This is a genomic window from Trujillonella humicola, from assembly GCF_046233715.1.
GTDB classification, from domain to species: domain Bacteria; phylum Actinomycetota; class Actinomycetes; order Mycobacteriales; family Geodermatophilaceae; genus Trujillonella; species Trujillonella humicola.
Genome location: NZ_JBJNRJ010000011.1, coordinates 1 through 56,566 on the forward strand (window position 1 = coordinate 1; position 56,566 = coordinate 56,566).

A 56,566-nucleotide genomic window follows, 5' to 3' on the forward strand; every position below is an offset into this window, starting at 1 on the left:
AGCTTGGTCGCTTCCGATCTTGGAAGGCCTCGACCCCATCCCGGCCTCAACTCACACGCGCGAGTCCCTCACACCCACCGCAGGTACGAAGAGCCCGCAACGGGCTCTCCACGGAGGCTGCCGCTATGCGGGGATCAGCGCCCAGGGAGTCGGGATGTTTCCTCGGTAGCGGACCGGGTCACCAGGACCGTTTCCAGGTTGAACAGGATTTTCCCGTCCGCCGACAATGGTCGCCACCGGCCGCCGGGGCCGGTGAATCGTCGGCGGAACTCCGTCCACCTCCAGCGATGCCGCGCCATCAGCCACGACGCGACCCGATGCCATGTGAACGTGGCCAGGGTCGAGAAGGTGTGTTTGCTGACGGCGTGCCGGAAATAGGTGGACCATCCGCGCATAATGAGTCCGAGTCGGACCAGCACGGACGCCGGGGACTGCTGTGACGTCCTGTTCGTCGGGGCGCGCACTTTCGCCTTCAGCGACCGGATCGGCCGCTTGGCGATGAAGGTGTAGGCGTGCCAGGTGTTCGATCCCCGTTTGCGTTTCCAGTGGATGTGGAAGCCCAGGAAATCGAACCCCTCGGACATGTGCACGGTCCTGGTCTTGGCCTCGGAAAAGGCCAGGCCCATGGTCGCCAACACGCCGCTGATGTCTTCTCGTAAGGCTTCGACGTGGTCACGGCTGCCGTCGCAGAGCACAGCGAAATCGTCGGCGTATCTGACGATCCGCCAGTTCGGCAGCCCCTTGGCCCGACGTCGCTCGCGTCGAGAGCGGGTGGACATGGCGCCGCCGGGCTGCCACGGCCGGTGCAGGTGCTTATCGAGCACCGACAGGGCAATGTTGGCCAGCAGCGGCGACAGAATCCCGCCCTGCGGGGTGCCGGTGGGGGTGTCCTGCTTCTCGCCGAGTTCGGTCAGGATCCCGGCTTTGAGGAACGCCTTCACCAACGCCACGACCCGTTTGTCCTTCACCCGCAGCCGAACCCGATCCAGCAGGGCGGTGTGCGAGATCCGGTCAAAACACGCCTCGATGTCGGCGTCCAACACCCATCGGTAGCCGTGGGTGCCGAACAGCTGGATCTCGGCGATCGCGTCGTGGGCCCGCCGGTTCGGCCGGAACCCGTAGGAGACCGGCTGGAAGTCGGCCTCGAAGATCGGTTCCGCACCAACTTCAACGCGGCCTGGACCACCCGATCGGCGACGGTGGGGATGCCGAGACTTCTCAGCTTTCCCGAGCCATGGCCCTTCGGGATCAACCGTTGACGGACCGGCATCGGGCGAAACGTTCCGCCCTTGACCTGTGCCCGCAGGTCGTCCAGAAACCCGGGAACGCCGACCGTCTGCTCAACGGCGTCGACGGTCCAGCCGTCCACGCCGGGAGTGTTCCGACCGCTGTTCCCCGCGACCCGGCCGAACGCCACGAGCAGCGTCGCCGGATCGTGCACGAGATTGAACAGGTCGTCGAACCGGCGGCCAGGATCGGCCACCGCCCAACGGTGAAGCTTGGCCTGCATTCCCGATACCCGGTCCCGAGGATCACTCCCGAGGGCCGAGCCACCCGCATTCACGGGTGGATCTTTCGGCATCACAGTGTCCTTGTCTTCTCGTTTCCGCTGCCGCCCTTTCCCATGTGCCGGGCTCTCCCCGGCTCGGAGTACTACGGCGGCTCCGCCCCGTTCCGACCCGATCGGTCAACGGTGAACCCAACCCCTGCGCCGTGCCGGCCGCACAGAAAGGGGGTGAGGACCGGAACGGTTCCCACGTTCACTGATATTCGTTCGACGGGGGAGGAGTCCCACTTTGTCCCTGCGGCATCGTCATGGCTACGCCGTGGACATTCACCATGACCTCCCGGCAGGCGCATCCATACCCGCCTAGAAGTTGTTCCTGCCGGACCCCAATGAGCGCCCGACAGGTTGCGCACCGCTCCCGGCCCATATCCGCCAGATTGAAAGCCGGTAGACACTTGAGAGACGTAATAGCGCGGGTTCCTCGCGTACTCCTTCCCATCACGCTCGCCGGACCCGAACCATCTGGCAGTGCTGATCCGTCCCGGCTTTGTCAGGGCTGCTCCCACCCGCCCCGGCACCTTCCGGGGCGAGCTGCCCTCAGCTACACCGCCCTGCCACGACAGGGTCAGCGGTGGTGGTCTCTCACCTCCACTCGAACATCAGCGCCTCGTGGCGCACGGACGCCTCGATCAATCTGTCCTCGGTCGCCTCGAGCCTGACCACGGCCTCGGCGCGGGCGATGCTGGCGGCGATGATCGCCGGCGAGCAGGATCCCCAGGCGCTGGCCGAGGTGGCCAAGGGCAAGATGCGCCGCAAGATCCCGGCCCTGACCGAGGCCCTGACCGGGCACTTCGACGCCCAGCACGCTCAGCTCGCGCGGAGCATGCTGGGCCGGATCGAGGCGATCGAGACGGCGCTGGCCGAGCTGAACGCGGTCATTACCGCCGCCTTCGAGCCCTGGGCGCACCAGCTGGAGCTGCTGCAGACCATTCCGGGGGTGGGGGAGAAGGTCGCCCAGGTGATCATCGCCGAGACCGGCGCGGACATGTCCCGCTTCCCGACACCGGAGCACCTGGCCTCCTGGGCCGGGGTGGCTCCGGGAACGCGGGAGTCCGCGGGCAAGCGGTATCCGGTCCGCCCGCCGCACGGCAACAAGTGGCTGACCGCGATGCTGGTCGAGGCCGCCGGCTCGGTGGGGCGTATGAAGGGCGCCAACTACCTGGCCGCCCAACACGCCCGGCTCACCAGCCGGCGCGGCATGGCGCGCGCCCAGCTCGCGGTCGGCCACTCGATCCTGGTCTCGGCCTACTGGATGCTCACCCGCGACGAGCCCTACCAGGATCTCGGCCCAGAGTGGCTGGCCCGCCGCAACGACGAGGCGCATGCCCGCCGGCTGGTGGCTCAGCTCGAGCGGCTCGGGCACACCGTCGTCCTCGACCCGGCCGCCTGAAGGACAACTGCAGAACTACTGCGGACGGGCTTCGCCCGCCCCGCGCTGACGCGCGCCTGCAGCACCGTTATTCACGGGTCTGTAACCCTTTGTGATCTTGTATCGCAGCCTCTGGCGATGAGAATGCTGCTGTCGTCGGCGACGTCGTCCGTCACTGGTGCGGGAGAGCCCGCAGAGGTGTTCGGCGCGGGGTCCTCGGGTGCCCCGCTGATCTGCTGTCCGTCCGCGCAGTTCAGGGGGCGGCGTCGTCCTCTGCCGCTGTCGGCACGTCGTTCGGCGGGCTTCCGGGCGACGCCCCCAGCCCAGCCAGCAGAGCGCGGAACCCGCGCATCAGCACCTGCCCGCGATCCAGGTCCTCCGCGTCGCGCAGCACCTGGGCGAGAACGGGCATTCCGGCGGTCTCCGCGGCCCCGGCGTCCTGCCGGAGCGCACAGATCCATCCCACCAGGTAGGCGTGGGCGATGACGAATGCCTCGGCCGGGGACGTATCGAGTTCCTGAGCCAGCAGCAGCCGCGCCAGCCGGTCGGATTCCTGGAGCGGCCGGTGGCCGTCGCGGCCCTCGGTGGCCAGATAGGCGATGACGTCGGGAAACGGCCCCATCGCCACGGCCATGCGGCGCAGAGATCGTTCCTCCGTGGCCATGAGATCTGCCTCGGCCTCGTCGTCTTCCGCCGGCTCGACCGCCGTGACGGCGTCGATGACGGCATTCCGTAGTTCGTCGACCCCGCCGGGCAGGTGGTGGTAGAGCGACGGGCGCTGTACCCCGAGCCGCTCGGCGACCGCGTTGAGCGTCAAAGAGGACAGCCCGCGCTCGGCCGTGATCGCTACACCGGCGGTGACGACGTCGGCGCGCGAGAACCGCGGCCTGGTCACGTCGTCGACCTCCCCTCATCGCTCCGGCGGCGGTTTTCGTAGCCGGTTGGTGCGCCCGATGGCGAGCGGACCTCAACGAGACCGGCGTACGCCAACGTACCGCCGGCCGCCGCCCTACGCACCGTAGGTTTGTTCATTGACGTGACGTGGATCACCCCCTAGCGTCCCCGGCCAGCGCCCGGTCCTGACCGGACCGCCGCCTCGGAGGCGCGGTCGCCGACCGCGCCGCGACCTCCGAAGATCCGCCTCGACGAAGGGCTTGCCGGGTGAACGTGAACGACCTGCCAATGGCCGAGAACCGTGACCTCGCCTGGGAGTTGATCCGGCAACAGGGGGAGTCGATCGCCCTGGACGCCACGTTCGCAGTGACCAGTCAGCGGACCGTCGAGGCGGTGCTGCGGCATCCCGACGTCTTCTCGTCGAAGCGGGCGTTCGACGCGCTGAACAGTCCCATCCCCATGCCGCCGCTGACCTTCGATCCCCCGGAGCAGACCCGCTTCCGCCGGATCCTGCAGCCCTTCTTCAGTCCCCGGGCGATCCGCCCGCTGGAGCCGGTCCTGCGCCGCCACGTGGTGGACCTGATCGAACCGCTCGTCGAGCGCGGGGAGTGCGACTTCGTCGCCGACGTCGCGGTTCCGTTCCCGGTCCAGACCTTCCTGACGTTCTTCGGCCTGCCCATGGACCACCTGGACCAGTTCCTGGTCTGGAAGGACGCCATCCTGGATCAGTCGGACCCGCAGGGTGCCGGCAAGGAGGACGCCGACGCCGGGCACGCCGTCGCGCTGTTCACCTACCTGGGCGAGTTGGTCGCCCGTCGCCGCGGCGTGCCCGGTGAGGACATCCTCAGCGCGCTCCTGTGCGCCGAGGGCGACGACGCGATGACCGACGAGGAGGTCGTCGGACTCTGCTTCCTGTTCGTCCTGGCGGGCCTGGACACCGTGACCGGCGCCCTGGGCATGGGGATGGAGCGGTTGGCCAAGTCGCCGGAGCACCAGCGCGAACTGGCCGGCGACCCCGGTCTGGTGCCCGCCGCGGTGGAGGAGCTCGTCCGGCTCGATCCGCCGGCTCCCTTCACCCCCCGGGTGACAACGCGGGCCGCCGTGGTCGACGGCCACACCGTGCCCGAAGCCTCGATGGTGTCGGCCTACCTCGCGGTCGCGAACCGGGACGAGGCGCTGCGCCGGGACCCGCTGGTCATGGACTTCCACCGCGGCGAGAACCCGCATGCCAGCTTCGGGCTGGGCGTGCACCGGTGCCTCGGCGCTCACCTCGCCCGGTTGGAGATGGCGATCGTCTACGAGGAGTGGCACAAGCGCATCCCGTCCTACGAGGTCGCTCCCGGTACCACCCCGAGGGTCAAGTGGCCACGGGGAACGCTCGAGCTCGAGTCGCTGCGGCTGCGGTTCCCGGCCGGTGGGGCGGGATGAGGGTCGAGATCCACTCCGACCGCTGCGTGGGGCACGGGCTGTGCTACACCGTCGCGCCCGACGTCTTCGAGGACGACGACGATGGCTACGGCCGCGTCCGCGGCGACGGCATGGTCCCGCCGTGCCAGGAGGAGGCGGCGCGGCGCGGCGCGGCGAACTGTCCCGAGCGTGCGATCGAGCTGACCTGACCACGGCGACCACGTAAACCTACGCGGCGTAGGTTCACCCGTTGACGTGAGCCGGATCACTGGCTTACCGTGCCGAACAGTCAGCGGATTGAGCTGATTACACCGCCCGCCGCTCGGGCCTCCGCACGCTCCCGGGTCGGCGCACCCGCGCACCGGACCGGTCGAGAACCACGCATCGTTGGAGAAGGGAGCGTTCAGTGGCTGGACGCATGGAAGGCAGGGTCGCCCTGATCACCGGGGCGGCTCGCGGACAGGGTCGGTCGCACGCGGTCCGGCTGGCGCAGGAGGGTGCCGACATCATCGCCGTCGACATCTGCCGGCAGATCGAGTCCAATCCCTATCCGCTGGCGACCGAGGAGGACCTGGCCGAGACCGTGCGCCTGGTCGAGGGACTCGACCGTCGCGTCGTCGGGCGAGTGGCGGACGTGCGCGAGCGTGCGGAGTTGACCGCGGCCGTCGAGGCGGGCGTCGCCGAGCTGGGGCGGCTCGACGCGATCGTCGCGAACGCGGGGATCCTGCCCATGGCCATGGGTCACCCGGACCCGATGGACTTCGTCGACGCCGTCGACGTCGACCTGATCGGCGTGCTGAACAGCGTCGCCGCCGGGCTGCGGCACTTGCCGGAGCGCGGCGCGATCGTCATCACCGGGTCGACAGCGGCGATGATGCCCAACACCACGGACAACCCGATGATGGGTCCCGGCAGTGCCGGCTACGGCTGGGCGAAGCGGGTACTGGTCGAGTACACGGAGCAACTCGCGCTGCAGCTCGCCCCGCGATTCATCCGGGTCAACGCGGTCCACCCGACGAACGTCAATACTCACCTGCTGCACAATGACGGCCTCTACGCCATGTTCCGGCCAGACCTCGAGAAGCCGACCCGCGAGGACGTCGAACCGGCCTTCGCGATGTTCCAGGCCATGCCGATCCCGTACGTCGAACCGGTCGACATCTCCAACCTCGTGCTGTTCCTGGCCTCCGAGGAATCTCGCTATGTCACCGGCCAGAACATCCGGGTCGATGCGGGGTCGCTGCTCAAGTTCCCCCAGGGACCGCCCAGCTGACCTGCGGCGCAGCCCGTCGGGGAACCGTCGGCGCGCATCCACCCGGATGGCTCATCGAGTCGTCACCCACATCGCTCGTGCACGAGAGGGTTCCATGAACATCAGCGGGCAGCGGATGCTCATCGCGGGAGAGCTGGTCGAGGCGACCGGCGGCCGCGAGTACGACAACATCAACCCGGCCACCGAAGAGGTGATCGGCACGGCGCCGGACGCCGGCCAGGAGGACGTCGAGAGAGCGGTCACCGCCGCGCGGACGGCGTTCGACGACGGCCGGTGGGCCACCGACGTGTCCTTCCGGCAGCACTGTCTGCGGCAGCTGCAGGACCAGCTCCGCAAGGACGTCGAGCGGATCCGCAGTGCCCACACGGCCGAGGTGGGCATGCCGGTCGCCCTCGCCATGGGGATCGGGGTCGACGGGCCGATCGAGAACCTCTCCTACTACACCGACATGATCGGCGAATTCGAGTGGACGCGGTCGCTCCCGTCCAAGGAGATCATGGGTGGCTCCGCTCGGCGGGTGATCCGCAAGGAGCCCGCCGGAGTGGTGTCGGCGATCACGCCGTGGAACTACCCGTTCCAGCTGAACCTGACCAAGATCGGCGCCTCTCTCGCGGCCGGCTGCACGGTGGTGCTCAAGCCCGCACCCGACACGCCGTGGTCGGGGACCCTGCTGGCCGCTGCCGCGGCCGAGACCGACCTGCCGCCAGGCGTCCTGAACGTCCTGACGACGTCGGACAACGCGGTGGCCGAGCTCATGACCACGCACCGGGACGTCGACCAGATCACCTTCACCGGGTCGACCGCCACCGGGCGCCGGATCATGCGCAACGCCGCCGAGACCGTCAAGCGGGTATCCCTGGAACTGGGGGGCAAGTCCGCGGCGATCGTGCTGGACGACGCCCTGCTGGAGCTCGCCGTGGCGATGACCGCGGGCGGTGCGTGCATGCACGCGGGACAGGGGTGCGCGTTGCAGACCCGGCTGCTCGTGCCGTATTCGCTCATGGACCGGGCCGCCGAGATCGCCGCAGGCGTGCTGTCCCAGCTGAAGTACGGCGATCCCACCGATCCCAGCACCATGATGGGCCCGGTCATCAACCGGACCCAGCACGAGAAGATCCTGGGGTACCTCGAGGTCGGGAAGGCCGACGGCCGGCTGGTGACCGGTGGGGGGCCGGCGACGCAGTTCGACCGCGGCTTCTGGATCCAGCCGACCGTCTTCGCGGACATCCCCGCCGGCAGCCGGCTGGCACAGGAGGAGATCTTCGGGCCGGTGCTCGCGATCGTCGGCTTCGACGACGACGACGACGCCGTGCGGATCGCGAACGACTCTCCCTACGGACTCTCCGGCGGGGTGTACAGCGGCGACGTCGATCGGGCGATGCGAGTGGCCGACCGCCTGCGGACCGGCACGATCGCGGTCAACGGCGCGCAGTGGTTCGACGTCGAGTCGCCCTTCGGCGGGTACAAGCAGAGCGGCCTCGGCCGCGAATGGGGTCCCGAGGGTCTGGAGGACTTCCTCGAGACCAAGACGGTCAGCTTCCCCGCCTGACGCGTGCGCCGTTCGGTGCCCGTCAGGGCGCCGCTGCCACCTCGTCCCATCGGCACGGGGTGGCCAACGGCGGTGCACACGGCGGTGAGCCCGGCGGCCGGCGGTTCCCGGTCAGGGAGTCGCCCGTGAGGGGCAACGACTCGCCGCCGTGCCCCAACCGTCGGCTCGTTGTTAGCCAAGTCACAGGATCGTCACGATGACCGCGCACCGGGACGCACGCCTGCATTTTGGGTGTAGATATCTAACTGATTCCCGGTTCAACCGCAGCACCCCCTGATCCACGACACGGTGCTCGACCGCGACGCTCGCGAGCGGGACGGCGGCCCACAGAGTCCCTCCGAAGGAGAAGCAGATGCGCGTTCTTGCGAGACGGAGTCGTACACGCCTTGCGGTGCCGGCCGTGCTGACGGCTGCCGTACTGGTCATGAGTGCGTGCGGAGGCGACGACGACTCCGACGGGGGGAGCTCCGGAGGCGATTCGGGCGGGGGCAACACCGATCTGCTGGGAGAGGAAAACGCCGCCTCCGGAGAACCCGTGAAGATCGGCTGGGTGAGCACCGGGCAGACCCAGGCCATTGACACGTCGGACGAGATCGCGGCTGCCGAAGCCGTCGTGGCGTACGCGAACGAGCGTCTGGGCGGCCTCGGTGGGCGTCCGATCGAGCTGGTCATCTGCGAGGACAAGAACACGCCGGCCGGCGCCCAGGAGTGCGGCAACCAGTTCATCAGCGAGGACGTCGCGGCGGTCGCCGCCGGGACCACCGGGCAGATCGACGGGGTGCTCCAGTCCGTGGCCCCCGCCGGCATCCCGGCCGGCGTCAACCTGGTGTCGTCGCAGGTTGCGCTTGGCACGCCGGGCGTCTTCGTCTGGTCCAACCCCGTGTCGGCCTACGGTGTCCCGGCGGCCTACGCCCGTGAAGAGGGCATCGACAGCGCTGCGATCATCGTCATCGACGTGCCGGGCGCGAGCGGCCCGGCTCGGGCGCTCGCCCCGACGCTCTTCGAGAACGCCGGCAGCTCGGCCACGGTCGTGCCGATCGCCCCCGGCACCCCCGACATGACGCCGCAGGTCCAGGCCGCCGAGAACGACGACCCGGGGATGTACTACCTCCTCGGCGACCCGACCTTCTGCACCAGCGCGCTCCAGGCGATCCGCACCCTCGGCATCGACAAGCCGGTCATGGCGCTGGACCGCTGCATCGGGCCGGACGCAGGTGCCAGCATCCCGGGCGGCTGGGAGGGCGTCCAGATCATCAGCCAGTCGGTCCAGGAGCCCGATGACGAGGAGTTCCAGCTCTTCGAGGCCGTGCTGGACGAGTACGGCGACGGACTCGAGCCGACTCCGCAGTCGATCAGTGGCTACCAGGGCATGCTGAGCATGGTCCGAGCGGTCAACGCGTCGGAGGCGACGGACCTGACCGCGCCCGGCATCCTCGCCGCGCTCCAGGCCATGCCGGCCACCGCGTACCCGGTGGGCGGCGGCGCCGAGTTCCAGTGCAACGGGCAGGCCCTGCCGGACCTGTCGCCCAACGTCTGCTCGACGGCCGGGTTCATCGCCGACGCCGACGCCGACGCTGCCCTCTCGAACTTCCGTGTCCTCGACACGGAGGGGATCTACGCGCTCGGCGGCTGACTCCCGCGCCGTGCGTACCCGGCCCCGTCGACGTCCCGTCGACGGGGCCGGGTCGCGTCCGGGCCGGCACGGGGGCCGCGGCGCGAGCCCCGGGATCGCGAGCCCCGGGATGCAGCACCGGCTCGCCGGCCACGCCGAGCCGGCGATGCATCTGCTCACCCACCGGGCCTCCGGCTTCCAGCCGCGGCGGTTGCGGGCGATCGAGGAGCTGCTGCGGGAGGAGACGGCGGCCGGTCGGCTGGACGTGCCGATGGATCCGCATGAGCCGGCCTACGTGGTCGTCCGGCTCATCGAGTCCTGCACCTAGCTCGACGTCCTTCTCGTCGGCCGCGACGTCACCGGCGTCGGCGCCTTCGCCCGACCCCGCCTCTCCGCCCCGAGGAGCTCGCGTGCGCACGGGTGCTGCACAGCGGCATCGCCGAGCGCGCCTTCGCCTGGCTGGGTCCGGCGGCGCGGCCCGTCCGGGCGATCCACGACGGCATCGCCGCCCTCACCCACCGGGCGGTGGGGACGGCGCTGCACGCCGGTGCCCTCGCCGTCGGCGCCCTCGCGTCCCCGCAGGTGGACGGCCGCCCGCTCGACGCGTCCCCGCCGCGCCCGTCGCGCTGGCCGTCCTCGACCGCGCCCACGGGGACCTGCTCGACCGGGAGACGCCGGCCCCCGCCACCACGATGACCGTCCGTCGGGCGGGCGCGGCCGTGCCCGTCGATCGCGACGCCCTGGCCGCCGCCTTCCCCGGGGCGTCCGGTCGGCTCGTCGTCTTCCTGCACGGGCTGACCGACAACCGACAGCGCCTGGTCCACGCGTCCGAACGCCACCGCCACCGGCGGGGGGTCACCTAGCGGACCCTGCTCGAGCAGGACCTCGGCCTGACCCTGTCTTCTTCCGGTACAACACCGGCCTGCACGTCTCCGACAACGGCCGCCGGCTCGCCGACCTGCTGGGTCGGCTGCTCGAGGCCTGGCCGGTCGCCGCGCAGGACCTGGTCCTCGTCGGCCACTCGATGGGCGGGCTGGTCGCGCGCAGCGCCCTGCACCAGGTCGGCGGCGGAGCCGGGGCCGCCGCGCCGTGGACCCGGGCTGCTGGCCGCCCGCAGCGTCGGAATCACGGACCTGCGCCGCGGAACGCTCGTGGAGGACGACTGGGCCGACCGCGACCTCGACGACCCCGTGCCCCGCCGGCACCCGCACGTACCGCTGCACGACGGGGCTCGTCACCTCGTCGTCCTGGCCACCGTCGCCGCCGACCAGACGGCACGGACCGCCCACCTCCTGGGCGACCTGCTCGTGCCACCCCGCAGTGCGAGCGGTGACTCCGGCGACGACGACCGGCTGGCGTTCCCGCACGACCACGTCCACCGGCCCGGCCGGTTGCACCACGTCGACCTGCCCAACCACCCGCGGGTGTACGCGCAGGTCCGGCGGTGGCTGGAGACCCAACCCGAAGGCCCGCCTCCGCGTCGTGACCGTGCACCGTGACGCCGAGCCGGTGCCGGGGCGCCGTCAGAGGCCGAGCAACCCCCTGAGGTTGTCGCTCATGATCTGCCTCTGCTCCTCCGGCGAGAGCACCGCGATGTCGTGGAGGTAGTCGACCGGCATGCGCAGCCCCTCCGGGTGCGGCCAGTCCGAGCCGAACAGGATGTGGTCGGCGCCGATGGTGTCGCGCAGCTCGACGATGTCGTCCTCGTAGAACGGCGCGATCCAGACGTGCTCGGTGAACGACTCGATGGGGTCGCGGCGGAACTTGGTGGGGTACTTGCCGTAGGCCTTCTTCATGTGGAACAGCAGCTCGATCGCCCAGCGTGAGCCGACCTCGATCGTGGCGACCCGCAGGGTGGGGTGGCGGTCGAAGACGCCGTGCGAGACCAGCGCGGCCAGCGTCTCGTACGTCGGGCGCTCGATGTGCATCTCGAGGACGTCGGCGAAGGGGCCGGCCTCGACGCCGCTGAACGGGCGCTCGCCCCACTTCTCGCCGATCCACTGGTAGCCGGAGTCGCCACCGTGGTAGGCGACCACGATGCCGGCCTCGGCCGCCGTCGCCCAGAAGCGGTCGAAGCGGACGTCGCCTGGGGACCACGACAGCGGGCCGGTCCGCACCGGCCCGGGGACCATCGCCACCCACTTGGCGCCGGCGTCGCGGACCCGCTCGAGCTCGGCGACGGCGAGGTCGGGATCGATCAGGGACATCAGCGGCGCGCCGAAGATCCGGTCCTGGTAGCCGTACCCCCAGTCCTCCTCCAGCCACCGGTTGAAGGCGCCGACCACGTTGTAGAGGTCGCGGGGACGGTCGCGCAGCGCCTGCTCCATGCCCACGCCGGAGGTCGGGAACATCAGGGTGGCGGCCACCCCCTGCTCGTCGAGGGTGCGCAGCCGGTTCTCGCGGTCCCGGTACGGCGGCACGTCGTCGGTGACCTGGATCTGGTTGCCGACGGTCTCGGCGACGCTCTTGCCCTCGGGGTTGATCCCGCGGAAGAAGTCGCCCAGCACGCCGGGTGCCCCCACCCGGGCGAACGCCGGGTCGGCGTTCATCGTCCAGAGCCGGTCGGCGACCAGCAGCCGTCGCTTCCCGTCGATCTGCGCCCAGCGGATGGCGCCGCGCGACTCGGCCGGCAGGTGGCGGGTGTAGGCGTCGACGGTCTCGTAGTAGTGCTCGTCGGCGTCGTACAGCGGGAAGTCGACGGACATGCCGCCGACCGCGGGAGCTGTGGTGCCGGCAACCATGATTCCTCCGGGACGAGACGGTCGTCGCACGGTGGCACCGTGTCGGGGTCAATCTGACCCCTTTTTGACGGAAACGTCAAGTGGGCGAGGTCGTCCGCAGCGGTCGGAAGAAGTCCCGGACGTCCTCCACGAACAGCCCCGGCTCCTCCAGCGCCGCGAAGTGGCCGCCGCGGACGTGCTCCCGCCACATCCGCAGGTCGGGGAACTGCCCGCCGACCCAGTCCTCCAGGGGCTGGTAGATGTCATGCGGGTAGACGGAGATGCCGACCGGGACCGACACCGCCGGCCGCAGCGCGGACGGATCCCGGGCGGATTCCCAGTACAGGCGGGCCGAGGACGCCGCCGAGTCGGTGAACCAGTAGACCGAGACCAGGTCGAGGACCCGGTCGGCGCCCAGCGCCTGCACCGGGTCGCCCGCGCAGTCGGTCCACGCCCAGAGCTTCTCGAGGATCCAGGCGCACTGGCCGGCGGGGGAGTCCGCGAGGCCGTAGCCGAGCGTCTGCGGCCGGGTCTGCTGCTGGCTCGCGTAGCCGGAGTCGACCGTGCGGTAGTGCCGGGCCGCCCGGACGGCGCGCTCCTCCCGCTCGGTACGGGGTTCGAAGCCCCGCGGCGGCGGGGCGCTCGCCATGTTCAGGTGGACGCCGACCGTGCGGTCGGCATGGCGAGCGCCGAGGTTGGCAGCGACGAAGGAGCCCCAGTCCCCGCCCTGGGCGCCGAAGCGCCGGTAGCCGAGCCGGCCCATGAGCTCGGCCCACGCGTCGGCGATCCGCGGGAGCCCCCAGCCGGCCTGGGTGGGCTTCCCGCTCCACCCGTAACCGGGCAGGGAGGGCGCGACGACCGAGAAGGCGTCGGCGGGGTCGCCGCCGTGCGCCGCCGGGTCCGTCAGCGGGCCGAGGACGTCCAGGAACTCCACGACGGCGCCCGGCCAGCCGTGGGTCAGGACGAGCGGGAGGGCCCCGGGCTGCGCCGAGCGGACGTGCAGGAAGTGGATCGGCAGCCCGTCGACCTCGGTGAGCGCTTGCTCGACGCCGTTCAGCCGGGCCTGCCGGCTCGGCCAGTCGTACCCGTCCCCCCAGTACGCGCAGAGGTCCTGCAGGACGTGCAGGGGTACACCCTGGGACCAGTCGTCGACGGTCTCGGGATCGGGCCACCGGGTCGCGCGGAGGCGGCGGCGGAGGTCCTCCACGTGCTCGTCGGAGACGGCGACGGAGAACGGGTGGACGTCGGAGGCGCCTGTGGGGGAGGAGCTCACGGTCGGCCGCCGGCGACGAGGGGCGCCTCCCCGAACTCCGTGCCGGGCGACCGCGGCGTCCGGGCCGTCCGCACGATCTGCCGCACGTCGGTGGGCGGACGGGCGGTCCGGTCCGGCGACGGGGTGCTGGGCACGTGGCCTCCCGGGGATGTCGGCGCCGGGTCCGAGGCGGCACCGGCCCCGGCCGTGGTGCCGGGAGCAGATCGCCGCCCGACCGTGGTGTCAAGCCGGCCCGAGCGTCGCTTGCACCGACCGGGGCCCCGGTGTATCAGTTAACTCAATCACCTGAATCCAGTGTCCAGCGCCATCGCGCGCCATGAGGGGAGACCCATGTCCTCCACCGCCGGCGCCGCTGCGCCCGTCGATGCCGCCCGCCTGGTCGTCGGGGTGCTCGGGGGCACCGGACCGCAGGGACGGGGCCTGGCCGTGCGTCTGGCGGCCGCGGGTCAGCGGGTCCTGCTGGGCTCCCGCGACGCCGAGCGGGCCGTCGAGGTGGCCGCGCAGGTCGCCGACCGCGCGTCGACCGCCGGCGGCGTGGAGGCCGCGGTGACCGGCGGCGGGAACGCCGACGTCGCCGGTGCCGCGGACCTGGTGATCGTCGCGGTGCCCTTCGGTGGGCACGCCGAAACCGTCCGGGACCTGGCCGGGCCGCTTGCGGGCAAGGTGGTCGTGGACTGCGTGGTGCCGATGGGCTTCGACGAGCTCGGCGCGTACGTGCTGGAGGTCCCGGAGGGGTCGGTGACCCAGCAGGCCGCGGCGCTGCTGCCCGACTCGCACGTCGTGGGGGCGTTCCACCACCTGTCGGCCGTCCTGCTGGAGGACCTGTCCCGGCCGACCCTGGACGGCGACGTGATGGTCGTCGGTGACGATCGCGCCTCGACCGATCTGGTGCAGGCCCTGGCCGGGCGGTTGCCGGGTATGCGCGGGGTCTATGCCGGCCGGCTGCGCAACGCCCGCCAGGTCGAGGCCCTGACCATCAACCTGGTGTCGGTCAACCGCCGCTACAAGGCCCACGCCGGCGTCCGCATCACCGATGTCTGACGCCGCGCCGCCGGTGGGGGCCCTGGGGGAGGCGCTCGTCGCGTGGCGGACGGCATCCGGACTGAGTCGCGCGGCCGCCGCGAGGCGGATCGGCGTCGCCCACACGACCCTGCGCCAGTGGGAGATCGCCGGGGTCCGGCCGCAGCCGCTGCAGATGGCGCGGCTGGCCGAGGCCCTCGGGGTCCCGGTGGACCGGCTCCGCGCCGTCGCGGGGCCGGACCGGGTGCGGACGCCCTCCACGTCGGGAGGTTCGTCCGCCTCCGCGCTCTGTCGTGCGCGGCTGTCTGCCGGACTGACGGCGACCCAGCTGGCGCGGAAGGTCGGCGTCGGCCCCGCGACCGTCTCCCGCTGGGAGACCGGCGGCCGCCGTCCGTCGGCGGCGTCCCGTGCCCGTGTCGCCGCGGCCCTGCGGCTGTGCCCGGCCGACCTGGACCGCGTCCTCCCCGAGGTTCCCGCCGCCGCCGGCGGGACGGTGCTGTCAGGCCTCGGTGCGCTGCGTCGGGAGCGGGGCCTCACCCAGCGCGAGCTCCGCCTGCGGCTCGGCGTCGCGGCGGCGACCGTGGTGGCCTGGGAGACCGGTCGGGCCCCGGTCCCGGCCGCACGCCTGCGTGACGTCGCCGCCGTTCTCGGCTGCTCGACCGAGCACCTGGTGGCGTCGGCCCGGGTGATCGCGCCGCGGTGCCGGAGGCCACTCGCCGAGCTGCGCCGCGGCAGCGGCTGGACCCAGCGGGAACTCGCCCACCACCTGGGGGTCAGTGTCCGGTCGGTCGCGCGCTGGGAGCGGGGCGCGGCTGCGCTGCCGCTGTGGGCGGTCCCCGTCGTGGCGCGCTGTCTCCAGCGGTCGCCGTCCCGGGTGGCGGCCGCCGGGGGCATCGCACTGCCCCCGCTGCCTCATCCGAGCACCTGGCGTCGGGATGACCTGCCCCGGCTGCTGGAAGTCCTCCGCTCGGGGGTCGGCCGGTCCGCTGCGTCGATGGGGCGTGAGCTCGGGACGTCGGGGCGGCAGGTGCGGTCCTGGGAGACCGGCGCCACGGTGCCGACGCCGGCCGCCGCCCAGCGCCTGGAGCTGCTGCACGGCCTGCCGCACGGTGCGCTCGGCCGGTTGCTCGACCCGGTCGCGGCCCGTCCCTCCACCACGCTCCGCCCGGACGACCGGGCGAGGACGCGGGACGCCGGATGAGCCGGCCTGTCGTCACGATCAACGAGAGAGGTCCCGACATGGCCGACCAGGAAGTCCGGCTCGACGTCGCCGACGGCGTCGCCACGGTGACGCTCGACGCCCCTGAGCGGCGCAACGCACTGACGCCTGCCATGGCCGCGGAGTTCGTCGCGGCGCTCGACGAGGTCGACGCCCGACCGGAGGTGGGCGCGGTGGTCGTGCAGGGCGTGGGCCGGTCCTTCTGTGCCGGCGGGGACATCGCGACGCTGGCCGACGCGGCGCAGGACCCCGCCGCCGCGGAGGGCTGGGACGGCGTGGGGGCGATCTACGGCTCCTTCCGCCGCCTCGGCGCGGTCCGCGTGCCGACCATCGCCGCGGTCCGCGGTTCGGCCGTCGGGGCCGGCATGAACATGCTGCTCGCGGCCGACCTGCGGATCGTGGCCCGGGACGCCCGGCTGATCTGCGGCTTCCTCAAGCGCGGTCTGCACCCCGGGGGCGGGCACTTCGTGCTGCTGTCCCGGCTGATCGGCCGGGAGGCCGCGGCGGCCATGGCCCTGTTCGGCGAGGAGGTGGACGGCGGACGTGCGGCCGAGCTGGGACTCGCGTGGGAGGCGGTCGACGATGCCGCGGTCGAGGACCGTGCGCACGAGCTGGCGCGGCGGGTGGCCTCCGACCCGGACCTCGCCCGGCTCGCGGTGGCCAGCTTTCGTACGGAGACGGCCACGGCTGTCAGCTGGGACGTGGCCATGCAGCTCGAGCGGCCTTCGCAGATGTGGTCCATGCGCCGGTCGGCGTCCTGAGGTGCCCGTGATGGTGGCCGAGGCCGAGGGTGGGTCGGATCTGCTCGGCGCGCTCCGCGTCGAGACCGATCGCGTTGCGGGTCTCCTCGCCGGCGGGGAGCCGGATGCCGCGGTGCCGGCGTGCCCGGGCTGGACCCTGCGGCACCTCGGGGAACACCTGGCGGCCGTGCACCGCTGGGGCGCCGCCGCGGTCCGGGCCGGAGGTGAGCGTGTCGCCATGGCCGACCCGGAACTCGTCGGCGACGTGGCGGACCACTACGCGGCGGCCGCCGGCGACCTGCTCGAGGCACTGGGCGGAACCCGGCCCGACGCGCAGGCGTGGGGTTTCGGCCCCCCGCCGCGCACCGCGGGCTTCTGGGCGCGGAGGCAGCTACACGAGACGACCGTGCACCGGTGGGACGTCCAGCAGGCGTTGCGGCGACCCGTCGACGCCGTGCCCGCGGTGCAGGCGGCGGATGGCATCGACGAGGTGCTCACCGTCTTCGTGTCCCGGCGGCTGCGCAGCGGGCCCCCTCTGCCCGTATCGATCAGGCTCCGGGCCGTGGAGGGCGGGGACTGGCGGATCGGCGACGGCGAGCCGGCAGCGGCCGTGACCGGACCGGCACAGCAGTTGTTCCTCCTGCTGTGGGGCCGCGTCGACCCGACGGCCCCCGGCGTGCGCATCGCAGGGGATCAGCAGGCGGCCGTCCGGGTGCTGGAGGCCGGGCTCACCCCGTGACGGTCATCGCGGCAGATCATTTAGCGATATCTGCGGTACGGTGCCGGCAGGCCACGGGGAAGGAGCCAGGATGCGGATCGGCATGCCGCTGTCCTACAGCGGCGGTTTCGCGGAGACTGCCGCGGTCATCGGCGAGTACGAGGCCGCCGGGCTCGACATCCTGTTCGTCCCGGAGGCCTACTCCTTCGACGCCGTGAGCCTGCTCGGCTTCCTCGCCGCGCGGACGACCCGACTGGAACTGGCCTCCGGCATCCTCAACGTCTACTCCCGGACGCCGGCGCTGCTCGCGATGACCGCGGCCGGCCTCGACCACGTCTCCGGCGGGCGGTTCACCCTCGGGATCGGGGCATCCGGCCCCCAGGTGGTGGAGGGCTTCCACGGCCTGCCCTACCGGGCGCCGCTGGGCCGCACCCGGGAGGTCGCCCAGATCTGCCGCGCCGTGTGGCGGCGCGAGCCGCTCGACCACCGGGGACCGCAGATCAGCGTCCCGCTGACCGCGGAGGACGGCGGCACCGGGCTCGGCAAGCCGCTGAAGCTCATCAACCGGCCGGAGCGGGCGCGGATCCCGATGATGCTGGCCGCCCTCGGTCCCAGGAACGTCGCCCTCGCCGCGGAGCTGTTCGAGGCGTGGGAGCCGATCTTCTACCTGCCCGAGGGGGCCGAGGCGGCATTCGGGGAGGCGCTCGCGGAGGGTGCCGCCCGCCGGGACCCGGAGCTCGGCCCGCTCGACGTCGTCGCCGACGTGAACGTCCTGGTCACCGAGGACGACGACGAGGCAGACCGTGGCCGCGAGCGGGTGCGCAGGCACCTGGCGCTCTACGTCGGCGGCATGGGCGCCCGGGGGAAGAACTTCTACAACGACCTCGCCGGCCGGTACGGCTATCCCGCGGAGGCGGCGAAGGTGCAGGAGCTCTACCTCGACGGCAGCAAGGACAAGGCCGCTGCGGCCCTGCCGGAGGAGCTCGTCCGCGGGGTGTCGCTCGTCGGCCCCCGCAGCTACGTCGCCGAGCGGATGGCGGCCTTCGCCGACGCCGGCGTCACCACCCTCAACGCCACCCCGCTCGCCGAGGACCACGGAGGCCGCCTGCGCTCCGTGGCGACCCTCGTCGAGCTGGCGGCCTGAGCGACATCCCCACCCCGGACAGGAGAACACGGACAGATGGACATCGAGGGCGCGGTCGCCGTCGTCACCGGCGGGGCCTCCGGCCTGGGCCTGGCCACCGCACGCAGGCTGGCCGGCGCCGGCGCCCGGGTCGTGCTGCTCGACCTGCCCCGCACCGACCGCGACGAGGTGCTGGCCTCGTTCGACGGCCGCGCGGAGTACGCGGTCGCCGACGTCACCGACGAGGAGCAGGTCCGCGCCGCATTCGACCGGGCGGCCGAGCTCGGGCCGGTCCGCGTCGTGGTCAGCTGCGCCGGCATCGGCCCGGCCGCCCGCGTCGTCGGCCGCGACGGGACCGCGGCGCCGCTGGAGGGCTTCGCCCGCGTGGTCGGCATCAACCTGATCGGCACGTTCAACGTGCTGCGGCTGGGCGCCGAGCGGATGGCCGCGCAGGAGCCGCTGGGCGAGGAGCGCGGCGTCATCGTCAACACCGCCTCGATCGCCGCGTTCGACGGACAGATCGGGCAGGCCGCCTACGCCGCGTCCAAGGGCGGGATCGTCGGCATGACGCTCCCGATCGCCCGCGACCTCGCCGACAAGCAGATCCGCGTCGTGACCATCGCGCCGGGCACCTTCGACACCCCGCTGCTGGCGAGCCTGCCCGACCCGGTGCGCGACTCGCTCGGAGCCCAGGTGCCGCACCCGCGCCGGCTGGGCGACCCGGACGAGTTCGGGCTGCTGGTCACCCAGATCGTGGCCAACCCGATGCTCAACGGGGAGACCATCCGCCTCGACGGCGCCATCCGCATGGCCCCCCGGTGACCGGCCCCCTGGCGGGCATCCGCGTCGTCGAGCTCGGCGGGATCGGCCCCGGCCCGCACGCGGCCATGGTGCTCGCCGACCTCGGCGCCGACGTCGTCCGGGTCGAGCGCCCCGCCGGCGGCCTGCAGATCGGGGCCGCCGACCGGGACGCCACCCTGCGCGGCCGCCGGTCCATCGCCGCGGACGTGAAGTCCCCCGAGGGCCGTGCGCTCGTCCTCGACCTCGTCGCCGAGGCCGACGTGCTCGTCGACATCTTCCGGCCCGGGGTGGCCGAACGACTCGGCCTGGGGCCCGACGAGTGCCTGGCGCGCAACCCGGCGCTGGTCTACGCGCGGATGACCGGCTGGGGCCAGGACGGCCCCTGGGCCGACCGGGTCGGCCACGACATCAACTACCTGGGTCTCACCGGCACGCTGTCCCTGCTCGGCCGGGCGGGGGAGCGGCCGCAGTTCCCGGCCAACCTGGTCGCCGACTACGGCGGCGGCTCGATGTTCCTCCTCGTCGGCGTCCTCGCCGCCCTCGTCGAGCGGCAGCGCTCCGGGCGGGGCCAGGTCGTCGACGCCGCCATGGTCGACGGCGTGAGCGTCCTGGCCCAGCTCGTGTGGTCGCTGCGCGCACAGGGCGAGTGGGCGGAGCGTGGCACCAACCTGCTCGACGGCGGCGCGCCCTTCTACGACGTCTACACCTGTGCCGACGGCCGGTACGTCGCCGTCGGAGCCCTGGAGCCGCAGTTCTACCGGGCGCTCCTGGAGGGGCTCGGTCTCGCGGCGGAGGACCTGCCCGCCCAGGACGACCGCGCCGGCTGGCCGCGGCTCCGGGAGCTGTTCACCGCGGCGTTCGCCGCACGCAGCCGCGACGAGTGGTGCAGAGTGTTCGACGGCACCGCCGCCTGCGTGACGCCGGTGCTGGACCCCGACGAGGCGCCGGTGCACCCTCACCTGGCCGCCCGCGGCACCTTCGTCGACGTCGACGGTGCCTGGCAGGCCGCGCCGGCCCCCCGCTTCTCACGGACGCCACCGGTGCCGCCCACGGCGCCCGGCCCGCGCGGCGGGGACGGGCGGCCGGTGCTCGAGGAGTGGCGGCGGGGCCGATCGGCGGCACCCGCCGAGAACGGATCCATCCGGACGACCGAGGGGAGAACCGACCATGCGTGACGCGGTGATCGTGGAGGCGGTGCGCACGCCCGTCGGCAAGCGCAACGGCGGACTGTCGGGCGTCCACCCGGCGGAGCTGTCGGCGCACGTGCTGAGGAATCTGGTGGAGCGCGCCGGGGTGGACCCGGCACTGGTCGACGACGTCGTCTGGGGCTGCGTCAGCCAGGTCGGCGAGCAGACCTTCGACATCGCCCGCACCGCGGTGCTCACCGCGGGGTGGCCCGAGTCGGTGACCGGCGTGACGGTCGACCGGCAGTGCGGCTCCAGCCAGCAGTCGGTGCACTTCGCCGCCGCCGGTCTGGTGGCCGGCCAGTACGACGTCGTCGTCGCCGGCGGCGTGGAGTCGATGAGCCGGGTCCCGATGGGCTCGGCCTCGGGGGAGGCGAACCCGTTCCCGCAGGCGTTCCTCGACCGGTACGACGGCGTCGCGCCCAACCAGGGCCTCGGTGCGGAGATGATCGCCGAGCGGTGGGGGCTGTCGCGGGCACAGTGCGACGAGTTCTCCGTCGCCTCCCACGAGAAGGCCGCCGCCGCCCGCGCCGAGGGGCGGTTCGCGGCGCAGATCGCGCCGGTGACCCTGCCCGACGGCACGGTGATCAGCCAGGACGAGGGCATCCGCGAGAGCACCGTCGAGAAGCTCGGCACGCTGAAGACGGCGTTCCGGCCCGACGGCGTCATCACCGCCGGGAACTCCTCCCAGATCTCCGACGGCTCGGCCGCGCTGCTGATGACCACCAGCGACAAGGCCCGCGAGCTCGGGCTCACCCCGATCGCGCGGGTGCACACCGCGGTGCTCGCCGGGTCCGATCCGGTGATGATGCTGACCGCGCCCATCCCGGCGACCGAGAAGGCGCTGTCCAGGAGCGGCCTGTCGATCGACCAGATCGGTGCCTTCGAGGTCAACGAGGCTTTCGCGCCGGTGCCGCTGGCGTGGCTGGCGGACCTGGGAGCGGATGTCAAGGCGCTCAACCCGAACGGCGGCGCGATCGCGCTGGGCCACCCGCTGGGCGGGTCCGGCGCGCGGCTGATGACGACGCTGGTGCACCACATGCGCGACAACGGCATCCGGTACGGCCTACAGACGATGTGCGAGGGCGGCGGCCAGGCCAACGCCACCATCCTCGAGCTGCTCTGACCGGTCGCCGGGACGCCGACGGCGCCGCCCCTGGAGGGACGGCGCTGCCGGCCCTCGTCAGACCGCGAAGCGGGCGATCGCCTGCTGCAGGTCCCCGCTCATCCGCGCGAGCTCGGCGGCGGCGCGCTGGGCGTCCTCGACCCGGGAGTTGGTCTCCTGGGTGCCCGCGGCGAGACCGGAGATGGCGTTGGCGATCTGCTGCGAGCCGCTGGCGGCCTCGGCGACGTTGCGGTTCATCTCGTTGGTCGTGGCCGTCTGCTCCTCGACCGCCGCGGCGATGGTCGCCTGGAAGTCGTTGATCTCGCCGATGACCGTGCTGATCTGACCGATCGCGTCCACGGCGCCGGCGGTGTCGGCCTGGATGGCCTCGACCCGGCGGCTGATGTCCTCGGTCGCCCGTGCGGTCTCCTGCGCCAGCTCCTTGACCTCGCTGGCCACGACGGCGAAGCCCTTGCCCGCCTCACCGGCGCGCGCCGCCTCGATCGTGGCGTTGAGGGCCAGCAAGTTGGTCTGCTCGGCGATGCCGTTGATCAGCTTCACGACCGTGGCGATCTCCTGCGAGGAGTCACCCAGCTTGCCGACGGTGCGCGTCGTGTTCTCCGCGACCGTCACCGCCTGGCCGGCCACGCGGGCCGCCTGGGTGGCGTTCGCCGCGATCTCGCGGATCGCGGACTCCATCTGCGAGGAACCGGCCGCCACGGTGTCGACGCTGGAGGCCACCTCACCGGCGGCGACGACCACCGAGTCCGCCTGGCCGGCCGCCGTCCGCGCGTTGTCCGCGATGGCGCCCGACGCCGCGTTCAGCTTGTCCGATGCACCGGCCAGCCGCTGCGACGCGTCGCCCACCATGTGCAGCACCGAACCCAGCGAGTCCAGGGTGTGGTCCAGCGACTGCGCGACCTCGCCCAGCTCCGCGCCGCCGGTCGGCCCGACGCGCACCCGCAGGTCACCGCCGGCGACCTGGGCCAGCACCTCGCGGATCCGCTGCACGGGACGCAGCACGCTCCGGGCCACCAGCAGCGCCAGCACGACGGAGACGGCCAGACCGATGACCATGACGAGCACGGTGAAGGTGCGCGCGGCCGCGTACGAGTCCGCGGCCTCCTCGGCGACCTGGCTGGCGTAGGTGGAGGCGGCCGTGGTGGCGAGGACGATCTGGTCCGAGGACGTCGTCTCGGCCGCTGTCAGCCGGGGGAAGAGGGTGGCCAGCGTGGCCGTGTCATCGGCGCGGAAGGCCGCGGCGGCCTGCGGCAGCAGCTCGAGGTACGTGATCACCGCGTCGCGGTAGGCCGCGTAGGCGTCGCGCGTGGCGAGGTCCATCGGGGTGGACTCGAGGGTCTCCAGCAGCTCGCTCACCCGCGCCTGCGCGTCCGTCATGAGGCCCTGGGTGCGCGTCAGGACGTCGGCGGGGAGCCCGGGCACCGACAGCGTCGTCCGGTGGTTGCGGAACTCCCACCACGCGGACTCGAGGTCGCGGAGCTGGTCCAGCGGCACGGTGCCCTCGGTGTAGACCCGCTCGGCGGTGTCCCGGAGGTCGGACATGCGGGTGAGCCCGACGACGCTGACGCCGATCGTGGTCAGCGCGACCAGCAGGATGGCCGCGAGCAGCCGGCCGCGGAGCCCGGGTCCGCGGCCGGCCGCCGCGGACCGGGTCGGCGGGTGGTCCGTGCTGTGCCCAGCCGGCTCGGGTGGGGGAACGCTCATCTCTCTTGCCTCCGGGGGGTCGACGACTCGTGCCTCTTTCGGTCGTCCGCGGTGCTCCTGAAGCCCAGGGCGGCGAATCAGCTAACTCATCTGCCCAAGTAGTTGACATTCTCGTCAGATCGCGGCGTGATGGTCTTCCGACCGGCGCTCCCGCCGGCCTCGACGAGGAGGACGGCGCATGGACTACGGCATCTCGGGACGGCCCGCCCTGGTGGTGGGTGGCAGCAAGGGGATCGGGCTGGAGGTCGCCCGCCTGCTCGCCGCCGAGGGGAGCGAGGTCGCGGTCGTGGCGCGGACGCAGCGCCACATCGACTCCGCCGTGGAGAGCATCACCGCGGCCGGCGGCAAGGCCGTCGGGGTGGCCGCGGACATGAGCACCGAGGAGGGCATCGCCAGAGCGGTCACCGAGGTGTCGGACCGGCTCGGCGCACCGCAGATCGTGGTGACCCAGGCGGACTTCCACGTGCGCGGCTTCTTCGCCGAGATCACCCGCGCCGAGGACTACGTGGACTCCTATCGCACCTACACCCTCAGCCAGGTGCACATGCTCCGCGCCGTGCTCCCCGGCATGCAGGAGGCCGGATGGGGGCGCTTCGTGCACATCGGCTCGGCGACCGCCAAGGAGCCGCAGATGAAGCCGCCCCACACGGTCGCCAACGCCACCCGGCCCTCGACGGTCGGACTGCTCAAGAGCGTGGCCGACGAGTACGCCCGCTTCGGCATCACGATCAACACCGTGGCGCCCGGCTGGATCGGCACCAAGACGACGAACTGGTACCTCGCCAACCACGAGGGACTGACCGACCCCGAGGCGCGGCGCACCTGGATGATCGAGCAGGCGGGCGTGCCGGCCGGACGGCTGGGGGAACCGGGGGAGATCGCCTCGACCATCGCCTACCTCTGCTCGGACCAGGCGGGCTACCTCACCGGCCACTACATCGCCGTCGACGGCGGCCAGCACCGGTCGGCCTTCTGATGGCAGCCTCGGGAGAGCGGCCCGCGCTCGTTCTCGTCCACGGTGGATCGCACGCCGCGAACTGCTGGGAGCCGACCGTCGCGGCGCTCGCCGAGCAGGCCCCCGACCTGCCGGTGCTGGCCGTCGACCTGCCCGGCCGCGGGCAGGAACCAGGGGACCTGGCCACGCTGACGATCGAGCGCTGCGCCGAGAGCGTGGTCGAGCAGGTCGACCGCGCCGGGCTGGGCCGGGTCGTGCTCGTCGGGCACTCGATGGCGGGCATCACCCTCCCCGGCGCCGCGCGGCGGCTCGGCGCCGACCGGCTGGCCGGACTGGTCTGGATCGCCTGCGCGATCCCGCCGGAGGGCGGCACGGTGCTCGACACGATCTCCGGCCCCCTCCGCTGGGTCGCCGCGCGGCGCGCCCGCAGCGGCGGTGTGTCCGCGCCGATGCCCCGACCCCTGGCCCGGTGGGCCTTCTGCAACGGGATGACGCCGGAGCAGACCGCGTGGACCCTCGCCCGGCAGTACCGCGAGGCCGCGACGGTGCTCGCCCAGCCGGTGTCGCAGGAGGGGATGCCGGCCGTCCCGCGCACATGGGTGCTGCCGCTGCGGGACCGGGCGCAGCCGCCCGTCCGGCAGCGGCAGGCGATCGGGCGCCTCGGGATCACCGACGTCGTGGAGGTCGACGCGTGCCACGACGTGATGGTCAGCCACCCCGGCGAGCTCGCCGAGGTGCTGGCCGAGCGGGCCCGGTGACCGCCGTGCACCCGCCGCCCGCGCCCGTCCCGCCACTCCCGATCAGCCCTGGAGGACCCCATGCCTGAGGCCGTCGTCGTCGAGGCCGTCCGCACGCCGATCGGCAAGCGGAACGGCGCCCTGGCCGGGATCCACCCGGCCGACCTCTCCGCCGCCGTGCTGGCCGCGCTCGCGGAGCGCACCGGGATCGACCCCGCCGTCGTCGACGACGTCGTCTGGGGGTGTGCCAACCAGGTCGGCGACCAGGGCTCGCAGCTGGGCCGGTACGCGGCGCTGGCCGCCGGGTGGCCGGAGACCGTGCCCGGGGTGACCGTCAACCGGGCCTGCGGGTCGAGCCAGTCCACCTTCGACTTCGCGGCGGGCATGGTCATGGCCGGCCAGTACGACGTCGTCGTCGCCGGCGGGGTGGAGTCCATGAGCCGGGTGCCCATCGGGCTCGGGCGCGAGCTCGGCCGCCCGGTCGGAGAGCTCGCACGGGAGCGCTACGCCGCCGCCCTCGCCGACTTCCCCGGCGGGAACTTCAACCAGGGGCTCGGGGCCGAGCTGATTGCCGCGAAGTGGGGCTTCACCCGCCGGCAGGTCGACGAGTACGCCGCGCGGTCCCACGAGCGAACGGCCGCGGCGGTGGACCGCGGCGCCTTCGACGCCGGATTGGTCCCCGTGCCCGCCGCTCCCGGCCTGACGGCCGACGAGGGGCTGCGCCGGGGGACGACGGCGGAGAAGCTGGCGGCTTTGAAGCCCTCCTTCAAGGCCGACGGGGTGCTGCACGCGGGGAACTCCTCGCAGATCAGCGACGGCGCCTCGGCCGCCCTGATCACCACGCCGGAGAAGGCGCGGGAGCTCGGCCTGACCCCGCTCGTCCGCTACCACACCGGCGCGGTCAGCGGCGCTGACCCGCTGATGATGCTGACCGGCCCCATCCCCGCCACCAAGAAGGTGCTGCGGCGCTCGGGCCTGGCCCTCGACGACATCGGCGCGTTCGAGGTCAACGAGGCGTTCGCCTGCGTGCCGATGGCCTGGCAGGCGGAGTTCGGTGTCGACGACGAGCGGCTCAACCCGCTCGGCGGGGCCATCGCCGTGGGGCACCCGCTGGGTGCGTCCGGGACGATCCTCATGACCCGGCTCGTGCACCACATGCGCGAGCAGGGCATCCGGTACGGCCTGCAGACCATGTGCGAGGGCGGCGGAACGGCCAACGCCACCGTCGTCGAGCTGGTGGGGTGACGGACCTGCGCCTCCCCGCGCATCCCGGCGCAGAGCCGCCCGGAACGGGCCGGCCGCGGCGGCCCACGTGGGCGGTCGTGGCGGTGTGCTGCGCCAGCGGCATGGTGGTGGCGCTGCAGCAGACCCTCGTCGTCCCGCTGCTGCCGGCGTTCCCGCGGCTGCTGGGCACGTCGGTCGAGAACGCCTCCTGGCTGGTCACCGCCACCCTGCTGACGGCCGCCGTCGCGACCCCGACCGTCGGGCGGCTCGCCGACATGTTCGGCAAGCGCCGGATGCTGCTCGCCTGCCTCGGCTCGATGGTCGCCGGATCCACGCTGGCCGCGATGTCGACCGGGTTCGTCGGGGTGGTGAGCGGCCGCGCACTGGAGGGGGTCGGCATCGCGCTGATCCCCGTCGGCATCAGCATCCTGCGCGACGAGCTGCCACGCTCCCGGGTGCCCGGGGCGGTCGCGTTGATGAGCGCCACCCTCGGGATCGGTGCGGCGGCCGGTCCCGCGCTCTCCGGCGTGCTGTTCGACCATCTGGGCTGGAGCGCCGTCTTCTGGACCTCCGCGGCACTGGGCTGCCTGCTCGTCGGCGCGGTCGCTGTCGTGGTCCCGCAGTCCCCGGTCCGGACCCGTGGCCGCTTCGATGTCGTCGGGGCGGCCCTGCTGTCCCTCGCGCTCGGCGCACTGTTGCTGGCCATCACCAAGGGCGGCTCGTGGGGCTGGTCCAGTGGCCGGGTGACCGGGCTGCTGCTCGGTGCGGCCTGCGCGCTGGCGATCTGGGTGCCGCAGCAGCTGTGGGTCCGCGAGCCCGTGGTGGACCTGCGCGTCTCGGCGCGCCGGCCGGTGCTGTTCACCAACGCCGCCACGGTCCTGATCGGCTTCGCGATGTCGGCCAACATGCTGACGACGACCCAGCAGCTGCAGATGCCGTTGTCGACCGGGTACGGGTTCGGGCTCAGTCCCTCACTGGCGGGGCTGGGCTTGCTCCCGGCCGGGCTCGCCATGGTGGCGATGTCACCGGTGTCCGCGGCCCTGACGCGCCGCTACGGTCCGCGCGCGTCGCTGATGGCGGGGGGTGCCGTCCTCGCCGGGGGTTATGCCATCCGCGCCTGGCTGACCGACGCGGTCTGGCAGGTGGTCGCCGGTTCCGCGGTGGTCGCCACGGGCGCGGCCCTGGCCTACGCGGCCATGCCGCTGCTCATCATGAGGTCCGTGCCGGTCACCCAGACGGCGTCGGCCAACGGGTTGAACGCGCTGCTCCGTGCCATCGGCACATCCTCGTCCAGCGCCGCCGTGGGCAGTGTCCTCGCGTCGACCACGGTCGCCGTCGGCGCCACCACGCTGCCCGCGCTGGCCGCCTTCCAGCAGCTGTTCCTGCTCGCCGGGGTGGCCTCGGTGGCGGCCGTGGGTTTCGCCGCCCTGGTGCCGGCGGGCTCCCCGTCGGCGGCCGAGGACGACGTGGTGCCGGACGTGCCGGCGCTCGACGTCGCGACGGGTGTCGCCGACGGGGACCACGCGCGCCGCAGGACGCCTCCCGCTTAGCGTTGCGGCGCCCGGCCCGGCGGGTCCCAGCCGAACAGCCCGCGGGTGAGCAGCAGCGACTGGACCCGCCGCATCTCGTCGCCGGCCAGCACGGGCCGGTGCCGCCAAGCCTCGTAGGGCAGCTCGGTGAGCACCACCCACAGGGCGACCAGGGCCGCCCGCGGCTCGGCGTCGGGCAGCAGCGGAGACCCGAGCAAGACCGTGCCGCCCACGTCCCGCAGGCAGTCGAGCAGCCGCCCCGTGGCCGGACGCAGCTCGGTCACGCCGGCGGCCTCGGTCGGCCAGAGGTGCAGCACCGTGCCGTGTCGTCGCACGACCCCGGTCCAGTCGTCGAGCCAGGTCTCCAGGGCGGGCACGTCGCCGACCTCGGGCAGCACGCTCAGCTGGGCGCAGACCGCGGACACGGCCTGGTCGGCCAGCGTGCGGAAGACGGCGGTGCGGTCGGTCCAGTACGCGTAGAAGCTGCCGTGGGCGACGCCGGCCTCGGCCACGATCTGGTTGACGCTCGTCCCGGCCAGTCCGCCTCGGTCGAACACCGTGACGGCGGCCTGCAGCAGGCGCTCGACGGTCGGGCGGGCCCGCTCGGTGACCGGCCGGCGCAGGCCCGGGGGGAACGCGAGGACGTCCGGGTGGCCGGCGGGACGCCGCGGGCGTCCGGACGGGAGGCCGGGGCGGGCGCCGGCCCGGGTGGTCGGGAACAGGGTGCCGTGCAGCACCCGGGCGAGGACGACGTCGACGTCGGCGGCCGCGGCCGCCGGCCTGCCCCCCGCGCGCGTGCCGGCCTCCAAGAGCACGTGCGACCAGGCCGTCAGCGCCATCACGGTCACGACGAGGGTCCGCGGCTCGAGCCCACCCAGGTCGGCGCTGAGCAGGCGGGGGAAGACGGCGGCCGTGAACCGCTCGAAGTGCTCCTCCTGCGGGTCCTCCGCCCCCCGGCTCTCCCGCGGGAGGGGCCAGAGCAGCCCCGGCGCGTAGGGCCGCATCACCTCAGCGAGCTCGTGCAGCCACGCGGCGAGGTCCTCGGCCGTCGCGGGGTCCGGGGTGAGCACCGGAAAGGCGTCGTGATGGACCGACAGGGCCGAGCCGAGCTCCGCGACCAGCATCTGGAACAGCGACTGCTTGCCGTCGAAGTACTGGTAGAACGCCGCGTCGGAACGTCCCGTGGCGGCGGCGATCGCGGCGCTGCTCGTCCCGTGGAAGCCCTGGTCGCTGAAGAGCCGGCGAGCCGCGTCGGCCATCTCCCGGATCGCCCGGGTCCCCTCGGGCCCGATCTCCGGGCCGACCGGGTAGGAGTCGCGGCGCCGGACCGGGAAGCCGGTTGCCGTCCCGCCTCCGGTGGTGTCCGGGAACCGCTGCATCGATCCGCCGGCTCCCTCGGTCTGCGGTCCGGGAGCCCCGGGCGTCCCCGTCCGCGTGCGGCGGGGCACCCGACCGATGAGCGGCCGGAATCGTGTGACGAATCTATCTCACTTGCCTGTATGACGATGGTCTCATTGGTGTCACGGCTCACAGGATCGCGCTCGGCGGTGGATGTCCGTGGCAGGTCGTGTTGCTCCGCCCGGTGATCCCGCCCGAGTAGACCCATGCCCCACGTCGTCCCGACCGCCCCGCGTCCCCGGAGGGGGACTGGGTGGGCACGGCCCACCTGCGCCTCGAGCGGCACGGGTCGTTCGCGCACCTCGTCGTCGACCGGCCGGTGGCACGCAACGCCATGACGCCGGCGATGTACTGGGGGATCCGGCTGGCCGTGTGCAGACGGCGGAGCGAGACCCCGGGCTCGCGGGGGCTGCTGATCGCCGGTACGGGCGACGTCCTGATCTCCGGCGGGGACCTGTCCGGCACCGGGGACGGTGGCTGGACCGACTTCGGCGACTTCCTGATGGACGTGACGCCGTCCGACACCCTCCGGCAGGCGGCGACCGTGCCGGACGGCGCCGGTCGCGCGCAACGACATCGAGCGCAGCCTCGACGCGCGGATCGGCCGCTACGACGGCATCGCGATGCGGACCAGCCTCCAGGGCCGGAGGTGCGCGAGGGCCACCTGGCCTTCAAGGAGCGCCGCGGTGCCGCCTGGGTCCACTCCGACCTGGGCGCCGCCGGCTCTGAGGCCGGGGGTGGACCGGGCCGGGAGGGCCATCGTCTTACCTAGTTGTCTGATTCACGGGGGCGGATTAGTGTCGCCCGTCACGAGGGCAGCTCGGCGGCCGGCCTGCGCAGGGGCGCAGCAGCTCCCGCCGGCCCCGGGCGCACCGAGCCCGGGCCATCCGCAGCAGAGGCACCTGTCGGCCGAGAGAGGGAGACGCTGGTGGTCCGCATCGAGCCCGTCCCGTGGGACGACCTGCCCGAGGAGTCGCGCGCCATGCTCGAGGCGGGTGCCGCCTCCGGGATGTACACGACCACGATGCCCATGCAGGTGGTCGCCTACAGCTCCGCGGCGCTGCAGGCCATGCACGCTGCCTACACCGCCACCTTCGGCAGGGGCCTGCTCGAGCCACGCCTGGTGGAGCTGGTCCGCCTCCGCAGCGCCCAGGCCGGCGGGTGTGCCCCCTGCGCGTCGTCCCGCAAGGACGACTCGGTCGGCGAGGACGACGTCGCCTGCCTGGTCGCCCCCGACCCGGCCGTGTTCGCGCCGCGCGAGCTCGCCGCCCTCCGCTTCTTCGACCAGCTCTGCTACGACCACCACGGCATCGACGAGGGGACCTTCCGCGGCCTCCTGGAGGTGTTCTCACCCGCCGAGGTCGTCGAGCTGGGCTTCCTGTGCGGCAACTTCCTGGGCGGGCACCGGTTCATGCACGCCCTCGACGTGCTCGGGGACGGCGAGCCCCTCGTGCGCTTCGACCCGTCCGAGATCGACCGGTCGCAGGCGACCGCCGACGCCGGCCCGGCCTGACGGCCTGGCGACAACCGCAGGACCGAAGGAGAGACATCGATGGATCTGCAGTTGGCGGGCAAGCGGGCGCTGGTCACCGGGAGCAGCGCCGGCATCGGCGTCGGCATCGCCGAGATGCTCGCGGCCGAGGGCGTGTCGGTCGTCGTGCACGGGCGCAACGCCGAGCGCACACGGGCGGTCGCCGAGCGCATCGCGGCGGGCGGGGGGAAGACCGCGTATGCCGTCGGCAGCCTGTCGACCGACGAGGGCGCGGCCGAGGTCGCGGACGCCGCGCTGGTGGCGTTCGACGGGATCGACATCCTCGTGAACAACGCCGGTGGCGCCGCGGAGGCGACCAACCCCTCGTGGTTCGCCACCGGCACCGAGGCGTGGCTGGACACGTACCAGAGCAACGTCCTGGCCGCGGTGCGCCTGATCCACCGGCTGACGCCGGGCATGCGCGAGCGCGGCTGGGGCCGGGTGATCAACATCGGCACGGGCGCCGCCATCACCCCCACCTCCGCGCAGCCGGACTACGGCCCGTCCAAGGCGGCGATGCTCAACATGTCCCTCGGCCTGTCCAAGGCGCTCAAGGGCACGGGCGTCACGTCCAACACGGTCTCGCCCGGCATGATCCGGACCGAGGGGCTGGAGCGGTTCCTGGCCAACTTCGCCGAGAAGCGCGGCTGGGGGGACGACCTGCAGAAGGCCGAGGACTACATCGTCAAGGGGACCGGCCAGACGGTCTCCCGGGTCGGCGAGGTCGACGACATCGCCTACGGCGTCGTCATGCTGGCCAGCCCCCGCTCAGACTTCGTCAACGGGGTCAACCTGCACCTCGACGGCGGGATCAGCCCGTCGATCCACTGAGCGCCCGCCGCCGGGACGGACCCCGGACGCGCCGGTAGCGTGCTGCCCCGGAGGACGACGAGCGGGGCGCGATGACGGTGGAGCAGGCGGAGGGCGGCACGGCCCGCCGTCCCAAGGCGGCGGTCGTGGTGGCGCACCGGATCGCGGAGCTGATCAGCGCGGGGGAGCTGCAGGAGGGCGACCCGCTGCCCAACGAGACGGCCATGCTCGCCGACCTCGGCGTCAGCCGGCCGACCCTGCGCGAGGCCCTGCGACTGCTGGAGACCCAGGGCGTGCTGCGGATGAAGTCCGGTCCCGGTGGGGGCCCCGTCGTCCGCCGTCCCGACCCGGGGAACCTGGCCGGCGCCATGACCTTGCTGCTGCAAGGCCTGGGCGCCGGCTTCGGCGAGGCGCTGGTGGCCTGGGCCGCGCTCGAGCCCGTCGCCGCCGGCCTGGCGGCGCGGGCGGCCACCGACGGGCAGCTGGCGGCCCTCGAGGAGCAGGCCGCGCGGATGGCGGCGGCCTCCGCCGAACCAGCCTTCTACACGGAGAACGCCCGCTTCCACGCGCTGCTCGCCGAGGCGGCGGGCAACACGGTCGTCCTCGTCGTCCTGGAGGCCATCGCCCGCATCACCGCGGGGATCGGCGCCGGCATCTCGGTGCCGCGGTCGTTCCGGGGGGCCCTGGCCGACCAGGCCCTCGACCTCGTCGAGGCCCTGCGAGCGCGCGACGAGGCGGCGGCCACCGCGGTGATGGCCGCGACCATGGGCGACTGGCAGCGGTTCGTCGCCTCCCGCTACCCGGACCTGCGCGCCGAGCCGATCCGCTGGACGCCGGTCGCGGACTGAGCCCGCGGGCCGTCAGGCGCCGCGGGACAGCACCGGGTCCGTGGCGCGGGCGGCGGCGGGGGCGGGGGAGGACTCGGCGTCGGGGTAGAACCGGGTGCTCCAGCGGCGCAGGGCCCGGAAGCCGGCTGCCTCGCTGGTCGCCAGCGCCGGGGGGTCCAGGTACATCTGGTTGTCCCAGATCGTGATGTCCTGCGGCAGGGCGCCCTTGATGACGTCCAGCCGGCGGGTCCGGTCCTCGGCGGTGCTGCCGGGGACGTCCTCCAGCCAGTAGGTGCCGAACATCTCGGTGCGGTCGTCGTCGACGGGCGTGGTGGAGATCAGCATCAGCCGCCACCCCTCGGGGGTCAGTTCGGCGTTGTAGGCGAAGCCGATCCCGACCGAGTGGATCGTGATGGTGTTCCGCCGGTCGTCGGGCCGGTCCACGCCGTCGGCCCAGCGCCGGCCGAAGCCCGCCACCGTGTGCCACACGGTGTCGGTCACGTCCTGCTGCAGGATCACCGGCGCCAGCGGGGTGCCGTGGACGAAGCGGAAGTGCTCGGGGTCGACGGAGTTCTCGAGCACGTACTGCGGGTGCACCTGGGTGTCGGTGTAGTGCGAGGTGCCGTCGGGCAGCGGCGACTGGAACGTCAGGCCGGCGATGTGCGGGGTCACGTCGGTCAGCAGGTCCGGGATGTCGTAGAACGGGTCCCGCCCGTGCAGGTCGTGCCACAGGAAGAGGACGTCGTCCTTCTCCTGCACGTGCCACGTCCGGATCCGGCGGGCGTTGTTGGGCCGGTCCTGGTAGGGGATGGACACGTTCCGGCCGTCGGGCCCCCACGTCCAGCCGTGGAAGGGGCACTGGATCCCCGTGGCGGTGACCGTGCCGCCGTACGCCAGGTTCGCGCCCAGGTGCCGGCAGTAGGCGTCCATCACATGGACGACCTGCTGCTCGTCCCGCCAGGCGACGAGGTCCTGCCCGAAGTACCGCAGCGGGACGACGCCCTCCGCCGGCACCGTGGAGGACCAGCCGATCTGGAACCAGCCGGTGGGCTTCATGCTCAGGGTCGTCCGCACGGGGCACTCCTCGGTCTTCCGGATCACAAAATTCCTGTATAGAAATTAACGGTTCAGCGGCCGGACGGCAAGGGACCGCGGGCCCGAGGCGGCGACAGGAGGCGGACATGACCGAAAACGACGTGGAACGGCGGCGGCGGCGACGGGAGGCGGCGGCGCGCTGCCGACGGGGCCGTCGACCACCGGCCCCGGCCCGGCTCGGTGCGGTGCAGAACCCGCTCGTCCCGCTGCTGCGCGAGGCCGAGATCGGGGCCCTGGTGGAGCAGTTCGCGCCGGAGGTGGCCGTGGTGCCCACGGAGTGGCGCGGCTTCCGGCACGCCGAGGTCGTGGCCGCGATCGGCGGACCGCGCACCCGGGTGCTCGTCTGCGACTCCGGAAGCGCACCCGGCGGCGCCCTGGCGCTGCCGCACGGGGACCCCACGACGCTGCCGCCGCCGCCGGAGGGCGGCGGCGTGCGGTGGGTGTTCACCACCTCGGGCAGCACGGCCCGACCCAAGGGCGTCGGGCACACCGATGCATCCGTCGCCGCCGGGTCCAACGCGACCGTCGAGCAGTTCGGCGTCGGCCCCGACGACCTCTTCCCGATGGCATACCCCTATGCGCACATCGGCGGCATCACCTTCCCGGTGACGGCGCTGCGCACGGGGTGCCGCGTGGTCCTGCTCGACACCTTCGACCCGGCCGCCACCCCTCGGGCCATGGCGGAGGCGGGGGCGACGATCCTCGGCAGCGCCACGCCGTTCTTCCAGGCCTACCTCGCCGCGCAGCGGCGAGCCGGCCCGGGGCGGCTGTTCGGCCGGCTCCGCATCTGCATGGGTGGCGGCGCGCCGGTCGCGCCCGAACTCGACGAGGTGGTCCGCCGTGAGCTGGGCGGGCACGGCGTGGCCAACGGGTACGGGCTGACCGAGTTCTCCATCGCGGGGTTCCCGCCGCTCGACGACGCCGCGGCCAAGGCGGTCTCGGCGTGGCGTCCCGGCCCCGGGCTGGAGGTGCGCATCGTCGGCGCGGACGGAGTTCCCTGACCGGCCGGGACCGAGGGCGAGGTGCGGGTGCGCGGTCCCCAGCGGTTCGCCGGGTACCTGGAGGCCGACCTCGACGCGGCCGGCCTCGACGAGGAGGGGTTCGTCCGGACGGGGGACCTCGGCGTCCTCGACGACCGCGGACTGGTCACGATCACCGGCCGAATGAAGGAGATCGTCGTCCGCAACGGCGAGAACATCTCGATGTCCGAGGTGGAGGCGGTGCTGGCCACCCACCCGGCGGTCGCCGATGTCGCCGTCGTCGGGCTGCCGGACGAGCGCCTCGGTGAGCGGTGCTGCGCCGTCGTCGTCCCCGCTCCCGGGACCGAGCCGCCGACGACGGCGGACCTCGGCGAGCACTGCCGGCGAGCTGGCCTGGCGCGGTACAAGGCGCCCGAGCAGATCGTGGTCCTGGCCGCCCTGCCGCGCAACGCCATGGGGAAGCTCCAGCGGGCCGAGATCCGCAGGGCCCTGGCGGCGCGGGAGTAACGCGGCAGCGGGGTCCGGCGGGTGGTGCGGCCGCGCCGGAACGCTGCCGCACCACCCGCCGGGCGTGCTGGTGGGTCTACAGGTCGTAGATGCCCTCCGTGTCGAGCACCTGGTAGTCCGACAGCGAGCCGTCGGTCGCACCCGTGGCCACGATGGTGATCGAGGAGCAGATGTTCGGCGAGATCGAGGGGACCGCCTCGCCGTTGCACTGGAACGTCTCGCCGCCACCGACGGGGTAGGACTGCGCGGGCATCGTGTCCAGCGCCTCCTGGATCCCGGCCGGCGTCAGGTCGGGGGTCTCGTCCGCGTTGACGGCGCGGGCGAAGCTGAGCATGGCCTGGTAGCCGCTCACGGACCGGTTCAGGTCGGTGACGTCGCTGTAGGCGTCCATGACCGCCTGGTACAGCTCGTACTCCTCGTCGCCCTCCTCGAAGACCGCCTGCGCGATGACGTCGACGCCCTCGAAGCCACCGGGGATGGACGCCGCGGCGTCCTGGCTCACGCACCGGTCGAGCACGACGACCTGCGTGTCGAGGCCCAGGGTCTGGATGGCGCGCAGGGCGCTGGAGCAGAAGGTGACGTCCCCGATGATGTAGATCATGTCGGGGTCGGACTCGGCGGCCGCCTGGAACTGCGGCGTCATGTCCGCCGTGCCGGGGGCGATCCTGACCAGCTCGACCTCGCTCCCGGCGTTCCCGAAGAGCAGGGGCCCGAACCGGGCGGCCGGATCGGCTGCCGCGGGCACGTCGATGACGACCATCGTCGCGTTCTGGACGTCGTTGGCGCGGGCGTAGGCCGCCGGGCCACCGAAGGCCACCAGCGGGTTGAAGAAGACGTTCACGCCGGGGTCGGTCAGCGACGTCCCCGTGGAGATGTAGTTGGCCGCCACCGGGATGTCCGCGGCGGTGACGATCTGCAGCCACGGGTCCACCTGCTGGGGACTGGCCGCAACGACCGCCGCGACCCCCTCCTGCACCATCTCGTTGCCGCACTGCTGGGCGCCGGCCGGGGTGCCGCCCTCCTCGCACACGATGAGCTCGATCGGCCGGCCGTGCAGTCCGCCGAGCCGCTCGTTGATGTACTCGGCGGCCGCCTCGGCGCCGCGGATCTCGGGCGTGAAGTCGATGGCCTGGGTCTGGCCGGTGCTGATGTAGCCGATCGTCACGGGCTCGCCCTCGGCCGGGTCCTCCTCACCCAGCGCCTCCGAGGAGGCCCCGGTCTCCGCCGTCCCGCCTCCACCACCGCCGTCGTCGTCGTCCCCGCAGCCCGCTGCGACGAGGACGAGGGCGAGCAGGGTCGTGGGGATGACGGCCCGGGAGCGGAGCCGACGGGTGGACGAAGACATTGGCGGTCCTGCCTCTCTGATGGCGTGCCGGGGTGGCGTGTGTCACGCCCGACGGGAACGCGGGGACCATAGATGAATCAGGTAGATGTTCGTACCTGTTGTAACCGAGCTGGTATCAAGTCGGCGGCGTCCGTCGAATGGCCGAGGGGACCGTTCCGGCGGACGTCGGCCGGTCGGTGCCGTCGCTTGACGCCCTCCATCGGCCGACCTACGTTTGACGAACACGTCAAAACCAGGTCGCGCGTGTGCGACCGAGATCGTCCGCCGCGTGCGGGGCGGGTCAGGAGATCGGCGAAGATGACCGGAACGTCAGACGCCTACGTGCTGGCCGGGTGCCGCACGGCCATCGGCACCGCCTTCAAGGGCACGCTGAACCAGACCTCGGCCTTCGAGCTCGCCGAGACCGTCGTCGAGCAGGCCGTCGGCCGCTCCGGCATCCGCGCCGAGGACATCGACGACATCATGCTCGGCGAGGTGATGCAGGGCGGCGGCGACCTCGCCCGGCACACCGCCGTCCGGCTCGGCCTCACCTCCGCGCCGGGCCTGGCGCTCCAGCGGCAGTGCGCCTCGGGGCTGTCGGCCGTGGCGGGAGCCGCCGGCAGCATCCGGGCCGGCATGGACCGCGTCGTCGTGGCCGGCGGGGTGGAGTCCTCGTCGACCCGGCCGGCGTCGGCCTACCGCAGGCCCGGCACCGACGAGTGGCAGCAGCCGTGGATGCCGCCGTCGCACCCGGCCACCGCCGAGGCGCCGGCCGACGACATGTCGATCACGGTCGGCTGGAACACCGCGAAGCTGGCCGGGATCAGCCGCGAGGACATGGACGCCTGGGCGCTGCGCTCCCACCAGCGCGCCCTGGCGGCCATCGACGACGGCCGCTTCGCCCAGGAGATCGTCCCGATCAAGGCCTCGCGCCCCGACGGCGAGACCGTGCTGTTCGATACCGACGAGCACCCGCGCCGTGGCACCACGGCCGAGCGCCTCGCCGGGCTCAAGGTGCTGCACCCGGAGATCGAGGGCTTCAGCATCACGGCCGGCAACTCCTCCGGCATCAACGACGGTGCCGCCGCGCTGGTCCTCGGGGACCACGACGCGGTCCTGCGCTCGGGGGTCGAGCCGCTGGGCGTCGTCCGGTCGTGGGCGTCGGTGGGTGTGGACCCCGTCCGCACCGGGCTGGCCCCGCAGCTGGCCATCCCCAAGGCGCTCGAGCGGGCCGGGCTGTCGCTCTCCGACGTCGACCTGTTCGAGATCAACGAGGCCTTCGCGTCGGTGCCGGTGGCCGCCGTCCGCGCGCTGGGCCTGGACGAGGACAAGGTCAACGTCAGCGGCAGCGGCTGCAGCCTCGGGCATCCCGTGGCCGCCACCGGGGCGCGCATGGTCGTCACGCTCCTGCACGAGCTCCGCCGCCGGGGTGGCGGGATCGCCGTCGCCGCGCTGTGTGCCGGTGGCGGCATGGGCTCGGCAATGGTCCTCGAGGTCCGCTGACCGCTGCCGCGCCCGCTGCCCGGCGGGCCGTCCCCTCCCTGGAAACGGAGCTCGGTATGGACGACGCGGAGATGCGCACGCGGATCGGCGTGGCCGATCTGCTGGCGACCTACCAGTGGCGGGTCGACGCGGGCCGGATCGAAGAAGCGGCTGCGCTCTTCGCCGCGGACGGGGTCCTCTTCAACGGGGTGGAGGACGCCGTCGGACCCGAGGGGGTCCTCGAGTTCTTCGGCCGCTCGAAGGACGGGTTCCTCGCGGCGGACTTCCTGCCCGCGCGCCACCACCTGAGTTCGATCCGGATCGAGCCGCGCGCGGACGGGACGGTCCGCGCCTCCTCCTGCTTCCAGTACATCGGGAGCCGGGGGCTCGACCACTGGGGGACCTACCGGGACGAGGTCGTGGAGATCGACGGACGGTGGCTGTTCGCCCGCCGCCGCATCACCGTGGAGGGGTACGTCGCCGGCTCGCCGGTGCCCGGCATGCAGGGGCGCGGGGCGGTGCAGACTCCGGAGTGAGCGGACCCGGGGGGCCGGCCGGCCGGCCGACCCCCCGGCGTCCTCACCTCAGGGGCGGTCCTTGACCGCCGGCCGGATCGCCGGGGCGTCGCGCCAGTCGTCCAGCCCGTACTCGGCGGTGCCGACGTAGACCTGGCCGCCGGAGACCTCGCTCCAGTGCGCGTGGTTGAGCTGGTGCAGCGTGAAGGCGGCATTGAGGGCCGCCGGGAACCCCATCGCGTCCTGCGCCTGGTTCACCGACTCCTTTACCAGCAGCGCGGCCATCGAGGGGATCCGCGCGATCCGGCGCGCGAACTCCAGCGTCCGGTCCGAGAGCTCGGCGGGCGGGAAGACCTTGCTCACCATGCCGAGGGCGTAGGCGTCGTCGGCCGACAGGGAGTCGCCGGTCCAGAGCAGCTCCTTGGCCTTGCGCGGCCCGAACTCCCACGGGTGGCCGAAGTACTCCACCCCGCACATCCCCAGCCGGGTCCCGACGACATCGGCGAAGACGGTCCCCTCCGCGGCGACGACGAGGTCGCAGCACCAGGCCAGCATCAGGCCGGCGGAGAGTACGTTACCGTGCACCTCGGCGATCGTGGGCTTGCGGAGGTCCCGCCAGCGCCGGGTGTTCTCGTAGTAGAAATGCCACTCCTGCCGGGTGCGGCCCTCCGCACCCTCGTGCGCGGCGCCGCAGCACCGGTAGGTCGGGTGCTGGTCCGGGCCGGGCTCGCGCTCGGCGAGGCTCTCCGGGGTTCCCATGTCGTGGCCGGCGGAGAACGACGGGCCGGCACCCCGCAGGACGACCACGCGGACCGTGTCGTCGGCCTCGGCCCGCTCGAAGGCCTCACCGAGCTCCACCAGCAGGCCCCGGTTCTGGGCGTTGCGGGCCTTCGGGCGGTCCAGCGTGATGCGCGCGATGCGCCCCTCGTCCAGCGACTCGTAGCGGATGAAGCGGTACTGGGCGTCCGGCGGCGGCATGGGTCTCCTCGGGAGGTGGGCCCGGTCGGAGCCGCTCGGGCCATGGTCAGCCCCGACCTCCCCGGGCTAAGATTTGACGATGGTGTCAAGTATCGCTCCCGGCGGCAAGGCCGCCTCCGTCCCCGACCCCGCCACCACCGCCGTCGTGGTGGTCGAGTGCCAGCGCGGCGTGATCGGCGACGTGTCCATGCTGCCGGCGCTCGCGCGGGACGCCGCCGACGTTGTCCCCGTCATCGCCCGGCTGCTGGACGCCGCCCGGGCGGCCGGGGTGACCGTCGCGCACGCGACCTTCGAGGGCTCCCTCGGTGCCCGCTCCCGGGGCACCGCCCCGCTGTGGCGCGCGACGAAGGCCAGCGACGAGTGGACCGCCGGCCACCCGGGCACCGAGGTCGTTCCCGAACTGCTGGAAGAGGGCGACCTCGTGCTGCCCCGCCACCACGGGCTGTCGCCGACCTGGAGGACCGAGCTGCTGCCGGTGCTGCGCAACCGCGGCATCCGCACCCTCGTGCTGACCGGCGTCTCGTTGAACGTGGCGCTGCTGCTCACCGCCGCGGAGGCCGAGGCGGAGGGCTTCACCGTCGTCGTCCCGCGCGACGCGGTCGCCGGCACCCCACGGGAGTACGGCGAGCAGGTCCTGCAGAACACCATCTCCATGCTGGCCCGCATCACCACCGCCGACGCCCTCGTCGCCGGGTGGCAGAGCCCGGTCGAGGTCGCCCGGTGAGCGGCGGAGAGCTGACCGGGCGGACGGCGTTCGTCACCGGCGCGAGCCGGGGGATCGGGGCGGCCATCGCCGGCCGGCTCGCTGCCGCCGGTGCGAACGTCGCGGTGTTCGCGGTGGCCGAGGGCAGCTCCGGGCGCCTCCCGGGGACCGTGCACTCCGTGGCCGGGGGGATCGCCGCCGCCGGCGGGCGGGCGCTGGCCCTGGAGGGCGACCTGCGCAGCGACGCCGACGTCGAGGCGGCCATCGCGCGCACCGTCGAGGAGTTCGGCGGGCTGGACATCGTCGTCAACAACGCGGCGGCCTTCGACACCACGCCGACCAGCGCCATCAGCATGAAGCGCTACGACCTCCTGCACGCCGTCAACGCGCGCGGCACGTTCCTGGTGAGCCGGACGGCGCTGCCGCACCTGGAGAAGTCGGCCGCGGCCCACGTGGTGTCGATCTCGCCGCCGCTGACGCTGGACCCGCGCTGGCTCGGCCCCCACCTGGCCTACACGGCGTCGAAGTACGCGGTCAGCCTCACGACGCTCGGCCTGGCCGCCGAGCTGGCCGACCGGGGGATCGCCGCGAACTCGGTGTGGCCGAGCACGGCGATCGCCACCGAGGGCATCCGCGTGATCCTCGGCGAGGAGACCGCGGCCCGCCGGGCCCGCCGCCCCGAGGTGGTCGCCGACGCCGTGCTCGCGATCGTGCGCCGCGATCCCCGGACGTGCACTGGCCGGCTGCTCACCGACGTCGAGGTCCTGCGCGAGGAGGGGGTCACCGACCTCTCCGGCTACCTCATGGGCGACGACGAGGCGGAGCTCGAGGCCAGCTTCTTCCTGCCGGAGGCGACCGCGTGACCACCGACGCCCGCACCGTTGCGCAGTCTGCCGCGGGCGCCGCCCACCACGCGCACTCGGTCATGCACTGCAACCTGAACTCCGCCGACGACCAGCGGTCCGTGGCCTTCTACATGGCCGCGCTCGACGTCGAGCCGCGGATGCGGTCGGTCAGCACCGACGGTGACTCCACCTTCATGGGCCTGTTCGCTGGCACCGCGAGCATCACCACCTTCCTGTACGACCGCCGTGGCCCCCGGGCCGCGCCGGCGCTCGAGCTGGTCGGTTGGTCGCGCCCGGCGACCGAACCGGCCGGCCCCGACGCCGTTCCGCCCGTCTACACCGGCGTCGGGTACCGGACCACGGACCTGCGCGTCGTGCGGTCCCGGCTGGTCGCGCTCGGCGCCGAGGTCGAGACGGTGGACGGGGGTGTCCGGGCACGCGGCCGCACCTGGCCGGCGCTGCGCACCACGGACCCCGACGGCGTGCCGGTCGAGGTGCTCGAGGTGCCCGCGGCGGAAGGGGACCCGGTCGCCGGTGCGTTCGCCTTCGTCCGCCTGCGCAGCAGCGACCTCGACCGGACCGCGGCCTGGTTCGGCGCGATCGGCTGGGAGGCTCGCGGGGACCGTGGGCCGGCCGGGGGAGAGCACCTTTCCCTTGTCCTCCCGGAGGACCCGACGTTCTCCCTGGAGTTCAGCCTCGCGCCGGCCGCGCCGGCCGGGGCAGTGCCGCGGCGGGCCAACACCCAGGGGCTCTACCGCATGGCGCTCGCGGTCGAGGACGTCGCCGCCGCCCGCGCCTCCCTGGTGGCCTCCGGGGTCGCGGGAGAGGTGCCGGAGCCGGAGTTCGTGCCGATGCCCGACACGCCCACCGGCGGCTTCACGGTGTTGTTCCTCAAGGGGCCCGACGCCACGGTCGTCGAGCTGGTCGACCGTCCGCGGTCGACGGTCCGCCGCCCGCTGCAGCCTCAGTGGGACAGCCCGGCCTGACGGATGCATCAAGTCCGCCGGACGACCGCCGCTGAGCGTGTCCGTGCCTGGCCGGAGGCGTCTGGCGCCGGACCGAGGACGCTGACTTGACGCTTTCGTTGACAACGTCGACGGCGGCGCCATAGCGTGACGGACGACCCCTCGGGGCCGGTGAGCACGGCTCGCCGGCCCCGGCACGGGGAACGGCCCGGCCGGCGCGTCCGGCGGCCGCCGCGGCACATCGCCAGGGAGGAACCACTCGTGACCACACAGGTGCCCATCGCCGAGGACCTGTTCACCTGGCCGGCGGAGGAGCCCGCGCTCATCGCCGGCCGCGCCTCCGACGGCTCGCTCGTCTTCCCGTACCGCCGCTCCCGCATCGTCGGGGGCACGCGTGAGGAGCTCGAGCGGGTGGAGCTGCCCCGCCGCGGCACCCTCTGGACCTTCACCACCCAGGTGTTCCGCCCCCCGGCGCCGCCCTACGCCGGGGAGGACGACGCGAAGAGCTTCCCGCCCTTCGCCGTCGGCTACGTCGAGCTCCCCGGCGCGCTCCGCGTCGAGACCCGGCTCACCGAGGCCGACCCGGCGAAGCTGCGGATCGGCCAGGAGATGGAGCTGCGGATCCTGCCCTTCGCGCACGACGCCGAGGGCAACCAGACGATGACCTTCGCCTTCGCACCGGTCGACGGCGAGTCCAGCGCGAGCGGGGAGAACTGACCATGTCTGCGGACGTCGCGATCATCGGCACCGGCCTGCACCCGTTCGGCCGGTACGGGAAGAAGTCCGCGCTCGAGATGGGCGAGGACGCCGTCTACGCCGCGCTCACCGACGCCGGGGTGCAGTGGTCGGACATCCAGGCCCTGTACGCGGGCAGCATGGAGGTCAAGAACCCGGAGGCGATAGTCGGGCTGCTGGGGCTGACCGGCGTGCCGGGGCGGGCGGTCTTCACCGGCTGCGCCACCGGTGCCACCTCGCTGTTCGCCGCTGCCAACGCGATCCAGCTGGGGCAGGCCGACGTGGCCATCGCCGTGGGTCTGGACAAGCACCCGCGCGGGGCCTTCTCCGACCACCCGTCGGTGTCCGGGCTGCCGGACTGGTACGGCGAGCTGGGCCTGTTCCTGACCACGCACTTCTTCGGCATGAAGATCCAGCGCTACATGCACGACCACGGCATCTCCGAGCTCACCCTGGCCCGGGTCGCCGCGAAGGCCTTCCGCAACGGCCAGGCCACCGCCCACGCCTGGCGCCGCACCCCGATGACCGAGGACCAGATCCTCGAGTCGCCGGTGCTCAACCACCCGCTGCGGCAGTTCATGTACTGCGGCCCCAACGAGGGCGCCGCGGCGGTCGTCGTCTGCCGCGCCGACCTCGCGAAGCAGTACACCGATACCCCGGTGTTCCTGAAGGCCAGCACGCTGCGCAGCCGGCGCGAGGGCGCCTTCGAGCTGCTCTCGCCGTCCTTCCCGCTGGCCGAGGCGCCCAGCCCGACCGTCGACGCGTCGAAGGAGGCCTACGAGGCCGCGGGCCTGGGCCCGGAGGACGTCGACGTCATCCAGCTGCAGGACACCGACGCCGGCTCGGAGATCATCCACATGGCCGAGAACGGGTTCTGCGCGGACGGCGAGCAGGAGGAGCTCCTCGCCGCCGGCGAGACCGAGATCAAGGGCCGGCTGCCGATCAACACCGACGGCGGCCTGCTGGCCAACGGCGAGCCGGTCGGCGCGTCGGGCCTCCGGCAGATCCACGAGCTGGTCACCCAGCTGCGCGGCCGGGCCGGGGACCGTCAGGTGAACGGCGCGCGCGTCGGGTACGCCCAGCTGTACGGCGCCCCCGGGACGGCCGCCGTCACCATCCTCTCCCGGTGACCGCCCGCTCGGCGGCGCTGGCCGAGCTGGTCCGGCCCGGTTGCCGGGTCCTGGTCGGCGACGGGCTGGGCAGCCCGCGGTCGGTGTCCGCCGAGCTCTCCGCCGCCGCCCGGGTGGCGGGCGGGGTCCGGCTCCTGCTGGGCTGGCTGCCGGTCGCCGACCCCGACCTGGACCTGACGGCGTTCGCCGACGCGCGGACGACGATGTCGGGGTACTCGCTCCGCCGGCCCATCGACGCCGGGCTGGTGCGCTCGCTGCCGGTGCGGCTGTCGACGGTGCCCGCCCTGCTGCACGGCCCGCTGCGGCCCGACGTGCTGGTCGCCTCGGTCGTGCGCCGGCCCGACGGCGGTCTCGGCTTCGGCACGGAGGTCTCCTGGCAGCGCGCCGCGGTGGACGCCGGCGCCCTCGTGGCCGGCGTCCTGTCCCCGCGGATGCCCTCGTGCGAGGCGGGGCCGCCCCTGCCGGAGGACCGGGTGGTCCTGGTGGGGGAGACCGGCGAGGCCCCGGCCACGCTGGCGTTCACGTCACCCGGTCCGGTGCACCGGGCAATCGCCGAGCACGTGGCGGCCCTCGTGCCCGAGGGCGCCCGCGTCCAGGTCGGCCCCGGAGCGCTGGGCGGCGCGGTGCTGGAGGCGCTGCGCACTCCGGTGCTCGTCGACTCCGGGCTGCTGCCGGAGGGCGTGGTCGACCTCGAGGCGCGGGGCCTGCTGCTGGGCACGCCGGTGACCACCTACCTCGCCGGCGGGCCGCGGCTGCTCGAGTGGGCCGACGGCCGCCCGCTGCTGCACCGGCTCGAGCACACCCACGACGTGACCCGGCTGACCACCGGCGCCCCGCTGGTCGCGGTGAACACCGCGCTGGAGATCGACGGCCAGGGCCAGGTCAACGTCGAGGGCCTGCCGGGCGCGGCGATCGGCGGCATCGGCGGTCACCCCGACTTCGCGCTGGCCGGAGCACGGTCGCCGGGCGGGCTGAGCGTGCTCGCCGTGCCCGCCGCCCACGGGGCCGGCAGCACGCTGGTGGACCGGCTGTCCGTGCCGGTCACCACCCCCGGGCACGACGTCGACGTCGTCGTCACCGAGCACGGCGCCGCCGACCTGCGCGGCCTCGATCGGACGGAGCGGGCCGCCGCGCTCGCGGACCTGTGGGCGCGGTCGGCCGCGCCGGACCCGATCCCGGCCGGCCGCTGACGGTTCCGGCCGCATCCCGCCGCGGCGGACGACACCAGGAGGCCCGCGATGCGGGTGGACCACCCCGTGGATGCCCAGAGCGGGCAGCTGGACTGCCGGGCCGAGGCCGCCCGCGCCGAGGCCGCCGGCTACGACGGCCTGTGGCTGAGCGAGATCGCCCACGACCCGTTCCTCGGGCTCGCGCTGGCGGCCACCGCCACCGAGCGGATGGACCTCGGCACGGGCATCGCGGTCGCCTTCGCCCGGAACCCGATGTCGACCGCGACGCTGGCCAACGACCTGCAGGCCCTGTCGGGCGGCCGGATGATCCTGGGGCTGGGCACCCAGGTCAAGGCGCACGTCACGCGCCGGTTCAGCATGCCCTGGGGGCAGCCCCGCGCCCGCCTGCGCGAGTACGTGCTGGCGCTGCGCGCCATCTGGGCCTCGTGGCACACCGGCGCGCCGCTGGACTTCGAGGGCGAGTTCTACACCCACACCCTCATGTCGCCGATGTTCGTGCCGCCGCCGCACCCGCACGGCGCGCCGCCGGTGTTCCTGGCCGCGGTCGGGGAGGCCATGACCGAGACCGTGGGAGAGGTGGCCGACGGTTTCCTCGTGCACGGGTTCAGCACGGAGCGCTACCTGCGGGAGGTGTCCCTGCCGGCGCTGCGCCGTGGCCGCGAGCTGGCCGGGGCGACCATGGAGGGGTTCACCGTCAGCGGGATCCCGATGCTGGCCACCGGGCACACCGAGGAGGAGCTGGCCCGGGCCGTCGCGGACATGCGCGGCCGGATCGCGTTCTACGCCTCGACGCCGGCCTATCGCGCCGTGCTGGAGCTGCACGGCTGGGGCGCCCTCGGCGACGAGCTCCACGCGATGACCCGCGAGGGGCGCTGGGCCGAGATGGGCGGCCTCGTCGACGACGACGTGCTGCACACCTTCGCCGTCGTCGGGGAGCCGGCGCAGGTCGGGGCGGAGCTGCTGCGGCGCTACGGCGACGTGGTCACCCGGATGACGCTGCACTGCCCGCCGGAGGCCGCCGAGCAGGTCCTCGGCACGTTGCGCGGCGCCGCCGCGGTCGCGCGGTGACCGCCCCGCTGCTCGTCGGGGACGTCGGGGCGGTGCGGGTGCTCACCCTGCTCCGGCCGGAGGCCCGCAACGCGCTGTCCGGCGAGCTGATCAGCGCGCTGTACCGGGCGCTGCGCGAGGTGGACGCCGACGAGGGGGTGCGCGCCGCCGTCCTCACCGGCAGCTACCCGGCGTTCTGCGCGGGCGTCGACCTCAAGGAGGCCGCCCGCGACGGCGCGGCGTACTTCGCCCGCTTCGACACGGAGAACTGCATCGGTCAGGCCGCGCTCGTGCGCAAGCCGCTCGTGGGCGCCGTCAACGGGGCGGCCTTCACCGGCGGGCTGGAACTGGCCCTGGGCTGCGACTTCCTCGTCGCCTCCGAGCGGGCGGTGTTCGCCGACACCCACGTCCGGGTGGGCGTGCTCCCCGGGGGTGGGATGACCGTCCGTCTGCCCGCCCGGGTGGGACCCGCCGCGGCTCGGCGGATGTCGATGACGGGCGAGGTGGTCGACGTCGCCCGCGCCGAGCGGCTCGGCCTGGTCACCGAGGTGGTGCCGCACGCGGAGCTGCTGGACCGGGCGGTTGCCCTGGCCTCGGCCGCGGCCGAGGTGCCGGCGGCGGCGATGGCCGGGCTGAAGGCGCAGTACGCGGCGGGGGAGCGGGCCGTCCTGGGTGGGGCGTTCGCGGCGGAGACCGAGCTCGCCGGCCACTGGCAGGCCGACCCGGCCAGCGCCGACCACGCGGGGCTCGAGGAGCGCCGGCGGGCGGTCCTGGAGCGCAACCGCCGTCAGCTCGGCGGCTGAGCGGCGGGCCGGCCCGCCGGTGTCCCGACGGTTCCGGCCGCCACCAGCTCCTCGATCGCCTCCGGTCCGTAGCCGAGCTCGCCGAGCACCTCCACCGAGTGCTCGCCGACCCGTGGCCCGGGACGGCGGACCGCGGGCAGGGTGTCGTCGAACTGGACCGGGGGCGCGGCCAGCCGGAGGGTGGGGTGCTCCGGATGCGCCATGAGGTAGCCGTTCGCCTCGACGGCGGGGTCGTGCAGGACCTCGGTCGGCGCGGCGAGGACGGCGAAGATGCACCCCTCCGCCCGCAGCCTGCGCTCGGCCTCGTCCCGGTCCAGCGCGGCGACCGTGGTGCGGATGCGGGCGTCGACGACCTCCCACGCCGCCCGCCGAGCCCCGGGGTCGGCGAGCTCGTCGACCAGGTCGTCGAGCCCGAGCGCGCGGCAGGCCTGGGCCCAGTAGCGCGCCTCGTCGAGCATCATCAGCGTCAGCCAGCGGCCGTCGGCGGTGCGGTACTGGCGGGTCAGCGGGCTGCGGTCCGTCGCCCGGGCGGCCGGCATCTGGGTGCCGCTCATCGAGCTGTAGCCGAGGTCCGGGCCGAGGGTCCAGGCGGCGGCACCGAGCAGGGAGGTGTCGACCACGGTGCCCTTCCCGGTGCGCAGCACGTGCACGAGGGCGGCGCAGATGCCGCCGGCGAGGAACATGCCCGAGGGGATGTCGCCCAGGGCGGGCCGCTGCTGGGTCGGCTGCTGGGCGGTCTCGTCGGTGAGCACGTGCGAGACGCCGCCGCGGGCCCAGTAGGAGACCCCGTCGAACCCGCCGGCCTCGGCGTCGGGCCCGCGCTGGCCCTGCCCGTGCCCCCGGGCGACGACGAGCCTCGGGTTGAGCGCGAAGAGGTCGTCGGGCTCGGTCCGCAGCTTGCGGCGCACCCGCGGGAGCTGGTTGGTGATGTACACGTCGGCCCACCGGACCAGCCGCTCGAACACCTGCCGGCCCTCCGGGGTCTGCACGGCGAGGGCTATGCCGCGCTTGTTCCGGTTCACCAACTCGAACATGAAGTCGTAGCCGTCGACCGTGGCGACGAGCCCGGAGCGCACGATCTGCCGCATGGCGTCGCCCTCGAGGCGCTCGATCTTCACCACCTCGGCGCCGAGGTCGGCCAGCGCGGCCGCGGCGGAGGGGACGAAGCCGTGCTCGGAGAACTCGAGCACCTTGGTGCCGGCCAGGGGGAGGGTCATCGTCGACTCCTGCGTCGCTGCGGTAGCGCCCCGCCGGTCGACGGGGCGGCCGGTCTCAGGGGGTGCCGCCCGGGACTGCGCCGTCGGTGGGCGGGCCGGCGCCCAGGACGCCGGTGATCAGGACCGTCACGGCCTGCACCATGTCACCCTCGTCCACCCCCAGCGCCGGCGTGCGCGCGTGCAGCCAGGAACGCTCCACCAGGGCGATGACGGCGAGTCCGAGGACCGCCGGGGTCTCCGCCGGAGCCCCCGGCTGGCGGGCCTGGAGCCGCCGGCCGAGGCGGCGGGCCACCTGCAGCTGGCTGCGGCGGGAGGCCTCCCGGAACTCGGCGTCCGCGGGCCCGGCGACTGCCCCGGCCAGCACGAAGGCGCCGTGCCGGTCCAGGAAGGAGAAGTAGCGGTGCACCCAGCCGGCGACGGCCTCCGGCGGGGCGGGAGCCGGCAGCCCCGACCACCCGTCGACGACGGTCAGGCACTCGGCGTGCACGCTGCGGCCGAGGTGCGTGAACACCTCGCGCTTGTCCCGGAAGTAGCTGTAGAAGCCGGCCCGGGAGATGGCGCAGGCCTCGGTGATGTCGGCGACGGTGGTGCCGGCGTACCCGGACCGGAGGAACAGGTTCCGGGCGGCGGCGAGGATGGCGTCCCGTGTCCTGGCCGCGCGGGGACCCAGCTGCGGCGGGCCCTCCGCGTCGGCGCTCACCGCAGGACCGGGCCCCAGTCGGCCGACGCCCGCAGGGCGGCCTTGTCGACCTTGCCGCCGGGGTTGCGGGGCAGCGGCTCGGCGGAGACGACGACGTGCTGGGGGCGCTTGAAGTCGGCCAGCACCTCCCGGGCGAACGCGACGACGTCGCCCGGGGTCAGCGCCTCGCCGGGCCGCGGGACGACGACCACACCGACCCGCTGCCCCAGCCTCGGGTCGGGCACCCCGACGACGGCCACCTCGCCGACCGCGGGCAGGGCGGACAGCGCCGCCTCGACCTCGACGGAGTAGACGTTCTCCCCGCCCCGGTTGATCAGGTCGGTGCGCCGGTCCAGGACGTGCACCCGCCCCGCGTCGTCGACCCGCACCAGGTCGCCGGTGTGCAACCAGCCGTCGACGATCGCCTCGGCGGTGGCCTCGGGCCGCTGCCAGTAGCCGCTCATGACCTGCGGCCCGCGCACGAGCAGCTGGCCGATCCCGTCGCCGGCCTCGGGACCGAGCAGCGCGAGGTCGGTGGCGGGAACGGCCCGGCCGACCGAGTCGGCGTGCGCGAGCGCGTCGGCGTGTTCCAGCCCGGTCACGCAGGGCGCCTCGGTCAGGCCGTAGCCCGGACGCAGCTGCGCCGCGGGGAACGTCCGCATCAGCTCCGCGACCTGCGCCGGGGGCGTCGGCGCGGCGCCGTAGACGACCCGGCGGACGCCGGAGGGGTCCAGCCCGGCGAACCCGGGGGACCGCAGGGCCTGCCAGTACATCGCGGGCACGCCGTTGAGCAGGTCGATGCGCTCCTCGCCGATGGCCCGGACCCAGGCGCCCACCTCGAACGCGGGCAGGATCACCACCGCCCCGCCGGCGGCGAGGGCCGGCAGCCACTGCATGCCCGCGGCGAGGACGTGGAACAGCGGCGCCGCCACGAGCGTCCGGGTCGGCTCGGTCCGGCCGAGCTCCAGGGCGAGCCGGCACTGCTCCGCGGCCGACAGCAGTGCCCGGTGCGAGAGCATCGCGCCCTTGGCCCGGCCGGTCGTGCCGCTGGTGTAGAACATCGCGCCCAGGGAATCCGGGTCGGCGTCCTCGGCCCCGGCGTCGGCCGGCCGGCCGTCGGGCAGCGCCCCGTCGACCACGAGCGCCGCCCCGCTGTCGGTCACCACGTGCGTGACCTCGGCCCCGGTCAGCCGGGTGTTGACCGGGACGGGCACCGCACCGGCCAGCACCGCGCCGAGGAAGGCCAGGCACCAGTCGGCGCCGTTGGGCAGCCGGATCGCGACCCGGTCCCCGGTGCCGACACCGGCGTCGCGCAGGCCGCCGGCCACCCGCGCGGCGCCGTCCCACAGCTCGCGGTGGTCCAGCCGCCGGCCGGTGCCGAGGTCGACCACCGCCTCGGCGCCGGGGGAGCGCCGCACCGTCTCCCGGGCCATGGTGGCCAGGTTCGGCGCCAGCCCGGGCAGCCGCGGGCCCGCCGGACCGGCGACGACGTCCGCCCCGGAGGGGACCCCGGGGACGGCGACGGGGGCGCTCACACGCCCAGCTGCGCCAGCAGCCGCTCGTGGTAGACGGCGGGACCGCCGAAGAGCAGCTGGGAGGACTTGGCCCGGCGGAAGTAGAGGTGGGCGGGGTGCTCCCAGGTGAACCCGATCCCGCCGTGCACCTGGATGTTCTCCGCGGCGGCGAACAGGAAGGACTCCGAGCAGACGACGTGGGCCACGGCGGCGGCCACGCCGGGGGCGGGTGCCCCCTCCACGCCGGCCAGGGCGTCGGCGGCCTCGGTGGCGGCGGCCTCGGCGAGCTGCACGCGCACGAACATGTCCGCGCACTTGTGCTTGACCGCCTGGAACGAGCCGATGGCGCGGCCGAACTGCACCCGCTCGCGGGCGTAGCCGGTGGCGGCCTCCATACAGGCACGGGCGCCGCCGACCTGCTCGGCCGCCAGTGCCGTGGTCGCCACGTCGAGGACCCGGTCGACCACGCCGGCGGCCGAGCCCGGGCTGCCGAGCGGCACCGCGGCGACGCCGGCGAACGTGACCCGGGCCAGCCGCCGGGTCGGGTCCAGGGTGCGCAGGGGCGTGCGGGTGACCCCCGGCGCGTCCCCGGGGACGGCGAAGAGGGTGGGGCCCCGGTCGGTGGCGGCGGCGACGAGCAGCACGTCGGCGGTGGCGCCGTCGAGCACGAGGGACTTCTCCCCGCTCAGGGTCCAGCCCGACCCGGTGTCCACCGCGGTGGTGGCCAGCCGGTCGGTCCGCCACTGGCCGTCGGCCTCGGCGACGGCCAGGGTCGCCGTCGCCTTACCCGCGGCGATGCCCGGCAGGTGGGCGGCCTGGGCGGCCTGGTCACCGGAGGCGACCAGCGCGGTGGCGGCGAGGACGACGGTCGAGAAGAAGGGGCTCGGCAGCAGGGCGCGGCCCATCTCCTCGAGGACGACGCGCAACTCGACGGGGCCGTACCCGTCGCCGCCGTGCTCGGCGGGCAGGACGAGCGACTGCAGGCCGAGCTGCTCGGCCATCTGCGCCCAGACCGACGGGTCGTGGCCGAGGTCGGACTCCATGACCCGGCGGACGTGCTCCTCGCCGGACCGGTCGGCGAGGAAGTCGCGGACCGAGCTGCGCAGCTCGTCGAGCTCGGCCTGGGTGGCGGACTCGCTCACGCCGCACCTCCCGACCGGCGCAGCTCCCGGAACGGGGTGGTCGCGTCGGACCCGGGTTCCTTGGGCAGGCCGAGCACCCGCTCGGCCAGGATGTTCTTCATGATCTCCTCCGTGCCGCCGAGGATGCGCAGGGCCGGGGTGGACAGCAGCAGCTCGGTCCAGCTGTAGGTGCCCCACTCGCCGGTGTCGGCGATCAGCCGCGGGCCGATGACCTCGGCCGCGAAGTGGGCGCCCCGCGTCAGGTTCTGTCCGTACATCAGCTTGGAGACCGAGGCCTCGGGACCGGGCTGGGCGCCGGACCGGATCCGCCGCACCGCCTGGTGGTTGAGGTACTCGGTGGCCGCCTGGTCGGCGTACAGCTCGGCGAGCCGGCGGCGGAGCGCGCCGTCGTCCAGACGGCCGTTGGCCTTGAGCAGCGCGGTCAGGAAGGGCAGCGCGACGGCCTTGCCGGCCGGCCCGGCGCCCTCCCCGCCCACGCTGGCCCGCTCGTTCATCAGCGTGGTGAGGGCGACCCGCCACCCGCCGTCGACCTCGCCGAGGCGGTGGTCGTCGGGCACCCGCACGTCGGTCAGGAACACCTCGTTGAACTCCGACCCGCCGCTCATCTGCCGCAGCGGCCGGACGTCCACCCCCGGGGTGGACATGTCGACGACGAACGCGGTGATGCCCTTGTGCTTGGGCTTGTCCGGGTCGGTCCGGCACAGCGCGACGCCGATCTGGGCGTGCTGGGCGATGGAGGTCCAGACCTTCTGGCCGTTCAGCACCCAGTCGTCGCCGTCGCGGACGGCGCGGGTCTGCAGGCCGGCGAGGTCGGATCCGGCCGACGGCTCGCTGAACAGCTGGCAGGCGATGACGTCACCGGCGTACATGGCGGGCAGGTAGCGCTGCTTGATGTGGTCCTGCGCGTGGGCGAGGATCGTCGGCCCGATCATGCCGAGCCCGATGAGGGACAGGACGCCGGTGTCGGGGACGTCGTACTCGGCCTCGAGGCCGTCGTAGACCAGGTCGTGGACCGTCGAGAGGCCCCGGCCGCCGTACTCCGCCGGGCCGGTGATCCAGCCCAGGCCCGCCTCGTAGCGCTTCTTCTGCCAGGAGCGCGCCTCGGCGACCTTGGCGCGGTCGACGTCGGGCGGGTCGGTGCTGAAGTAGGAGATCCGATCGATGCCCTCACCCCACCGCACGTCGCCCCCGGCGTCCTCGCGCCGGGGGGCGGAGGCGTCGAGGAACGCGCGTACCTCGGCGACGAAGGCGTCCATGTCCTCGGTCATCGCAGCAGCCCTCTCTCAGATCTCGACGACCGGCAGCGGGTCCGCGCCGGCCAGCAGGTCGGCACCGACGGCCGCGGTGAGCTCCCGGGAGCTGCCGAGCAGCCCGTCCAGGACCGCCGCCCGGGTGACGAAGCGGTGCACGTCGCTCTCGCGGGTCAGTCCCATGGCGCCGTGCACCTGGACGACGTGCCGCATGACCTCCGCCTGGGCCCGCCCGGCCCGCAGCTTGGCCAGGCGCGCGGCCCACGCGGCGTCCGGCCGCCCGGCGGCGACCCAGGCGGTGCCGAGCGTCGAGCGCGCGCTCTGGACGGCGACGAAGGCCTCCGACAGCCGGTGCCGGACGGCCTGGAAGGAACCGATCGCCCGGCCGTACTGGACGCGTGCGCAGGTGTGCGCCACGGCCAGCGCCAGCGCGGCCTCGCAGACGCCGATCAGCTCGGCGGCCAGGGCCCGGCGGCCGGCGGCGAGCGCGCGCTCCCACTCGGCGGCCGCCGGCACCGGCTCGCCGGCGACGGCGGCGCCGGTCACCCGCTGCCAGCCGGGAGCGTCGTCGAAACCGGTTGCCGGCGCCAGCGCGGCCGCCAGCGCGGCCGGTGCGACGACGAGCACCCCGGTGCCCCCGGCGGTGGACACCGGCACGACGACCTCGGCCACGTCCGCGAGATCGCCCAGCAGGAGCCCCCGCAGCGGGGCACCGGCCGGAGCCGGGACCTCGCCGCCGGCCAGGTCGGGGTGGAGGACGGCGCGCGGCCGGTCAGGTGCCGGGAGGACGGGGGCCAGCTCGGCGAGGAGGGCGTCGTCGAGGGCCCGCGAGGTGGCCAGCGCGCGGCCGTGCTCCGCGAAGAGCAGCGTCGTCGCCCAGGCGGGGTCCTCGGCGCGGACCTCCGCCCAGCCCAGCTCGTCCAGCTCGGCGCCCAGCCGGCGGCCGTCGGTCAGGGAGGCGAACAGCTCCCGCAGCGACCCGGCCAGGAGTTCCCCGGTCGCGGCGTCCAGCGCGGTGGGGTTCATGCCGTCGCCGGCCGGGACCGGGAGGTCGACGCGCTGGTGTGCATGGGCTGCGGTCCCTTCGTCCTATCCCGGGGACGGCGGAGCGGGCTCCCCGGACGGTGCTGGTGGAGGTCCATGTCATCGCCTTCTGACGGTCATGTCAAGTTGCTGACCGAGGGCCGGTGGTGGCGGTCGGCAGGGCGCTCCGGCGCCCGCTGACGCTATCGTCAAGAGGCGTGCCGCACGCGACGGCGCCCGGAGCCCCGGAGGACGTGTGGCAACCCCCCTGCTGACCGGTCTGCGCGTCCTGGACCTGAGCCTGTGGCAGCCCGGTCAGTACGCCACCCGGCTGCTGGCCGACCTGGGCGCCGACGTCGTGAAGGTGGAACCGCCCGGTGGGGACCGGATCCGGCCCGACCGCGTGCGCTTCGACGACCTCAACGCCGGCAAGAGCAGCGTCGTCCTGGACCTCAAGCAGCCGGCCGGCCGGGCGACGCTGCGGGAGCTGGTCGCCGGCGCCGACGTCGTCGTCGAGAACTTCCGGACCGGCGTGGCCGAGCGGCTGGGCGTCGGCTTCGCGCAGCTCACGGAGGCGAACCCGGCGATCGTCCTGTGCTCGGTCTCCGGCTACGGCCGGACCGGCCCGCTCTCCGCCGAGGGCGGGCACGAGCTCACCTTCCAGGCGCACGCGGGCGCGATGACCTCGCGCGGCGACGAGCCGCCGCTGCCCATGGGGCGCGACGTGGCCGGCCGGGCCGGCGGCCTGGCCGCCGCCTTCGCGGTGCTGGCCGCGGTCCTGCGGGCCCGACAGACGGGCGAGGGGGACCACGTCGACGTGTCGATCACCGATCTGCTCGCCAGCTGGATCACGGGGGCCCGGCCCCCCGTCGTCCCCATGCCACCGGGGGCGGAGTTCGGGCCGGCGGGCGGGACCTTCCGCACCGCCGACGGCGGCTGGGTGGCCCTGGGCGTGTACAGCGAGGACCACTACTGGGACGCCCTGTGCCGGGAGCTGGGCCTCGACGGCCACGCCGGCCTGACCGCGTCCGACCGCATCGCACGGGCCGGCGAGCTGCGGGCCGTCCTCGTGGCCGCGTTGGCGACGCGGACCCGGGACGAGCTGCTGCCCGCACTCGCCGCGCGGGGGGTCCCGGCGGCTCCGGTGCGCTCGCGCGCGGAGGTGCTCGAGCACCCGCACTTCCGGGAGCGGGGCGTGCTGGTCGCGGGGCCGGACGGCGGTGTCCGCATCGGCCACCCGGTCCGGTACGCCGCCCACCCGGCCCTGCCGCCGCGTCCGGCCCCGCCGCTCGCGCCCGGCTGAACGGTCCGGCAGGGGAGCGGTACGGCCGGGGATCTGTCGCGGGAGGTATAGGTAGATGAATTAGCTGTCCGCTACGTTGCTCCCGTGTCCACCATCCTGGCGCCGCGTGCGCCGCGGCCGGATCCGGCTCTGGACGAGCTGCGCGCCGAGGTCCGGGCGTTCCTCGCCGACGAGCTCGCCGAGGGGCGCTGGACCCCGCACGACGACTCCTGGCTGCGCGGCTGGGACCCCCGCTTCTCGGCCGAGCTGGGCCGCCGCGGCTGGCTGGGCATGACGCTGCCCCGGGAGTACGGAGGTGCCGGTCGCACCGCACTGGAGCGCTACGTCGTCACCGAGGAGCTCGTCGCCGCCGGTGCACCGGTGGCTGCGCACTGGGTCGCCGACCGGCAGGCCGCGCCCTCGCTGCTGCGGTACGGCACCGAGGAGCAGCGCCGCCGCTTCCTGCCGCGGATCGCGGCGGGTGAGTACTTCTTCGGCATCGGCATGAGCGAGCCGGACGCCGGCTCGGACCTGGCCGCGGTGCGCACCAGGGCCGAGCGGGTCGACGGCGGCTGGGAGCTCACCGGGACGAAGGTGTGGACGTCGGGGGCGCATCGAGCGCACGCCTTCGTCGTCCTGGCCCGCAGTGCGCCGCCGGAGGGCCGCGACCGGCACGTCGGGCTGTCGCAGTTCGTCGTCGAGTTCGGCGGCCCGGGCATCGACGTCCGGCCGATCCGGCTGCTCACCGGGGGCCACCACTTCAACGAGGTGGTCCTGGACCGGGCGTTCGTGCCCGACTCGATGGTGCTCGGGGAGCTCGGCGCCGGGTGGGCGCAGGTGACCGGCGAGCTGGCCTTCGAACGCAGCGGCCCCGAGCGCTTCCTCTCCACCGTCCCGCTGCTCGCCGCGACCGTCGCCGAGCTGGCCCGCCGGGGCGACGACCGGCACGCCGTCCGGGTCGGTGAGCTCGTCGCCCGCCTGTGGACGCTGCGCCAGCTGTCGATGTCCGTCGCGGCCGGCCTGCAGGCCGGCGACCCGGTCGACGTCGCCGCCGCCCTGGTCAAGGATCTGGGCACCCGCTTCGAGGGGGACGTCGTCGACGTGGCCGTCTCGGTCCTGGGGATCGAGCCCGATCCCCTCGCCGACGACGGCCTGGCGCGCATGCTGGCCGACGCCCTCCTGCACTCGCCCGGGTTCACGCTCCGTGGCGGCACCAACGAGGTACTGCGCGGCGTCGTCGCCCGCGGACTGGGGATGAGATGACCACCACCGGGGCCGCTCCCGCCGACGCCGGAGGGCTGGACGCCGGGGAGCTGGCCGCGCTCGCCCGCCTCGCCGACGACGTCCTGTCCGACTCGCTCGACCCGACCACGGCCGGCCTCGCTCCCACGTTCGACCCTGCGTTGTGGTCGACGCTCGAGGAGGCCGGGCTCACTCTGCTCGGCGTGCCCGCCGAGGCCGGTGGGGGAGGCGCGGGACCGGCGGCCGCGGCGCTGGTGCTCGCTGCCGGCGCCACCCACGCGGCGCCGCTCCCGCTCGCCGAGACCGAGCTCGCCGGCTGGCTGCTTGGCGCGGCCGGCCTGCCGGTCCCCGGCGGACCGCTGACGGCGGCGGCCGGGCCGCTGGTCGTCGAACCCGGCGACGGCGGGCGGCTGTCCGGGCGGCTGGAGCGGGTGCCGTGGGCACGGGACGCGACCGCGCTCGTCGTGCTCGCCGGCGACGGGTCGGGGGAGGAGGTCGTGGCGTCGCTGCCGCGGGAGGCGTGGGTGCTGCGCTCCGGCGCGAATGCCGCCGGCGAGCCCCGGGACGACGTCGTCCTCGACCGGGCGCCGTGCTCGATCGTCGGTACC

General features: G+C 73.9%; 56 protein-coding genes (1 of these 56 cut by a window edge). 40 read left to right on the forward strand and 16 right to left on the reverse strand.

Annotated features, from left to right (window positions below; all coding sequences use genetic code 11):
- Positions 1–134: 134 nt before the first annotated feature.
- Positions 135–1,151 (reverse strand): reverse transcriptase domain-containing protein, encoded by a 1,017-nt coding sequence (locus ACK586_RS08105; RefSeq protein ID WP_409330061.1) that lies wholly within the window; start codon positions 1,149–1,151, stop codon positions 135–137.
- A 990-nt stretch (positions 1,152–2,141) separates the two neighbouring features.
- Here ACK586_RS08105 and ACK586_RS08110 point away from each other — a divergent pair.
- A complete protein-coding gene (locus ACK586_RS08110) occupies positions 2,142–2,957 on the forward strand; it encodes a transposase (RefSeq protein WP_409329954.1) in 816 nt (271 codons plus the stop codon).
- A gap of 232 nt (positions 2,958–3,189) precedes the next feature.
- Here ACK586_RS08110 and ACK586_RS08115 read toward each other — a convergent pair whose 3' ends face one another.
- Positions 3,190–3,831 carry a TetR/AcrR family transcriptional regulator gene (locus ACK586_RS08115; RefSeq protein ID WP_409329955.1) on the reverse strand — a complete coding sequence of 214 codons (642 nt, stop codon included), beginning with the start codon at positions 3,829–3,831 and terminating at the stop codon, positions 3,190–3,192.
- Positions 3,832–4,103: 272 nt separating this feature from the next.
- Here ACK586_RS08115 and ACK586_RS08120 point away from each other — a divergent pair, with 272 nt between their 5' ends.
- From ACK586_RS08120 to ACK586_RS08155, 8 genes are all read left to right on the forward strand, one after another.
- On the forward strand, positions 4,104–5,258 hold the full coding sequence (locus ACK586_RS08120) for a cytochrome P450 (protein ID WP_409329956.1): 1,155 nt from the start codon (positions 4,104–4,106) through the stop codon (positions 5,256–5,258).
- A complete protein-coding gene (locus ACK586_RS08125) occupies positions 5,255–5,446 on the forward strand; it encodes a ferredoxin (RefSeq protein ID WP_409329957.1) in 192 nt (63 codons plus the stop codon). The genes ACK586_RS08120 and ACK586_RS08125 overlap by 4 nt, the downstream gene beginning before the upstream one ends.
- Positions 5,447–5,643: 197 nt before the next feature.
- A complete protein-coding gene (locus ACK586_RS08130; RefSeq protein ID WP_409329958.1) occupies positions 5,644–6,510 on the forward strand; it encodes a mycofactocin-coupled SDR family oxidoreductase in 867 nt (288 codons plus the stop codon).
- A gap of 94 nt (positions 6,511–6,604) precedes the next feature.
- Positions 6,605–8,059: an aldehyde dehydrogenase family protein gene (locus tag ACK586_RS08135; RefSeq protein WP_409329959.1), complete on the forward strand. Its 1,455-nt coding sequence runs from the start codon at positions 6,605–6,607 to the stop codon at positions 8,057–8,059.
- Between the two features lie 391 nt (positions 8,060–8,450).
- Entirely contained in the window at positions 8,451–9,692 is a 1,242-nt protein-coding gene (locus tag ACK586_RS08140; protein WP_409329960.1) for an ABC transporter substrate-binding protein, read from the forward strand.
- Positions 9,693–9,702: 10 nt separating this feature from the next.
- Complete coding sequence (locus ACK586_RS08145; RefSeq protein WP_409329961.1) at positions 9,703–9,999, forward strand: QsdR family transcriptional regulator; 297 nt, start codon at positions 9,703–9,705, stop codon at positions 9,997–9,999.
- Positions 10,000–10,091: 92 nt separating this feature from the next.
- Complete coding sequence (locus ACK586_RS08150) at positions 10,092–10,367, forward strand: hypothetical protein (RefSeq protein ID WP_409329962.1); 276 nt, start codon at positions 10,092–10,094, stop codon at positions 10,365–10,367.
- Between the two features lie 455 nt (positions 10,368–10,822).
- Positions 10,823–11,170, forward strand: a complete 348-nt coding sequence (locus tag ACK586_RS08155; protein WP_409329963.1) for a hypothetical protein — start codon at positions 10,823–10,825, stop codon at positions 11,168–11,170.
- 24 nt (positions 11,171–11,194) lie between these two features.
- Here the strand turns inward: ACK586_RS08155 and ACK586_RS08160 are convergent, their stop codons facing one another.
- The 3 genes from ACK586_RS08160 to ACK586_RS08170 form a co-directional block, all read right to left on the reverse strand.
- Positions 11,195–12,376 carry an amidohydrolase family protein gene (locus ACK586_RS08160; protein WP_409329964.1) on the reverse strand — a complete coding sequence of 394 codons (1,182 nt, stop codon included), beginning with the start codon at positions 12,374–12,376 and terminating at the stop codon, positions 11,195–11,197.
- Between the two features lie 112 nt (positions 12,377–12,488).
- Complete coding sequence (locus tag ACK586_RS08165; RefSeq protein ID WP_409329965.1) at positions 12,489–13,664, reverse strand: epoxide hydrolase family protein; 1,176 nt, start codon at positions 13,662–13,664, stop codon at positions 12,489–12,491.
- On the reverse strand, positions 13,661–13,798 hold the full coding sequence (locus tag ACK586_RS08170) for a hypothetical protein (protein ID WP_409329966.1): 138 nt from the start codon (positions 13,796–13,798) through the stop codon (positions 13,661–13,663). The genes ACK586_RS08165 and ACK586_RS08170 overlap by 4 nt, the downstream gene beginning before the upstream one ends.
- A 196-nt stretch (positions 13,799–13,994) precedes the next feature.
- On the opposite strand from ACK586_RS08170, the gene npdG reads away from it, so the two are divergent.
- From npdG to ACK586_RS08210, 8 genes are all read left to right on the forward strand, one after another.
- Positions 13,995–14,705 (forward strand): NADPH-dependent F420 reductase, encoded by a 711-nt coding sequence (gene npdG / locus ACK586_RS08175; protein ID WP_409329967.1) that lies wholly within the window; start codon positions 13,995–13,997, stop codon positions 14,703–14,705.
- The gene (locus ACK586_RS08180; RefSeq protein ID WP_409329968.1) at positions 14,698–15,885 is read left to right on the forward strand and encodes a helix-turn-helix domain-containing protein; all 1,188 of its coding nucleotides are present in this window, start codon (positions 14,698–14,700) and stop codon (positions 15,883–15,885) included. The genes npdG and ACK586_RS08180 overlap by 8 nt, the downstream gene beginning before the upstream one ends.
- Positions 15,882–16,664, forward strand: a complete 783-nt coding sequence (locus ACK586_RS08185; protein WP_409329969.1) for an enoyl-CoA hydratase/isomerase family protein — start codon at positions 15,882–15,884, stop codon at positions 16,662–16,664. The genes ACK586_RS08180 and ACK586_RS08185 overlap by 4 nt, the downstream gene beginning before the upstream one ends.
- 10 nt (positions 16,665–16,674) lie before the next feature.
- Positions 16,675–17,382 carry a maleylpyruvate isomerase family mycothiol-dependent enzyme gene (locus tag ACK586_RS08190; protein WP_409329970.1) on the forward strand — a complete coding sequence of 236 codons (708 nt, stop codon included), beginning with the start codon at positions 16,675–16,677 and terminating at the stop codon, positions 17,380–17,382.
- Positions 17,383–17,452: 70 nt separating this feature from the next.
- Positions 17,453–18,505, forward strand: a complete 1,053-nt coding sequence (locus ACK586_RS08195; RefSeq protein ID WP_409329971.1) for an LLM class F420-dependent oxidoreductase — start codon at positions 17,453–17,455, stop codon at positions 18,503–18,505.
- A gap of 36 nt (positions 18,506–18,541) precedes the next feature.
- The gene (locus ACK586_RS08200; RefSeq protein WP_409329972.1) at positions 18,542–19,306 is read left to right on the forward strand and encodes a 3-hydroxyacyl-CoA dehydrogenase; all 765 of its coding nucleotides are present in this window, start codon (positions 18,542–18,544) and stop codon (positions 19,304–19,306) included.
- Positions 19,303–20,460, forward strand: a complete 1,158-nt coding sequence (locus tag ACK586_RS08205; protein ID WP_409329973.1) for a CaiB/BaiF CoA transferase family protein — start codon at positions 19,303–19,305, stop codon at positions 20,458–20,460. The genes ACK586_RS08200 and ACK586_RS08205 overlap by 4 nt, the downstream gene beginning before the upstream one ends.
- Positions 20,453–21,595 carry a thiolase family protein gene (locus ACK586_RS08210; RefSeq protein WP_409329974.1) on the forward strand — a complete coding sequence of 381 codons (1,143 nt, stop codon included), beginning with the start codon at positions 20,453–20,455 and terminating at the stop codon, positions 21,593–21,595. The genes ACK586_RS08205 and ACK586_RS08210 overlap by 8 nt, the downstream gene beginning before the upstream one ends.
- A gap of 57 nt (positions 21,596–21,652) precedes the next feature.
- Here the strand turns inward: ACK586_RS08210 and ACK586_RS08215 are convergent, their stop codons facing one another.
- Complete coding sequence (locus ACK586_RS08215) at positions 21,653–23,299, reverse strand: methyl-accepting chemotaxis protein (RefSeq protein WP_409329975.1); 1,647 nt, start codon at positions 23,297–23,299, stop codon at positions 21,653–21,655.
- Positions 23,300–23,477: 178 nt separating this feature from the next.
- Between ACK586_RS08215 and ACK586_RS08220 the strand changes: the two genes are divergently transcribed.
- The 4 genes from ACK586_RS08220 to ACK586_RS08235 are packed head-to-tail and all read left to right on the forward strand — an operon-like array spanning position 23,478 to position 27,765.
- Positions 23,478–24,275, forward strand: a complete 798-nt coding sequence (locus tag ACK586_RS08220) for an SDR family oxidoreductase (protein ID WP_409329976.1) — start codon at positions 23,478–23,480, stop codon at positions 24,273–24,275.
- Entirely contained in the window at positions 24,275–25,012 is a 738-nt protein-coding gene (locus ACK586_RS08225; RefSeq protein ID WP_409329977.1) for an alpha/beta fold hydrolase, read from the forward strand. Before ACK586_RS08220 ends, ACK586_RS08225 begins: the two co-directional genes overlap by 1 nt.
- Positions 25,013–25,072: 60 nt before the next feature.
- Entirely contained in the window at positions 25,073–26,236 is a 1,164-nt protein-coding gene (locus ACK586_RS08230) for a thiolase family protein (RefSeq protein WP_409329978.1), read from the forward strand.
- Positions 26,233–27,765, forward strand: coding sequence for an MFS transporter (locus ACK586_RS08235; protein ID WP_409329979.1), 1,533 nt, complete (start codon positions 26,233–26,235; stop codon positions 27,763–27,765). The genes ACK586_RS08230 and ACK586_RS08235 overlap by 4 nt, the downstream gene beginning before the upstream one ends.
- Here ACK586_RS08235 and ACK586_RS08240 read toward each other — a convergent pair.
- Complete coding sequence (locus tag ACK586_RS08240; protein ID WP_409329980.1) at positions 27,762–29,123, reverse strand: TetR/AcrR family transcriptional regulator; 1,362 nt, start codon at positions 29,121–29,123, stop codon at positions 27,762–27,764. The two genes, ACK586_RS08235 and ACK586_RS08240, sit on opposite strands and share 4 nt — an antisense overlap.
- Positions 29,124–29,395: 272 nt before the next feature.
- On the opposite strand from ACK586_RS08240, the gene ACK586_RS08245 reads away from it, so the two are divergent.
- The 4 genes from ACK586_RS08245 to ACK586_RS08260 all read left to right on the forward strand — a co-directional run bounded on the left by ACK586_RS08245 (position 29,396) and on the right by ACK586_RS08260 (position 32,331).
- Positions 29,396–29,914: a Clp protease/crotonase-like domain-containing protein gene (locus ACK586_RS08245; RefSeq protein ID WP_409329981.1), complete on the forward strand. Its 519-nt coding sequence runs from the start codon at positions 29,396–29,398 to the stop codon at positions 29,912–29,914.
- A 156-nt stretch (positions 29,915–30,070) separates the two neighbouring features.
- Entirely contained in the window at positions 30,071–30,655 is a 585-nt protein-coding gene (locus ACK586_RS08250) for a carboxymuconolactone decarboxylase family protein (protein ID WP_409329982.1), read from the forward strand.
- 39 nt (positions 30,656–30,694) lie between these two features.
- A complete protein-coding gene (locus tag ACK586_RS08255; RefSeq protein WP_409329983.1) occupies positions 30,695–31,504 on the forward strand; it encodes an SDR family NAD(P)-dependent oxidoreductase in 810 nt (269 codons plus the stop codon).
- Between the two features lie 71 nt (positions 31,505–31,575).
- Positions 31,576–32,331 (forward strand): FadR/GntR family transcriptional regulator, encoded by a 756-nt coding sequence (locus tag ACK586_RS08260; RefSeq protein WP_409329984.1) that lies wholly within the window; start codon positions 31,576–31,578, stop codon positions 32,329–32,331.
- Positions 32,332–32,343: 12 nt separating this feature from the next.
- Here the strand turns inward: ACK586_RS08260 and ACK586_RS08265 are convergent, their stop codons facing one another.
- On the reverse strand, positions 32,344–33,384 hold the full coding sequence (locus ACK586_RS08265; protein WP_409329985.1) for an aromatic ring-hydroxylating oxygenase subunit alpha: 1,041 nt from the start codon (positions 33,382–33,384) through the stop codon (positions 32,344–32,346).
- A 107-nt stretch (positions 33,385–33,491) separates the two neighbouring features.
- Between ACK586_RS08265 and ACK586_RS08270 the strand changes: the two genes are divergently transcribed.
- Both ACK586_RS08270 and ACK586_RS08275 read left to right on the forward strand, forming a co-directional pair.
- Positions 33,492–34,406 (forward strand): AMP-binding protein, encoded by a 915-nt coding sequence (locus ACK586_RS08270; RefSeq protein ID WP_409329986.1) that lies wholly within the window; start codon positions 33,492–33,494, stop codon positions 34,404–34,406.
- A 27-nt stretch (positions 34,407–34,433) separates the two neighbouring features.
- Positions 34,434–34,892 (forward strand): AMP-binding enzyme, encoded by a 459-nt coding sequence (locus ACK586_RS08275; RefSeq protein ID WP_409329987.1) that lies wholly within the window; start codon positions 34,434–34,436, stop codon positions 34,890–34,892.
- A 76-nt stretch (positions 34,893–34,968) separates the two neighbouring features.
- Here the strand turns inward: ACK586_RS08275 and ACK586_RS08280 are convergent, their stop codons facing one another.
- Positions 34,969–36,237: an ABC transporter substrate-binding protein gene (locus ACK586_RS08280; protein ID WP_409329988.1), complete on the reverse strand. Its 1,269-nt coding sequence runs from the start codon at positions 36,235–36,237 to the stop codon at positions 34,969–34,971.
- Positions 36,238–36,534: 297 nt separating this feature from the next.
- Here ACK586_RS08280 and ACK586_RS08285 point away from each other — a divergent pair, with 297 nt between their 5' ends.
- Both ACK586_RS08285 and ACK586_RS08290 read left to right on the forward strand, forming a co-directional pair.
- Positions 36,535–37,719 (forward strand): thiolase family protein, encoded by a 1,185-nt coding sequence (locus tag ACK586_RS08285; protein WP_409329989.1) that lies wholly within the window; start codon positions 36,535–36,537, stop codon positions 37,717–37,719.
- 56 nt (positions 37,720–37,775) lie between these two features.
- On the forward strand, positions 37,776–38,234 hold the full coding sequence (locus ACK586_RS08290) for a nuclear transport factor 2 family protein (protein WP_409329990.1): 459 nt from the start codon (positions 37,776–37,778) through the stop codon (positions 38,232–38,234).
- 48 nt (positions 38,235–38,282) lie between these two features.
- Here the strand turns inward: ACK586_RS08290 and ACK586_RS08295 are convergent, their stop codons facing one another.
- Positions 38,283–39,191 carry an enoyl-CoA hydratase gene (locus ACK586_RS08295; RefSeq protein ID WP_409329991.1) on the reverse strand — a complete coding sequence of 303 codons (909 nt, stop codon included), beginning with the start codon at positions 39,189–39,191 and terminating at the stop codon, positions 38,283–38,285.
- 79 nt (positions 39,192–39,270) lie between these two features.
- Here ACK586_RS08295 and ACK586_RS08300 point away from each other — a divergent pair, with 79 nt between their 5' ends.
- The 8 genes from ACK586_RS08300 to ACK586_RS08335 all read left to right on the forward strand — a co-directional run bounded on the left by ACK586_RS08300 (position 39,271) and on the right by ACK586_RS08335 (position 46,609).
- Complete coding sequence (locus ACK586_RS08300; protein WP_409329992.1) at positions 39,271–39,915, forward strand: cysteine hydrolase family protein; 645 nt, start codon at positions 39,271–39,273, stop codon at positions 39,913–39,915.
- A complete protein-coding gene (locus ACK586_RS08305; protein WP_409329993.1) occupies positions 39,912–40,757 on the forward strand; it encodes an SDR family oxidoreductase in 846 nt (281 codons plus the stop codon). The genes ACK586_RS08300 and ACK586_RS08305 overlap by 4 nt, the downstream gene beginning before the upstream one ends.
- Positions 40,754–41,725: a VOC family protein gene (locus ACK586_RS08310; protein WP_409329994.1), complete on the forward strand. Its 972-nt coding sequence runs from the start codon at positions 40,754–40,756 to the stop codon at positions 41,723–41,725. Before ACK586_RS08305 ends, ACK586_RS08310 begins: the two co-directional genes overlap by 4 nt.
- A 240-nt stretch (positions 41,726–41,965) precedes the next feature.
- Positions 41,966–42,421, forward strand: coding sequence for a Zn-ribbon domain-containing OB-fold protein (locus tag ACK586_RS08315; protein WP_409329995.1), 456 nt, complete (start codon positions 41,966–41,968; stop codon positions 42,419–42,421).
- Positions 42,422–42,423: 2 nt separating this feature from the next.
- A complete protein-coding gene (locus tag ACK586_RS08320) occupies positions 42,424–43,569 on the forward strand; it encodes a thiolase family protein (RefSeq protein ID WP_409329996.1) in 1,146 nt (381 codons plus the stop codon).
- Positions 43,566–44,759, forward strand: coding sequence for an acetyl-CoA hydrolase/transferase C-terminal domain-containing protein (locus ACK586_RS08325; RefSeq protein ID WP_409329997.1), 1,194 nt, complete (start codon positions 43,566–43,568; stop codon positions 44,757–44,759). The genes ACK586_RS08320 and ACK586_RS08325 overlap by 4 nt, the downstream gene beginning before the upstream one ends.
- Positions 44,760–44,825: 66 nt before the next feature.
- Positions 44,826–45,827, forward strand: a complete 1,002-nt coding sequence (locus ACK586_RS08330) for a TIGR03617 family F420-dependent LLM class oxidoreductase (RefSeq protein WP_409329998.1) — start codon at positions 44,826–44,828, stop codon at positions 45,825–45,827.
- Positions 45,824–46,609, forward strand: coding sequence for an enoyl-CoA hydratase (locus tag ACK586_RS08335; protein WP_409329999.1), 786 nt, complete (start codon positions 45,824–45,826; stop codon positions 46,607–46,609). The genes ACK586_RS08330 and ACK586_RS08335 overlap by 4 nt, the downstream gene beginning before the upstream one ends.
- Here the strand turns inward: ACK586_RS08335 and ACK586_RS08340 are convergent.
- The 6 genes from ACK586_RS08340 to ACK586_RS08365 are packed head-to-tail and all read right to left on the reverse strand — an operon-like array spanning position 46,594 to position 53,437.
- Positions 46,594–47,826, reverse strand: coding sequence for a CaiB/BaiF CoA transferase family protein (locus tag ACK586_RS08340; RefSeq protein ID WP_409330000.1), 1,233 nt, complete (start codon positions 47,824–47,826; stop codon positions 46,594–46,596). The two genes, ACK586_RS08335 and ACK586_RS08340, sit on opposite strands and share 16 nt — an antisense overlap.
- A 55-nt stretch (positions 47,827–47,881) precedes the next feature.
- A complete protein-coding gene (locus ACK586_RS08345; protein WP_409330001.1) occupies positions 47,882–48,526 on the reverse strand; it encodes a TetR/AcrR family transcriptional regulator in 645 nt (214 codons plus the stop codon).
- Positions 48,523–50,040, reverse strand: coding sequence for a class I adenylate-forming enzyme family protein (locus ACK586_RS08350; protein WP_409330002.1), 1,518 nt, complete (start codon positions 50,038–50,040; stop codon positions 48,523–48,525). The genes ACK586_RS08345 and ACK586_RS08350 overlap by 4 nt, the downstream gene beginning before the upstream one ends.
- Complete coding sequence (locus tag ACK586_RS08355; RefSeq protein WP_409330003.1) at positions 50,037–51,161, reverse strand: acyl-CoA dehydrogenase family protein; 1,125 nt, start codon at positions 51,159–51,161, stop codon at positions 50,037–50,039. The genes ACK586_RS08350 and ACK586_RS08355 overlap by 4 nt, the downstream gene beginning before the upstream one ends.
- The gene (locus ACK586_RS08360) at positions 51,158–52,429 is read right to left on the reverse strand and encodes an acyl-CoA dehydrogenase family protein (RefSeq protein ID WP_409330004.1); all 1,272 of its coding nucleotides are present in this window, start codon (positions 52,427–52,429) and stop codon (positions 51,158–51,160) included. The genes ACK586_RS08355 and ACK586_RS08360 overlap by 4 nt, the downstream gene beginning before the upstream one ends.
- A gap of 15 nt (positions 52,430–52,444) precedes the next feature.
- Positions 52,445–53,437 (reverse strand): acyl-CoA dehydrogenase family protein, encoded by a 993-nt coding sequence (locus tag ACK586_RS08365; RefSeq protein WP_409330005.1) that lies wholly within the window; start codon positions 53,435–53,437, stop codon positions 52,445–52,447.
- A 253-nt stretch (positions 53,438–53,690) separates the two neighbouring features.
- Between ACK586_RS08365 and ACK586_RS08370 the strand changes: the two genes are divergently transcribed.
- The 3 genes from ACK586_RS08370 to ACK586_RS08380 all read left to right on the forward strand — a co-directional run.
- Complete coding sequence (locus ACK586_RS08370) at positions 53,691–54,737, forward strand: CaiB/BaiF CoA transferase family protein (RefSeq protein WP_409330006.1); 1,047 nt, start codon at positions 53,691–53,693, stop codon at positions 54,735–54,737.
- A gap of 84 nt (positions 54,738–54,821) precedes the next feature.
- Positions 54,822–55,979 (forward strand): acyl-CoA dehydrogenase family protein, encoded by a 1,158-nt coding sequence (locus tag ACK586_RS08375; protein WP_409330007.1) that lies wholly within the window; start codon positions 54,822–54,824, stop codon positions 55,977–55,979.
- Positions 55,976–56,566, forward strand: the 5' portion of a protein-coding gene (locus ACK586_RS08380; RefSeq protein WP_409330008.1) for an acyl-CoA dehydrogenase family protein. 504 nt of this gene lie beyond the right edge of the window; only the first 591 of its 1,095 coding nucleotides appear in the window; the start codon lies at positions 55,976–55,978; the stop codon falls past the right edge of the window. Before ACK586_RS08375 ends, ACK586_RS08380 begins: the two co-directional genes overlap by 4 nt.

Bases quoted from the DNA above. Each gene is read 5' to 3' on its own strand.
- ACK586_RS08125 (WP_409329957.1), top strand. From the start codon at position 5,255: ATGAGGGTCGAGATCCACTCCGACCGCTGCGTGGGGCACGGGCTGTGC.
- ACK586_RS08135 (WP_409329959.1), top strand. From the start codon at position 6,605: ATGAACATCAGCGGGCAGCGGATGCTCATCGCGGGAGAGCTGGTCGAG.
- ACK586_RS08160 (WP_409329964.1), bottom strand. From the start codon at position 12,376: ATGTCCGTCGACTTCCCGCTGTACGACGCCGACGAGCACTACTACGAG.
- npdG (WP_409329967.1), top strand. From the start codon at position 13,995: ATGTCCTCCACCGCCGGCGCCGCTGCGCCCGTCGATGCCGCCCGCCTG.
- ACK586_RS08180 (WP_409329968.1), top strand. From the start codon at position 14,698: ATGTCTGACGCCGCGCCGCCGGTGGGGGCCCTGGGGGAGGCGCTCGTC.
- ACK586_RS08185 (WP_409329969.1), top strand. From the start codon at position 15,882: ATGAGCCGGCCTGTCGTCACGATCAACGAGAGAGGTCCCGACATGGCC.
- ACK586_RS08190 (WP_409329970.1), top strand. From the start codon at position 16,675: ATGGTGGCCGAGGCCGAGGGTGGGTCGGATCTGCTCGGCGCGCTCCGC.
- ACK586_RS08195 (WP_409329971.1), top strand. From the start codon at position 17,453: ATGCGGATCGGCATGCCGCTGTCCTACAGCGGCGGTTTCGCGGAGACT.
- ACK586_RS08200 (WP_409329972.1), top strand. From the start codon at position 18,542: ATGGACATCGAGGGCGCGGTCGCCGTCGTCACCGGCGGGGCCTCCGGC.
- ACK586_RS08210 (WP_409329974.1), top strand. From the start codon at position 20,453: ATGCGTGACGCGGTGATCGTGGAGGCGGTGCGCACGCCCGTCGGCAAG.
- ACK586_RS08215 (WP_409329975.1), bottom strand. From the start codon at position 23,299: ATGAGCGTTCCCCCACCCGAGCCGGCTGGGCACAGCACGGACCACCCG.
- ACK586_RS08220 (WP_409329976.1), top strand. From the start codon at position 23,478: ATGGACTACGGCATCTCGGGACGGCCCGCCCTGGTGGTGGGTGGCAGC.
- ACK586_RS08225 (WP_409329977.1), top strand. From the start codon at position 24,275: ATGGCAGCCTCGGGAGAGCGGCCCGCGCTCGTTCTCGTCCACGGTGGA.
- ACK586_RS08230 (WP_409329978.1), top strand. From the start codon at position 25,073: ATGCCTGAGGCCGTCGTCGTCGAGGCCGTCCGCACGCCGATCGGCAAG.
- ACK586_RS08240 (WP_409329980.1), bottom strand. From the start codon at position 29,123: ATGCAGCGGTTCCCGGACACCACCGGAGGCGGGACGGCAACCGGCTTC.
- ACK586_RS08255 (WP_409329983.1), top strand. From the start codon at position 30,695: ATGGATCTGCAGTTGGCGGGCAAGCGGGCGCTGGTCACCGGGAGCAGC.
- ACK586_RS08260 (WP_409329984.1), top strand. From the start codon at position 31,576: ATGACGGTGGAGCAGGCGGAGGGCGGCACGGCCCGCCGTCCCAAGGCG.
- ACK586_RS08270 (WP_409329986.1), top strand. From the start codon at position 33,492: ATGACCGAAAACGACGTGGAACGGCGGCGGCGGCGACGGGAGGCGGCG.
- ACK586_RS08280 (WP_409329988.1), bottom strand. From the start codon at position 36,237: ATGTCTTCGTCCACCCGTCGGCTCCGCTCCCGGGCCGTCATCCCCACG.
- ACK586_RS08285 (WP_409329989.1), top strand. From the start codon at position 36,535: ATGACCGGAACGTCAGACGCCTACGTGCTGGCCGGGTGCCGCACGGCC.
- ACK586_RS08290 (WP_409329990.1), top strand. From the start codon at position 37,776: ATGGACGACGCGGAGATGCGCACGCGGATCGGCGTGGCCGATCTGCTG.
- ACK586_RS08295 (WP_409329991.1), bottom strand. From the start codon at position 39,191: ATGCCGCCGCCGGACGCCCAGTACCGCTTCATCCGCTACGAGTCGCTG.
- ACK586_RS08300 (WP_409329992.1), top strand. From the start codon at position 39,271: ATGGTGTCAAGTATCGCTCCCGGCGGCAAGGCCGCCTCCGTCCCCGAC.
- ACK586_RS08320 (WP_409329996.1), top strand. From the start codon at position 42,424: ATGTCTGCGGACGTCGCGATCATCGGCACCGGCCTGCACCCGTTCGGC.
- ACK586_RS08340 (WP_409330000.1), bottom strand. From the start codon at position 47,826: ATGACCCTCCCCCTGGCCGGCACCAAGGTGCTCGAGTTCTCCGAGCAC.
- ACK586_RS08360 (WP_409330004.1), bottom strand. From the start codon at position 52,429: ATGACCGAGGACATGGACGCCTTCGTCGCCGAGGTACGCGCGTTCCTC.
- ACK586_RS08365 (WP_409330005.1), bottom strand. From the start codon at position 53,437: ATGAACCCCACCGCGCTGGACGCCGCGACCGGGGAACTCCTGGCCGGG.